This window comes from Nonomuraea sp. NPDC049646 (assembly GCF_044465525.1).
GTDB lineage: Bacteria > Actinomycetota > Actinomycetes > Streptosporangiales > Streptosporangiaceae > Nonomuraea.
Map to the genome: position 1 here is coordinate 112,043 of NZ_JBITLU010000006.1, position 54,787 is coordinate 166,829.

54 protein-coding genes (2 of these 54 cut by a window edge) are annotated in these 54,787 nt (G+C 73.4%); 17 read left to right on the forward strand and 37 right to left on the reverse strand.

The features are described 5' to 3' along the window. Window positions 1-660 carry the 5' portion of a DUF418 domain-containing protein gene (locus tag ACIBQ8_RS19065; protein ID WP_397192577.1) on the reverse strand. Its footprint begins 372 nt before the window's first position, so only the first 660 of its 1,032 coding nucleotides appear in the window; it begins with the start codon at window positions 658-660; the stop codon falls past the left edge of the window. Window positions 661-778: 118 nt separating this feature from the next. Between ACIBQ8_RS19065 and ACIBQ8_RS19070 the strand changes: the two genes are divergently transcribed. Beyond that, window positions 779-1,951 (forward strand): sensor histidine kinase, encoded by a 1,173-nt coding sequence (locus ACIBQ8_RS19070; protein WP_397192578.1) that lies wholly within the window; start codon window positions 779-781, stop codon window positions 1,949-1,951. After that, window positions 1,948-2,595, forward strand: coding sequence for a response regulator (locus ACIBQ8_RS19075; protein WP_397170029.1), 648 nt, complete (start codon window positions 1,948-1,950; stop codon window positions 2,593-2,595). Before ACIBQ8_RS19070 ends, ACIBQ8_RS19075 begins: the two co-directional genes overlap by 4 nt. 22 nt (window positions 2,596-2,617) lie before the next feature. Here the strand turns inward: ACIBQ8_RS19075 and ACIBQ8_RS19080 are convergent, their stop codons facing one another. From ACIBQ8_RS19080 to ACIBQ8_RS19095, 4 genes are read right to left on the reverse strand one after another with little or no spacing between them, the layout of a single operon-like run. Beyond that, complete coding sequence (locus ACIBQ8_RS19080) at window positions 2,618-3,028, reverse strand: Rrf2 family transcriptional regulator (protein ID WP_352324791.1); 411 nt, start codon at window positions 3,026-3,028, stop codon at window positions 2,618-2,620. A gap of 13 nt (window positions 3,029-3,041) precedes the next feature. Next, a complete protein-coding gene (locus tag ACIBQ8_RS19085; protein ID WP_397170031.1) occupies window positions 3,042-3,905 on the reverse strand; it encodes an ABC transporter permease in 864 nt (287 codons plus the stop codon). Then, window positions 3,902-4,708: an ABC transporter ATP-binding protein gene (locus ACIBQ8_RS19090; RefSeq protein WP_397192579.1), complete on the reverse strand. Its 807-nt coding sequence runs from the start codon at window positions 4,706-4,708 to the stop codon at window positions 3,902-3,904. Before ACIBQ8_RS19090 ends, ACIBQ8_RS19085 begins: the two co-directional genes overlap by 4 nt. A gap of 12 nt (window positions 4,709-4,720) precedes the next feature. Beyond that, window positions 4,721-5,785: an ABC transporter substrate-binding protein gene (locus ACIBQ8_RS19095; RefSeq protein ID WP_397192580.1), complete on the reverse strand. Its 1,065-nt coding sequence runs from the start codon at window positions 5,783-5,785 to the stop codon at window positions 4,721-4,723. Window positions 5,786-6,004: 219 nt separating this feature from the next. On the opposite strand from ACIBQ8_RS19095, the gene ACIBQ8_RS19100 reads away from it, so the two are divergent. The 3 genes from ACIBQ8_RS19100 (at window position 6,005) to ACIBQ8_RS19110 (ending at window position 8,273) form a co-directional block, all read left to right on the forward strand. Then, window positions 6,005-6,901: a TauD/TfdA dioxygenase family protein gene (locus ACIBQ8_RS19100; protein WP_397192581.1), complete on the forward strand. Its 897-nt coding sequence runs from the start codon at window positions 6,005-6,007 to the stop codon at window positions 6,899-6,901. Window positions 6,902-7,041: 140 nt separating this feature from the next. Continuing rightward, window positions 7,042-7,176 carry a hypothetical protein gene (locus ACIBQ8_RS19105; protein ID WP_397170037.1) on the forward strand — a complete coding sequence of 45 codons (135 nt, stop codon included), beginning with the start codon at window positions 7,042-7,044 and terminating at the stop codon, window positions 7,174-7,176. Further along, on the forward strand, window positions 7,176-8,273 hold the full coding sequence (locus tag ACIBQ8_RS19110; protein ID WP_397192582.1) for a YeiH family protein: 1,098 nt from the start codon (window positions 7,176-7,178) through the stop codon (window positions 8,271-8,273). The genes ACIBQ8_RS19105 and ACIBQ8_RS19110 overlap by 1 nt, the downstream gene beginning before the upstream one ends. 31 nt (window positions 8,274-8,304) lie before the next feature. Here ACIBQ8_RS19110 and ACIBQ8_RS19115 read toward each other — a convergent pair whose 3' ends face one another. The 16 genes from ACIBQ8_RS19115 to ACIBQ8_RS19190 form a co-directional block, all read right to left on the reverse strand. Continuing rightward, window positions 8,305-8,844 (reverse strand): OsmC family protein, encoded by a 540-nt coding sequence (locus ACIBQ8_RS19115; RefSeq protein ID WP_397170041.1) that lies wholly within the window; start codon window positions 8,842-8,844, stop codon window positions 8,305-8,307. Window positions 8,845-8,868: 24 nt separating this feature from the next. After that, window positions 8,869-9,489: a VOC family protein gene (locus ACIBQ8_RS19120; RefSeq protein ID WP_397192583.1), complete on the reverse strand. Its 621-nt coding sequence runs from the start codon at window positions 9,487-9,489 to the stop codon at window positions 8,869-8,871. Next, window positions 9,486-10,052: an alkylhydroperoxidase domain protein gene (locus tag ACIBQ8_RS19125; protein ID WP_397192584.1), complete on the reverse strand. Its 567-nt coding sequence runs from the start codon at window positions 10,050-10,052 to the stop codon at window positions 9,486-9,488. The genes ACIBQ8_RS19120 and ACIBQ8_RS19125 overlap by 4 nt, the downstream gene beginning before the upstream one ends. Continuing rightward, window positions 10,049-10,633 carry a CMD domain protein gene (locus tag ACIBQ8_RS19130; protein ID WP_397170045.1) on the reverse strand — a complete coding sequence of 195 codons (585 nt, stop codon included), beginning with the start codon at window positions 10,631-10,633 and terminating at the stop codon, window positions 10,049-10,051. Before ACIBQ8_RS19130 ends, ACIBQ8_RS19125 begins: the two co-directional genes overlap by 4 nt. Further along, complete coding sequence (locus ACIBQ8_RS19135; protein WP_397192585.1) at window positions 10,630-11,622, reverse strand: putative FMN-dependent luciferase-like monooxygenase; 993 nt, start codon at window positions 11,620-11,622, stop codon at window positions 10,630-10,632. The genes ACIBQ8_RS19130 and ACIBQ8_RS19135 overlap by 4 nt, the downstream gene beginning before the upstream one ends. Beyond that, window positions 11,619-13,166, reverse strand: a complete 1,548-nt coding sequence (locus tag ACIBQ8_RS19140) for a dipeptide ABC transporter ATP-binding protein (RefSeq protein ID WP_397192586.1) — start codon at window positions 13,164-13,166, stop codon at window positions 11,619-11,621. Before ACIBQ8_RS19140 ends, ACIBQ8_RS19135 begins: the two co-directional genes overlap by 4 nt. Continuing rightward, window positions 13,163-13,951 carry an ABC transporter permease gene (locus tag ACIBQ8_RS19145; RefSeq protein WP_397192587.1) on the reverse strand — a complete coding sequence of 263 codons (789 nt, stop codon included), beginning with the start codon at window positions 13,949-13,951 and terminating at the stop codon, window positions 13,163-13,165. Before ACIBQ8_RS19145 ends, ACIBQ8_RS19140 begins: the two co-directional genes overlap by 4 nt. Continuing rightward, entirely contained in the window at window positions 13,948-14,877 is a 930-nt protein-coding gene (locus ACIBQ8_RS19150) for an ABC transporter permease (protein ID WP_397170052.1), read from the reverse strand. The genes ACIBQ8_RS19145 and ACIBQ8_RS19150 overlap by 4 nt, the downstream gene beginning before the upstream one ends. Next, complete coding sequence (locus tag ACIBQ8_RS19155) at window positions 14,874-16,496, reverse strand: TIGR04028 family ABC transporter substrate-binding protein (RefSeq protein ID WP_397192588.1); 1,623 nt, start codon at window positions 16,494-16,496, stop codon at window positions 14,874-14,876. The genes ACIBQ8_RS19150 and ACIBQ8_RS19155 overlap by 4 nt, the downstream gene beginning before the upstream one ends. Before the next feature lie 195 nt (window positions 16,497-16,691). Continuing rightward, window positions 16,692-17,840: an LLM class flavin-dependent oxidoreductase gene (locus ACIBQ8_RS19160; protein WP_397192589.1), complete on the reverse strand. Its 1,149-nt coding sequence runs from the start codon at window positions 17,838-17,840 to the stop codon at window positions 16,692-16,694. After that, window positions 17,837-18,871 (reverse strand): LLM class flavin-dependent oxidoreductase, encoded by a 1,035-nt coding sequence (locus ACIBQ8_RS19165; protein WP_397170057.1) that lies wholly within the window; start codon window positions 18,869-18,871, stop codon window positions 17,837-17,839. Before ACIBQ8_RS19165 ends, ACIBQ8_RS19160 begins: the two co-directional genes overlap by 4 nt. Then, complete coding sequence (locus ACIBQ8_RS19170; RefSeq protein WP_397192590.1) at window positions 18,868-20,037, reverse strand: LLM class flavin-dependent oxidoreductase; 1,170 nt, start codon at window positions 20,035-20,037, stop codon at window positions 18,868-18,870. The genes ACIBQ8_RS19165 and ACIBQ8_RS19170 overlap by 4 nt, the downstream gene beginning before the upstream one ends. Beyond that, complete coding sequence (locus tag ACIBQ8_RS19175; RefSeq protein WP_397170060.1) at window positions 20,034-21,356, reverse strand: NtaA/DmoA family FMN-dependent monooxygenase; 1,323 nt, start codon at window positions 21,354-21,356, stop codon at window positions 20,034-20,036. The genes ACIBQ8_RS19170 and ACIBQ8_RS19175 overlap by 4 nt, the downstream gene beginning before the upstream one ends. After that, the gene (locus tag ACIBQ8_RS19180) at window positions 21,353-22,264 is read right to left on the reverse strand and encodes a glutathione S-transferase C-terminal domain-containing protein (protein WP_397192591.1); all 912 of its coding nucleotides are present in this window, start codon (window positions 22,262-22,264) and stop codon (window positions 21,353-21,355) included. The genes ACIBQ8_RS19175 and ACIBQ8_RS19180 overlap by 4 nt, the downstream gene beginning before the upstream one ends. Continuing rightward, window positions 22,261-22,779 (reverse strand): flavin reductase family protein, encoded by a 519-nt coding sequence (locus ACIBQ8_RS19185; RefSeq protein WP_397170063.1) that lies wholly within the window; start codon window positions 22,777-22,779, stop codon window positions 22,261-22,263. The genes ACIBQ8_RS19180 and ACIBQ8_RS19185 overlap by 4 nt, the downstream gene beginning before the upstream one ends. A 344-nt stretch (window positions 22,780-23,123) precedes the next feature. Further along, window positions 23,124-24,464, reverse strand: coding sequence for a lanthionine synthetase LanC family protein (locus ACIBQ8_RS19190; protein ID WP_397170064.1), 1,341 nt, complete (start codon window positions 24,462-24,464; stop codon window positions 23,124-23,126). 110 nt (window positions 24,465-24,574) lie between these two features. Here ACIBQ8_RS19190 and ACIBQ8_RS19195 point away from each other — a divergent pair, with 110 nt between their 5' ends. After that, the gene (locus tag ACIBQ8_RS19195; protein WP_397192592.1) at window positions 24,575-25,129 is read left to right on the forward strand and encodes a hypothetical protein; all 555 of its coding nucleotides are present in this window, start codon (window positions 24,575-24,577) and stop codon (window positions 25,127-25,129) included. Window positions 25,130-25,162: 33 nt separating this feature from the next. Here the strand turns inward: ACIBQ8_RS19195 and ACIBQ8_RS19200 are convergent, their stop codons facing one another. Continuing rightward, window positions 25,163-25,765, reverse strand: coding sequence for a TetR/AcrR family transcriptional regulator (locus ACIBQ8_RS19200; RefSeq protein WP_397192593.1), 603 nt, complete (start codon window positions 25,763-25,765; stop codon window positions 25,163-25,165). A 67-nt stretch (window positions 25,766-25,832) separates the two neighbouring features. Here ACIBQ8_RS19200 and ACIBQ8_RS19205 point away from each other — a divergent pair, with 67 nt between their 5' ends. Both ACIBQ8_RS19205 and ACIBQ8_RS19210 read left to right on the forward strand, forming a co-directional pair. Next, window positions 25,833-26,864 carry a saccharopine dehydrogenase NADP-binding domain-containing protein gene (locus ACIBQ8_RS19205; protein ID WP_397192594.1) on the forward strand — a complete coding sequence of 344 codons (1,032 nt, stop codon included), beginning with the start codon at window positions 25,833-25,835 and terminating at the stop codon, window positions 26,862-26,864. Then, the gene (locus tag ACIBQ8_RS19210; protein ID WP_397170071.1) at window positions 26,861-27,709 is read left to right on the forward strand and encodes an NAD(P)H-binding protein; all 849 of its coding nucleotides are present in this window, start codon (window positions 26,861-26,863) and stop codon (window positions 27,707-27,709) included. Before ACIBQ8_RS19205 ends, ACIBQ8_RS19210 begins: the two co-directional genes overlap by 4 nt. Before the next feature lie 22 nt (window positions 27,710-27,731). Here ACIBQ8_RS19210 and ACIBQ8_RS19215 read toward each other — a convergent pair whose 3' ends face one another. Continuing rightward, window positions 27,732-28,220, reverse strand: coding sequence for a helix-turn-helix domain-containing protein (locus tag ACIBQ8_RS19215; RefSeq protein ID WP_352322626.1), 489 nt, complete (start codon window positions 28,218-28,220; stop codon window positions 27,732-27,734). Window positions 28,221-28,290: 70 nt separating this feature from the next. On the opposite strand from ACIBQ8_RS19215, the gene ACIBQ8_RS19220 reads away from it, so the two are divergent. Beyond that, the gene (locus ACIBQ8_RS19220; RefSeq protein ID WP_397192595.1) at window positions 28,291-29,721 is read left to right on the forward strand and encodes an MFS transporter; all 1,431 of its coding nucleotides are present in this window, start codon (window positions 28,291-28,293) and stop codon (window positions 29,719-29,721) included. Here ACIBQ8_RS19220 and sigJ read toward each other — a convergent pair. The 4 genes from sigJ to ACIBQ8_RS19240 all read right to left on the reverse strand — a co-directional run bounded on the left by sigJ (window position 29,718) and on the right by ACIBQ8_RS19240 (window position 35,928). Then, window positions 29,718-30,599, reverse strand: a complete 882-nt coding sequence (gene sigJ, locus ACIBQ8_RS19225) for an RNA polymerase sigma factor SigJ (RefSeq protein ID WP_397192596.1) — start codon at window positions 30,597-30,599, stop codon at window positions 29,718-29,720. The two genes, ACIBQ8_RS19220 and sigJ, sit on opposite strands and share 4 nt — an antisense overlap. 57 nt (window positions 30,600-30,656) lie before the next feature. Continuing rightward, window positions 30,657-31,949, reverse strand: coding sequence for an ArsB/NhaD family transporter (locus ACIBQ8_RS19230; RefSeq protein ID WP_397170076.1), 1,293 nt, complete (start codon window positions 31,947-31,949; stop codon window positions 30,657-30,659). 172 nt (window positions 31,950-32,121) lie between these two features. Then, the gene (locus ACIBQ8_RS19235; RefSeq protein WP_397192597.1) at window positions 32,122-32,955 is read right to left on the reverse strand and encodes a hypothetical protein; all 834 of its coding nucleotides are present in this window, start codon (window positions 32,953-32,955) and stop codon (window positions 32,122-32,124) included. A 234-nt stretch (window positions 32,956-33,189) separates the two neighbouring features. After that, entirely contained in the window at window positions 33,190-35,928 is a 2,739-nt protein-coding gene (locus ACIBQ8_RS19240) for an AAA family ATPase (protein WP_397192598.1), read from the reverse strand. Between the two features lie 102 nt (window positions 35,929-36,030). On the opposite strand from ACIBQ8_RS19240, the gene ACIBQ8_RS19245 reads away from it, so the two are divergent. Both ACIBQ8_RS19245 and ACIBQ8_RS19250 read left to right on the forward strand, forming a co-directional pair. After that, window positions 36,031-36,645, forward strand: coding sequence for a LysE family translocator (locus ACIBQ8_RS19245; protein WP_397170080.1), 615 nt, complete (start codon window positions 36,031-36,033; stop codon window positions 36,643-36,645). A gap of 3 nt (window positions 36,646-36,648) precedes the next feature. Then, window positions 36,649-37,188, forward strand: a complete 540-nt coding sequence (locus ACIBQ8_RS19250) for a TetR/AcrR family transcriptional regulator (RefSeq protein ID WP_397170081.1) — start codon at window positions 36,649-36,651, stop codon at window positions 37,186-37,188. A 122-nt stretch (window positions 37,189-37,310) separates the two neighbouring features. On the opposite strand, the gene ACIBQ8_RS19255 is transcribed toward ACIBQ8_RS19250, so the two are convergent. The 6 genes from ACIBQ8_RS19255 to ACIBQ8_RS19280 are packed head-to-tail and all read right to left on the reverse strand — an operon-like array spanning window position 37,311 to window position 45,915. After that, window positions 37,311-38,507 carry a hypothetical protein gene (locus tag ACIBQ8_RS19255; RefSeq protein ID WP_397170083.1) on the reverse strand — a complete coding sequence of 399 codons (1,197 nt, stop codon included), beginning with the start codon at window positions 38,505-38,507 and terminating at the stop codon, window positions 37,311-37,313. 9 nt (window positions 38,508-38,516) lie between these two features. Next, a complete protein-coding gene (locus ACIBQ8_RS19260; RefSeq protein WP_352322636.1) occupies window positions 38,517-38,897 on the reverse strand; it encodes a Rid family detoxifying hydrolase in 381 nt (126 codons plus the stop codon). Between the two features lie 9 nt (window positions 38,898-38,906). Then, window positions 38,907-39,983, reverse strand: coding sequence for an alanine racemase (locus ACIBQ8_RS19265; RefSeq protein ID WP_397170085.1), 1,077 nt, complete (start codon window positions 39,981-39,983; stop codon window positions 38,907-38,909). A 42-nt stretch (window positions 39,984-40,025) separates the two neighbouring features. Beyond that, entirely contained in the window at window positions 40,026-41,555 is a 1,530-nt protein-coding gene (locus tag ACIBQ8_RS19270; RefSeq protein WP_397192599.1) for an amidohydrolase family protein, read from the reverse strand. A gap of 8 nt (window positions 41,556-41,563) precedes the next feature. Continuing rightward, the gene (locus tag ACIBQ8_RS19275) at window positions 41,564-45,235 is read right to left on the reverse strand and encodes a DUF4153 domain-containing protein (protein WP_397192600.1); all 3,672 of its coding nucleotides are present in this window, start codon (window positions 45,233-45,235) and stop codon (window positions 41,564-41,566) included. Then, entirely contained in the window at window positions 45,232-45,915 is a 684-nt protein-coding gene (locus tag ACIBQ8_RS19280; protein WP_387668586.1) for a response regulator transcription factor, read from the reverse strand. Before ACIBQ8_RS19280 ends, ACIBQ8_RS19275 begins: the two co-directional genes overlap by 4 nt. A 72-nt stretch (window positions 45,916-45,987) precedes the next feature. Here ACIBQ8_RS19280 and ACIBQ8_RS19285 point away from each other — a divergent pair, with 72 nt between their 5' ends. The 4 genes from ACIBQ8_RS19285 (at window position 45,988) to ACIBQ8_RS19300 (ending at window position 49,667) form a co-directional block, all read left to right on the forward strand. Then, the gene (locus tag ACIBQ8_RS19285) at window positions 45,988-46,842 is read left to right on the forward strand and encodes an arylamine N-acetyltransferase (protein ID WP_397170090.1); all 855 of its coding nucleotides are present in this window, start codon (window positions 45,988-45,990) and stop codon (window positions 46,840-46,842) included. Between the two features lie 39 nt (window positions 46,843-46,881). Beyond that, a complete protein-coding gene (locus ACIBQ8_RS19290; protein WP_352322641.1) occupies window positions 46,882-47,949 on the forward strand; it encodes a protein kinase in 1,068 nt (355 codons plus the stop codon). Then, window positions 47,946-49,370 carry a glycosyltransferase family 39 protein gene (locus tag ACIBQ8_RS19295; protein WP_397192601.1) on the forward strand — a complete coding sequence of 475 codons (1,425 nt, stop codon included), beginning with the start codon at window positions 47,946-47,948 and terminating at the stop codon, window positions 49,368-49,370. Before ACIBQ8_RS19290 ends, ACIBQ8_RS19295 begins: the two co-directional genes overlap by 4 nt. A gap of 105 nt (window positions 49,371-49,475) precedes the next feature. Next, the gene (locus tag ACIBQ8_RS19300; protein WP_352322643.1) at window positions 49,476-49,667 is read left to right on the forward strand and encodes a hypothetical protein; all 192 of its coding nucleotides are present in this window, start codon (window positions 49,476-49,478) and stop codon (window positions 49,665-49,667) included. A gap of 25 nt (window positions 49,668-49,692) precedes the next feature. Here the strand turns inward: ACIBQ8_RS19300 and ACIBQ8_RS19305 are convergent, their stop codons facing one another. Then, window positions 49,693-50,004 carry a DUF3817 domain-containing protein gene (locus ACIBQ8_RS19305; RefSeq protein ID WP_352322644.1) on the reverse strand — a complete coding sequence of 104 codons (312 nt, stop codon included), beginning with the start codon at window positions 50,002-50,004 and terminating at the stop codon, window positions 49,693-49,695. Between the two features lie 2 nt (window positions 50,005-50,006). Beyond that, the gene (locus tag ACIBQ8_RS19310; RefSeq protein ID WP_397170094.1) at window positions 50,007-50,789 is read right to left on the reverse strand and encodes an SURF1 family protein; all 783 of its coding nucleotides are present in this window, start codon (window positions 50,787-50,789) and stop codon (window positions 50,007-50,009) included. Between the two features lie 106 nt (window positions 50,790-50,895). Between ACIBQ8_RS19310 and ACIBQ8_RS19315 the strand changes: the two genes are divergently transcribed. Both ACIBQ8_RS19315 and ACIBQ8_RS19320 read left to right on the forward strand, forming a co-directional pair. Beyond that, the gene (locus ACIBQ8_RS19315) at window positions 50,896-51,069 is read left to right on the forward strand and encodes a hypothetical protein (RefSeq protein ID WP_357990759.1); all 174 of its coding nucleotides are present in this window, start codon (window positions 50,896-50,898) and stop codon (window positions 51,067-51,069) included. 213 nt (window positions 51,070-51,282) lie between these two features. Continuing rightward, window positions 51,283-52,755: a flavin-containing monooxygenase gene (locus ACIBQ8_RS19320; RefSeq protein ID WP_397170096.1), complete on the forward strand. Its 1,473-nt coding sequence runs from the start codon at window positions 51,283-51,285 to the stop codon at window positions 52,753-52,755. Between the two features lie 10 nt (window positions 52,756-52,765). On the opposite strand, the gene ACIBQ8_RS19325 is transcribed toward ACIBQ8_RS19320, so the two are convergent. Beyond that, the gene (locus tag ACIBQ8_RS19325) at window positions 52,766-53,302 is read right to left on the reverse strand and encodes a glycoside hydrolase family 25 protein (protein WP_397192602.1); all 537 of its coding nucleotides are present in this window, start codon (window positions 53,300-53,302) and stop codon (window positions 52,766-52,768) included. A gap of 166 nt (window positions 53,303-53,468) precedes the next feature. After that, window positions 53,469-54,787: the 3' portion of a gamma-glutamyltransferase family protein gene (locus ACIBQ8_RS19330; RefSeq protein WP_397170100.1), read on the reverse strand. 406 nt of this gene lie beyond the right edge of the window; the window shows 1,319 of its 1,725 coding nt (coding positions 407-1,725); the start codon falls outside the window, past its right edge — the gene reads right to left on this strand; it ends in the stop codon at window positions 53,469-53,471.

Sequence of the window (54,787 nt, forward strand, 5' to 3'; positions counted from 1 at the left end):
CTGCCAGGTCAGGGCCGGGACGGTGGCCGCGGCGAAGCCCACGGCCAGCAGCGCCGGGACGCGGGTGGAGCTCTCGATCCGGTCGATCACGCCGTACCTGGTGAGGGCCGAGCCCAGCAGGAACAGGCCGGGCACCAGCATCGTGCCGCCCCCGAAGGCGAGCAGCGCCGCGACGACGAGCACGGCGGCGAGCCCGGCCACGGCCCAGCGCGGCAGCCACGTCGAGGGCAGCAGCACCACCAGGCCGACGACCGCGTAGACGGTCAGGATGTCGCCGCGCCACAGCAGGAACATGTGCGCCAGGCCCATGCAGCCCAGCACGAGGAGCCTGCGCAGCAGCAGCGCCCGCGGACGGGGCACGCGGGCCGCGGCGGAGTCGAGCAGCAGCGAGAAGCCGACGCCGAACAGCAGCGAGAAGATCGGGAAGAAGCGCTGCTCGACGAGCAGGCCCAGCCAGCGGGCGGTGTCGTCGAGCGTCGCCTGCTGCGCGGTGACGGGGTCGGTGCCGACGTGCGAGATCGGCTGGACGTTGGCCAGCAGGATCCCGCACAGGGCGAAACCGCGCACGACGTCGAGCGCGATGATGCGCGACCGCCCGGCGGCGGGGGGCGGGCTGTCCTGGGGCAGGGCGCGGGCGGGCCGCGGGTCGTCATGGGGCATGAAGCCTCATCCTGCGGCGGGCGGCGGGGCGCGGGGAGGGTCCGAAGCAGGGTTCGGGCCGCGGCGACCGTACTTTCGGCCGGTGTGCCGGGCGGCCCCGCCTCCCTAGCCTGGGTGCGTGAACGTGCGGAACCGGCCGGAGCTCGCCTGGCCTGGCGGGCGGCGGGCCGCGGCCGTGACGGCGCAGGCCGCGCTGGCGGCGGCGGCCGTCGCCGTGCTCGCCTTCTGGGCCGCTCTGATCGCCGGGAGCTGGGGCGGCGGCTACTGGGTGTTCGACTGCGCGGCGGGAGCGGCGGTGTGCGCGCTGGCCCTGGCCCGCCGCCTGACCCCGGTGTGGACGGCCGCGGGCGGGCTGGCGGTGGCGGCGGTGGCCGTCGTGGTCGCCGCGTGGGCCGGGCTGCCCAACGAGCCGGGACCGGCCATGGCGCTGGGCCTGTCCGTGCTGGTCGGCTCGGCCGTCAGGACGCTTCCCGTACGGCCGGCCTGCGCCGTCGCGGCAGGTGGGCTCGCGGTCGTCGCGGCGAGCGTGCCCGGGGCGCACAACGGGGCCACGGTGGCGCTCAACGCGGCCGGGTGGCTGGCCGCCCTGGGCGTCGGCGGCGGTCTGCGGCTGCTGGCGGCGCGCCGCCTGTCGGCCGCCGACCGCGTCCGGCACGACGAGCGCCGCAGGCTCGCCAGGGAGCTGCACGACGTGGCCGCCCACCACCTGACCGGCATCGTCCTGCAGGCCCAGGCCGCCCGGCTGCTGGCCCGCAGGGGGTCGGGCCCGCTGGAGGAGTCGCTGGAGGAGTCGCTGGAGGACATCGAGGACGCCGGCGCCGGCGCCCTGGCCGCGCTGCGCCGCGTCGTGGGCCTGCTGCGCGAGGCCGCCGACGACGTGCCCGGCCCGCCCGGCCGGCTCACCGACCTGGTCGGCGGCTTCGACGGCCCGCCCGTGACCCTGCGCGCCCCCGGCGGGACCGAGGGCTGGCCGCCGGAGGTGGCCGGCACCGTCTACCGGATCGTCCAGGAGTCGCTGACGAACGTCGCCCGCCACGCGGCCCGCGCCCGCGCGGTCACCGTGGAGGTCGCCGTCGAGGTCACCGGGCAGGAGTGCGCGGTCGTGGTCGAGGTCGCCGACGACGCGCCGGCCGCGCCGCCGTCCCGCAGCCGCGGCGGCTACGGCCTGCTCGGCATGCGCGAACGCGTCGAGGCCCTCGACGGCACCCTGCGCGCGGGCCCCCGGCCGGAGGGCGGCTGGACGGTCCACGCCACCCTGCCGCTCGCCGGGCCCCTCAAGGGGCGGCGATGACGATCGGCGTGCTGCTGGCCGACGACCAGGCGATGGTCCGGCGGGGCCTGCGGCTGATCCTGGAGGACCAGCCCGACATCCGCGTGGTGGCCGAGGCCCGGGACGGCGTGGAGGCCGTGGAGCTGGCCCGGCGGGTACGCCCCGACGTCTGCCTCGTGGACATCCTCATGCCCGGCATGGACGGCATCGCGGTGACCCGCGCCCTGGCCGGCGCCGGCGTGCCCGACCCGCTGCCGGTGGTCGTGGTCACCACCTTCGACCTGGACGAGTACGTCTACGACGCGCTGCGCTCCGGCGCGGCCGGGTTCGTGCTGAAGGACGCCGGCCCGGCCCTGCTCGCCGAGGCCGTACGGGCGGCCGGCGCCGGGGACGCCCTGATCTCGCCGTCGATCACGCCGCGCCTGCTGGGCCGCCTGGCCGGGCGGGCGCCGCGCGCGAAGGGAGCGGTGCGCCCGCTGTCGGAGCGGGAGACCGACGTGGTGCGCGCCGTGGCCGCCGGAAGCACCAACCAGGAGATCGCCGCCGCCCTGCACATCTCACTGAGCACCGTGAAGGGCCACATCTCCGCCATCCTGGACAAGCTGGGCGTACGCAACCGGGTCGAGATCATCGCGTGGGCCTGGGAGAACGGGGTGGCCGGCTAGCCGCGGGCCGGTGGGACGTCCCTCAGCGCGGCTCGTCGCCCAGCCGCACGCTCGCGCGGGCGATGTCGGCCAGCGTGATGTCGGCCAGCATCATCTCCTCGTGGTCGCGCAGCGCGCTCCACACCTCGGCGAGCGGGCTGGCCACACCGGGATAGCCGCCGTGGTCGCCGCCCTCGGAGACGCCTTCGACGATCAGCACGATGTCGGCGAGGGTGATCTCGCCGGCGGGCCTGGCCAGCCAGTAGCCGCCGTCGGGGCCGCGCTGGCTGTGCAGCAGGCCCGCCCGGCGCAGCTGCAGCAGGATGTTGTCGAGGAACTTGCGGGGGATGCCCTGGGCCGTGGCGATCTTCTCGGCGGGCATGGGGCCCGGCGGCGCCGCGGCCAGCTCGGCCGCGGCGCGCAGGGCGTACTGGGTTCTGGCGGAGATCCGCATGACCGTCTGCTGCTCAGGCGCTCACCTGGTGCAGGCCCCAGCGGCGGCGCAGCGCGCCGTCCGCCAGGCCGAAGACGCGGTCCACCACGATGCCGATGACCAGGATGACGATCATGGTGGCCAGCAGGCCGGGCGAGTCGGCCAGCTCGCGGGCGTAGTGGAGCTGCTCGCCCAGCGAGGCCTGGTTGGCGATGATGACCAGCAGCTCACCGGCCATCAGCGAGCGCCAGGCGAACGCCCAGCCCTGCTTGAGCCCGGCCAGGAACGACGGCAGCGAGGCCGGCAGGATGACGTGCCGGTAGAGCGCGATCCGGCGGAAGCCGAGCATGTGCCCGGCGCGCAGCAGGATCGGCGGCGTGTAGTCCACCCCGGTGATCAGGCCGTTGGCGATGGACGGCGCCGCGCCCAGCACCACCACGAACAGGATCGCGCTCTCCGACAGCCCGAACAGCAGGATGGCCAGCGGGAACCAGGCGATGGACGGCATCGTCTGGAGCCCGGTGATCAGCGAGCCCGTGGCGCGGCGCAGCGGCCCGATCCGCGAGACCAGCGCCCCGACGACCAGCCCGGCGGCGATCGCCAGGGCGAACCCGGTGACCGCGCGGCGCATGGTGACCGTCAGCGCGGTGTAGAACTCGGGGTCGCCCAGCCGGTGCCCGAGCTCGGCGAGCGTGGTGACCGGCCCGGCGAAGACGTACTCGGGCCACCAGCCCGCCCACACCACGGCCTGCCAGACGGCCAGCACGATGAGCACGGCCGTGGCGATCGGCCACAGCCCCGCCCACAGCCGGGAGGCCGGGCCGGCGCGGTGGCCGGTGCCCAGCTCCAGCGCGTCGAGCCCGGCGAGCTGCTGGGCGTGGGTGTCCGTCGTCGTCATGCGGGCTCCTCCTGACGGGCGTGGCGCAGGACCTCCTGGCGGAGGCGGCCGGTGATCTCCCCCGCCAGCTCGGCCACCTCGCCCGAGTCGGTACGCCGGGGCCGCGGCAGCGCGACGGGGAAGTCCTCGACCACCCGCCCCGGCCGGCTGGACAGCAGCACGACCCGGTCGCCGAGCCGGACGGCCTCGCGCACGTTGTGGGTGACGAACAGGACCGACAGGGCGCGTTCCCGCCAGATGCGTTCGAGCTCGTCGTGCAGCAGGTCGCGGGTCATGGCGTCCAGGGCGCCGAAGGGCTCGTCCATCAGCAGCACGTCGGCGTCCTGGGCGAGCGCCCTGGCCAGGGCGACGCGCTGGCGCATGCCGCCGGACAGCTCGTGCGGCCGTTTCCCGCCGAACCCGGCCAGGTGGACGATGTCGAGGAACTCGGCGGCCCGGTCCCGGCGCTCCCGCCTGCTCACGCCCTTGGCGCGCATTGCCATCTCGACGTTGGCCGAGACGGTCAGCCAGGGGAACAGCGCGGGTTCCTGGAACATGAGCGCGACGCGGTCGCCGTCCACGTCGATCCGGCCGGCCGTGGGCCGGTCGAGCCCGGCGACCAGCGACAGCAGCGTGCTCTTGCCGCAGCCGGACGCGCCGAGCAGGCAGACGAACTCGCCGGGGGCCACCGACAGCGAGACCTGGTCGAGGGCTTGCAGGGCCGTCCGGCCCTGACCGTAGAGCTTGGAGACGGCCTCCAGCCGGACCGCGGGGCTCTGCCCCTCGACCCGGCCGGTGACCTGCTCCGTGAGCGGAGCGGACATCGCGTGCGCCTCCTACTTGTCGGAGATGGCCTGCTGGCCCTTGGCGGCGAGGACCTCGTTGAGGACCTTGAGGTCGTAGATGCCGTTCAGGTCGACCGGGTCGAGGAGGCCGACCTTGGTCGCGTGCTCGGCGCTGCCCACCAGCGACGAGGCGATCGGGTCGTTGGTGAAGGTGATGTTCTTGAACGCGCTGTCCAGCACCTCGGGCTTGAGCGCCTTGCCGGTCAGCTTCTGCAGCGCGGCGTTGGCGGTCTGCGCGGCGCCGGCCGGGTCCTTGGCGATGACGTCGTTGGCCTCGACGTGCGCCTCGATCAGCTTCCTGAGCAGGTCGGGGTGCTCCTTGGCCCACTCCTGGCGGACGATGAGGTGAGTGATCACGAACTGCTTGTTCGGCCACAGGTCGCGCTCGTCGACCAGCACCTTGCCGCCGCTCTCCTTGATCAGGCGGCTGGCGAACGGCTCGGGCACCCAGGCGCCGTCGATGTCGCCGGTGGCGAAGGTCTGGATGGTCTGGGAGTTCTCCTGGGGCACGATGGAGACCTCGCCACCGCCCTTGGTGTCGGTCTTGATGCCCTTCTCGGTCAGCCAGTAGCGCAGCGCGACGTCCTGGGTGTTGCCGAGCTGCGGGGTGGCGATCTTCTTGCCCTTGAGGTCCTCCACCGAGTTGATCCCGGGCTTGACCACGAGGAACACGCCGCCGGACGCCGCCCCGGCGACGATCTTGATGGCCTGGCCCTTCGACTTCGACCAGGCGTTGATGGCCGGGTTGGGGCCGACGTAGGTGGCGTCGATGGCGCCGGAGAACACGGCCTCGATCGCGGCCGGGCCGGCGTTGAACGTGCTGGTCTTCGGCGCGGCCCCGAGGTGCTTGGCGTAGATGCCCTTCTCGACGCCGACCAGGGCGGTGGCGTGGGTGATGTTGGGGAAGAAGCCCAGGCGCACCTGCGCGCCGCCGGCTCCCCCGCTCTTCGCGCCGCTGTCCGCAGGGCTGCCGCTGCCCCCACAGGCGGCCGCCATGGTCGTCAGCGCCAGGGCGGCCAGGGTGGCCACCGTTACGCGAACCCTGCGAGCGTTCATCTCTTCTCCCTATTTCCCACTTATTTAGTGGCTTTAGAGTGTTTATAGGAGCAAGGGAGGGCGCTCGTCAATCCCACTCTGGGTCACAGACTCTTCACGAAAGGCAGCGGACCCGCGCACCGGACGGCCTTCACCCCAGCACGGCGATCTTATTCCGTCAAGCCCTACCAATTTAGTGGGTTTTTATTTACGGTGGAGGCGTACGGAAGGAAGGACACCATGCCATCCCTGACCATCACCCCCGTCGCCGGCCGTATAGGAGCCGAGATCACCGGGGTGCGGCTCGCGCCCGATCTGCACCCCGACGTCGTGGCCGAGCTCCGCCAGGCCCTCCTCACCCACAAAGTGATCTTCCTGCGCGGTCAGGAGCACCTCGACGAGCAGAGCCAGGTGGGCTTCGCCCGGCTGCTCGGCGAGCCGACCGCCGCCCACCCGACCGTGCCCGCGCTGCACGGCAACGCCCACATCCTGGACCTCGACTACAGCAACGGCCACAAGGTCGACCGCTGGCACACCGACGTGACCTTCGTGGACCGGCCGCCGCTGGCCTCGGTGCTGCGCGCGGTCGTCGTGCCCGAGGCGGGCGGCGACACGTTGTGGGCCAACACCGTCAGCGCCTACGAGAACCTGCCCGCCGAGCTGCGCGACCTGCTCGACCGGCTGCGCGCCGTGCACACCAACCAGTACGACTACGTCCGCACGGCCGCGATCGACGAGCGGGCCCGCGAGCACGCCGAGGTGTTCGCCTCCACCCTGTTCGAGACCGAGCACCCGGTCGTGCGCGTGCACCCGGAGACCGGCGAGCGCTCGATCCTGCTCGGCGACTTCGCCAAGCGGCTGAGCGGCCTGTCCGGGCACGCCTCCGGGGCGGTCATCCGGCTGGTCCAGGAGCACGTCACCGAGGTGGAGAACACCGTCCGCTGGCGCTGGTCGCCCGGCGACGTGGCGATCTGGGACAACCGGGCCACCCAGCACCGCGTGGTGCACGACTTCGGCGACCGTCCCCGCCGCCTGCACCGGGTCACGATCGCCGGGGACGTGCCGGTCGGCGTGGACGGCCGGACCAGCACCGCCCTCAGCGGTGACGCCGCCGCTTACTCGCCGATCGCCGCCTGACCCTCCCCGGGGCCGCCCCGGCCACGAACGTCGCCGTGGCCGGGGCCTGGCGGATCGGCCGCGCGGCGAACTTCGAGCCAGTGCGGGCGGGGTTGGCTGGGCCCCGCCCGCACGTCCCCCCCACCTGAAAGGCATCGCCCATGAGCACCGACGAATCCCCCACCGGACGCGAGAGCCGCGTCGCGATCAACGAGGACTGGGCCGCCACGGCCGTCGGCCTGGTCCTGCTCGTCCTCGTCCTCGCCGGCGTCATCCCCGTCGGGCTGGTGCCCTGATGAGCGCCCCGGCCGTCGCCGCCGACCGCGCGACCTGGCACGGGACGGCGCTCGGCGTCCTGGTCGTCCTCGTGCTGGCCGCCGCGACCCGGTTCCTGGAGAAGGGCGTGCCCGGCTGGTTCCCCGGCTCCGGGCTCGCCAAGGCCGTCGAGTTCCCGATCTACGCGATCGCCCTCGGGCTGCTCGGCAACGCGCTGCTGACCGCGGCCGGGCTGCGGGAGCGGCTGGCCGGCGGGTTCCGCACCGAGTTCTTCATCAAGACCGGGCTGGTGCTGCTCGGCGCGTCCATCAACCTCAAGGTGATCGTGACCGCCGCCGGGCCGGCCGTGCTCCAGGCGATCGTGCTGATCAGCACGGTGTTCCTGTTCACCTGGTGGCTCGGCGGGCGGCTCGGGCTCGACGACCGGCTGCGCGCGCTGCTGTCGTCGGCCGTGTCGATCTGCGGGGTCAGCGCGGCCATCGCGGCGGCGGGGGCCGTCCAGGCCAGGAAGGAGCAGCTCGCATACAGCGCGAGCCTGGTGATCGCGTTCGCGCTGCCGTCGATCTTCGTCCTGCCCGCCCTGGCCTCGGCGTTCGGGCTGCCGCCCGAGGTGGCGGGGGCCTGGATCGGCGGCAACATCGACACCACCGCCGCCGTCACCGCCGCCGGCACGATCGCGGGCGAGGACGCCCTGGCCATCGCCACGATCGTCAAGGTCACCCAGAACGCGCTCATCGGCGTCGTCGTGGTCGCGCTGACCGCCTGGTTCGCCTTCCGCGTCGAGCGGCGGGCGGACGCCGAGCGGCCGGGGGCGGCCGAGCTGTGGCGGCGCTTCCCGAAGTTCGTGCTCGGGTTCGTCGCCGCGTCCGTGATCGCCACCTGGTGGCTCACGACGGTCCCGGCGGCCGAGGGCAAGGCGGTCGTCGGGGTCGCCAACGACCTGCGGACCTGGTTCCTGATCCTGGCGTTCGTCAGCATCGGGCTGGAGTTCCGGGTGGCGGCGCTGCGGGCGGCCGGCTGGCGGCCGGTCGCCGTGTTCGCCGCCGCGACGGTGGTGAACGTGGTCGTCGCGCTCGCCCTGGCCCTGGCCCTGTTCTCCGGCTTCACGGCCGGCTGAGGGCCCCGCCCTCGGGGGGCGGGGCCGTCCGCTAGGCGACGGGCAGCTGCGCGGGGTCCGCCACCCGGACGATCGAGCCGCTGATCTGCTGCGGGTTGCGGATCAGGTTGAGGATCGGGCAGACCCGCTCGACCTCGGCGTGCAGCCCGGCCAGCTGCTCGTCGGAGGCGGGCGAGCCGATCTGCACCTCGTAGCGGAAGTTGTGCGGGTACACCGGGACGCCCTGGTCGCCGGGGAGCTGGGCCCTCGGGTCGTACTCGGCGCGGACGTCCACCTCCAGGGAGTCGATCGGCACCTCCAGCTCGGCCGCCTTGATCAGGAAGATGTGCGTCACGCAGCTACCCAGGACGCCGGCCTGCAGCTCGGGCGAGCCGGGGCCGAGGTCGTAGCCGGCGAAGTCGGGGCCGCTGTCGCTGATGATCTGGTGGTCCCTGATCCTGATGCGCCGGATCCCGCTGCGGCCCTCGGCCGTGACGTGGGCGTGCAGCGGCACCGGGCCGCCCGCCGGGGCCTCCCGGCGGGCCAGCAGGGCGGCGCGCTTGTGCGACAGGTACTCGCGAAGGGTGCTCATGGGTCTTTCTCTCTCGAACGGGGTTCAGCTCAGGGTCACGTGGCCGAGCGGGGTGTCGACGACGGCCCGCAGGCCGGGCTCCGGCCCCTCGGTGACGTCGAGCGTCACGTCGAGGGCGGCCAGGTCGCGGCGGAGCGCGCCGGGATCGGGGTGGACGGCGGCGAAGGAGACCAGGCCAAGCAGCGGCAGGTCCGTGGCGGCCGGGTGGGTGGTCCTCCCCCAGTCGATGAGGAAGGGCACCGGACGGATCGCGGCCGGGTCCTCGCGCCGGGTGAGCCGCCACTCCAGCAGCTCGCCGGACGGGGTGCGCCGGGACAGCGGCTGCACGTCGCCGGGGTCGTAGCCGCGCTCGCGGGCCAGCTCCACGGTCTTGTCGAGGTCCTGCGGATGCACGGCCCAGGCGGCCAGGCGCGGCTCGGTCAGCGTCGCCAGCCCGAACGCCCGCGGCCGCGCCTCCGACTCCGGGTCCGGCCCGATGATCTCCAGGTACGCGGTCGGCCCGAAGCGCACCAGGTAGTTCGCGGTGCCGCCGGGATGGCTGCCGCCCCGGACGGGCCGCACGCCGGTGCGCGCGGCGAAGTCCTCGACCCCCGCGAGCAGGTCGGGAACGGCATAGACGAGGTGGTCGAGGTGACGGTCGGTCATCGGTGGTCCTCCGGTTCGCCGAGTGAGAGCATGAGCCGGTTCGCCCAGTTGAAGAAGGCGGCGGCGTGGATGGCGTCGCTGATCGCCAGGTCGTCCAGCCCGGCCGCGCGCAGCGCCGCGACGTGCTCGGGCCCGAACTCCACGGGCGTGGCGGCCAGCGCGACCGAGGCGTCGACGACCGCCCGCCAGGTGCCGTCCTGCGGCGCGTCCACCCCCTCGTCGAGCAGGCGCTGCACGTCCTTCGGGCGCTTGGAGTGGTGGGCGGCGAAGCGGGCGTGCACCGACGCGCAGAACACGCAGCCGTTGCGCCGCGAGGTCGCGGTCGCGGCCAGCTCGCGCTCGGCGCGCGGCAGCCCGCCGTCGACGTTGTAGAAGATGTCGTTGTCGGTCTTGGTGCGCGCGTGCAGGATCTCGGGGTCGCGGGCCAGCAGCAGGAAGTACGGCGACGACGCCCGCGCCCGGTCCACCAGCGCCTCGTAGTGGGCCTCGGTCAGCTCCTCCGGCGCGAGCGGCGGCAGCCAGGGCCGCCAGCCGAGCTGTTCCTGGGTGAAGCCGGTGCTCACGCCGCCGCCTCCGCGTCGAGCAGGCGCAGGCCGCCGACCACTCGCACCTGGAAGGCGAGGAAGGCGACGAGCTGCGACAACGTCACCACGCCCGTCGGGCTCCAGCCGGCCGCGGCCAGCGCCTCCAGGGCCTGCCCGCTGGCCTCGCGGGGCCGGAACACCAGCAGGTGCGCGTGCTCGAACGCGGCGGTGAGCCGGACGCCCAGCGCGTCCGGTTCGCGTACCCGGTAGCGCAGGCCCTCGTCGCTCTCGGCGGCCAGCGGCGCGGGGTAGACGCCGTACGGGCCGGTGGTGGCGCCCGCCTCGACCTCGGTCTCGACGGCCTTCAGCAGGCCGGGGGCCAGCTCGGCGAGCCGGTCGGCGTAGAAGCCGGCGACGACGGCGTCGCGGTGCAGCCCGGTCACGAAGGCCGCGACGGCGTCGCGTTCGACGAGGGTGACCTCGCCCTCCTCGTCGGGGGCGAAGAGCGCGTCGAAGCCGCGCTGGGCGTGCTCGCGGGCGGCGGGCCGCAGGTCGCGCAGCTTGTCGAGGCGGGAGCCCGGTCTTATCCCGGCCAGGTGGTCGATGACGTCGTTGATCATGTGGAGCTCATTTCGGTGGAGGGGAGCCAGCCGAGCGCGGGTGCGACCTCGGTCGCCAGCAACTCGGTCGAACGCAGGATCAGCGGATGCGGCGGGTCCACCGAGTGCACCTGGAAGACCAGGTCGGTGACCCGTTCGAGGGTCGGATCGGCGCGCAGGCTGTCGATGACGTCCTGCGGGGTGCCCACGTGCACGTCGAAGGCGGCGATGCGGCTGTCGAGGTCGCCGCCGGGCAGCTCCCACGGCAGCCGGCCGCGCCCGAGCCCCCGCTCGGCCCAACGCAGCGCCTCGGCGCGGCTGTCGGCCACGAACGCGGTCCGCGAGGCCACGATGCGCGGGACGACGCCCGCGGGCAGGTTCTCGTGGTAGGCGTCCACGATCGGGCGTTGCAGGTCGGCCAGCGTCGCCTGCGGGTCGTCGGCCGGCCGGGGCTGCGTGCGGGAGAGCATGAGCCCGTTGCCGGCCCGGCCGGCGCGCGCTCCGCCGGCGGCCGAGAACGTCGCCTCCCAGATCGCGCCGGGCAGCCGGGGCGCGGGCGGATAGAGCCGGTTGCCGCCGCCCAGGTCCTCGCCCGACCAGGCCCGCAGCAGGATCGACAGGTGCTCGGCGTACAGGGCGGCGCGGTCGCCGCTGTCGTGCCCGAACGGCCCGAACGACGACGGCGTCCCGCCGCTGCCCACCCCGATCTCCAGCCGTCCGCCGGTGAGCAGGTCGAGCACGGCGGCGTCCTCGGCCACCCGCACCGGGTGCTCCAGCGGCAGCGTGATGATGCCGGTGCCGAGCCGGATCCGGCTGGTACGGGCCGCCACGTGGGCGAGGAACACCAGCGGCGCGGGCAGCCCGCCCTCCTCGCCGTCGAAGTGGTGCTGGGCCACCCAGGCGGTGTCGAAGCCGAGCGACTCGGCGTGCGCGATCTGCTCGGCGGCCAGCCGGTAGCGCTCGGCCGGGGGCGCCTCGTCCAGGACCCGGGTGAAGAAGCCGAGCCTCATCGCACCGGCTCCGGGATGGCGGCGAGCAGCTCGCGGGTGTAGTCGTCGGCCGGGTCGGTGAAGACCCGCCGGGTGGATCCTGATTCCACGATGCGTCCTTTGTTCATGACGGAGACGGTGTGCGAGATCTGCCGCACCACCGCCAGGTCGTGCGAGATGAAGAGGTAGGTCAGGCCGAGGTCGCGCTGGAGCTGTCCGAGCAGGTCGAGGATCTGCGCCTGGACCGTGACGTCGAGCGCCGAGACGGCCTCGTCCAGCACGAGCACCTGCGGGCCGGCGGCCAGCGCGCGGGCGATGGCCACCCGCTGCCGCTGCCCGCCCGACAGCTCGCGCGGCCTGCGCGACGACACGTCCGCGGGCAGCGCCACCCGGTCGAGGAGCTCGGCGACGCGGGCCTTGCGGGCGGCCCGGTCGCCGAGCCGGAAGTTGCGCAACGGCTCCTCCACGATGTCGGCGACCGGCTGCCGCGGGTCCAGCGACCCGTACGGGTTCTGGTGCACGAGCTGGACGTGCCGGCGGAAGCCGCGGCCGCCGGGGGCCCCGGGGACGGTGACCGTGCCCGACGTGGGCTCGGCGAAGCGCACCACCATGCGCGCGGTGGTGGTCTTGCCGGACCCCGACTCCCCGACGAGCGCGTGCGTGGTGCCGCGCGGCACCTCGAAGGAGACGCCGTCCACGGCCCGGAAGGCCCGCCGCCCCGACCGGAACTCCTTGACCAGGTCGCGCACCACGATCGCGGGCTCGGCGGCCACCGGCTCGCGGAAGGGGCGGGCCGACAGCGCGGGGGCGTCGCGCAGCAGCCCGCGGGTGTAGTCCGCGCCGGGCGCCGCCAGGACGCCCCTGGTCGGGCCCTGCTCCTCGACGCGGCCGTCCTTCATGACGACCAGCCGGTCGGAGCGGCTCGCGGCCACGCCGAGGTCGTGGGTGACCAGCAGCACGGCGGTGCCGAACTCGGCGCGCAGGTCGTCGATGAGGTCCAGGATGCGCCGCTGCACGGTGACGTCCAGGGCGCTGGTGGGCTCGTCGGCGATGATCAGCCGGGGTTCGAGCGCGACGGCGATGGCGATCAGCACGCGCTGGCGCATGCCGCCGGACAGCTCGTGCGGGTACTGGCGGGCCCGCGTCTCGGGGTCGGGCAGGCCGACGCGGGTGAGCAGCTCGACGACCCGGCGCCGGACGGCGGCCCGGTCGCCGCGCTTGTGGATGCGCAGCACCTCGGCGATCTGCGCCCCGACCGTCTTGACCGGATCGAGCGAGTTGGACGGATCCTGCGGCACCAGCCCGATCTGGGCCCCGCGGACGGACTCCATCCGCCGCGGCGACCAGGTCGCCAGGTCGTTCTCCCCCAGCAGGACGCTGCCGCGGTCCAGCGAGGCGTTGCGCGGCAGCAGGCCGATGATCGAGTGCGCGGTCGTGGTCTTGCCGGACCCCGACTCGCCGACGACCGCCACCACCTCCCCCGGCTCGACGGTGAAGGAGACGCCGTGGACCGCCGGGCGGCCGTCGTAGGAGACCGCGAGGTCGCGGACGTCGAGCAGGCTCACGAGGACTCCTTGGCGATGGACCGGCTGATCCGGCCGGCGGCCAGCACGACCGCGACCACCACGGCCCCGGGCAGCGTGGTCAGCCACCAGGACGTGGCCAGGTAGTTGCGGCCCTCGGCGATGAGCAGCCCCCACTCGGGGGTCGGCGGCTCGGCGCCGTAGCCGAGGAAGCCGAGCGTCGAGATGGCCAGGATGGCCACGCCGAACTGCAGGGCGGCCAGCGCGACGACGGGGCCGAGCGAGTTGGGCAGCACGTGCCGCCACAGCACGGCGGTGAACCGGCCGCCGCTGCCGAACGCGGCCTCGACGTAGTCGGTGCGGCGCACCCGGACGACCTCCGACCGCGACAGCCGGGCGAACGCGGCGACCGAGCCGACGCCGACCGCGACGGCCACGTTCACCGTCCCCGGGCCGAGCAGGATGATCACTACCAGGGCCAGGAGCAGGCCGGGGATCGACAGCAGCACGTCCACGACCCGCATGACGGCGGCGTCGGGCACCCCGCCGAGCGAGCCGGCCAGCAGCCCGAGCAGCGTGCCGAGCAGCAGGCCGACCGCGACGGCGACGAACGCCCCCGACAGCGAGTGCACGGCCCCGTGCACCACCCGCGCGAACACGTCCCGCCCGACGGCGTCGGTGCCGAACAGGTGCTGCCCGCTCGGCGCCTGGAGCTTCTCGACCGGCACGCCGGCGATCGGGTCGTACCCGGTGAACAGCCCCGGGACGACCGCCCACAACAGCGCCACGGCGACCACCGTCCAGGACAGGATCAGGCCCGCCCTCACGACGCCGCCCTCAGCCGCGGGTCGAGCACCGGGAACAACACGTCCACCACCAAGTTGACCAGGACGAACACCGCCGCGGCGAGCACCACCACGGCCAGCATCACCGGCGTGTCCTGGGCGGTCACGGCCTGCTCGGTGAGCCGGCCGACGCCGTTGCGGCCGAAGACGGTCTCCGTCACGACCGAGCCCGCGATCAGCTCGCCGAACGTCAGGCCCGCCACGGTCAGCGTCGGCAGGACGGCGTTGCGCGCCACGTGCCGCCACAGGATCCACCAGCGGGTGGCGCCCTTGGCCGCGATCACCGGCACGAACGGCTGGGCGTACACCTGGTCGATGCCGCGCGCCAGCACCTGCGCGACGGGCGCCGAGATCGGCACGGCCAGCGTCAGCACCGGCAGGACGAGCTGCTGCAGCTCGCCGCCCCCGATGACCGGCACCAGCCGCAGCCGGAAGGAGAAGACCTGGATCAGCAGGATCCCCAGCCAGAACGCCGGGACCGAGATGAACAGCGACGGCACCGACAGCAGCGCCCCGCGCAGCCACGACGTCCTGCTGTAGCTCGCCACGAACGCGATCACCACGGCGAGCAGCACCGCCAGGACGAACGCCGCAGAGGCCAGCCGGGCCGTCTCGGGCAGCGCCTCGCCCAGGCGCTCGACCACCGGGGCGCCGGTGTCGATCGAGTAGCCGAAGCCGCCGGTCAGGAAGCCGGTCAGGGTGCGCAGGTACTCGCCGATCGGCGAGCCGCCGCTGTAGTACGCCCGGATGTCGGCGATCTGCTGCGGCGACAGGCCGAGCTCGGGGTTCTGGAACTTGATCAGGATCGAGTCGCCGGGCAGCAGTTGCAGCAGCACGTAGCTCGCGGTGAAGGCGGCCCACAGCACGAGCACCGCCTGCCCGGCCCGGGTCAGGAGATACCTGGTCATTGCTGGGCCTTCCACGCCGAGTAGAACCACGGCCGGGCGACCGCCTCGAAGGCCACGCCCTTGACGTACGGCGCGCCGCCGTACACCTGGGGCTCCTCGAACAGGGGGATGGCGTAGCCCTGGTCGATCACGTACCGCTGGATCTCGCCGACCTTGGCGTTGCGCTTGGCGTTGTCGGGCTCGGCGGACTCCTCCTCCAGCAGGGTGTCGAGCTTCTTGTCCTTGGACAGGATGACGTCGCGGTTCTGGCTGTGGAAGTGGCTCTTGATGACGTCCTGGTCGGCGCGGCCGACCATGCTGTGCGCGACGGCGGTCTTCTCGGCGTCCTTGATGTCCACGGCCTGGGTGCCGGCGTCGGCGGGGCGGATCTCCAGCTGCACGCCGAGCTTGGCCCACTGCTGGCCGACGAGTTCGAGCGTCTGCTTGGACAGCGGCTGCGGGCCGGCGACGAAGACGCCCAGCCGCAGCTTGACGCCGTCCTTCTCGCGCACGCCGTCGGCGCCCCTCGTCCAGCCGGCCTTGTCGAGCAGCGCGTTGGCCCTGGCCGGGTCGTAGGCCAGGTCCTCGGACAGGTCGAGGTAGCCCTGGGCGAGGTGGCTGAGCACGGAGGTGGCCCGCGGGTAGCTCGCGGTGAACAGGGTGTCGACGACCTCCTTGGCGTCGGTGCCCGCCTGGAGCGCCTTGCGCACGCCGAGGTCCTTCAGGATGCTGTTGGACGGCCGCAGGTACAGGCCGTTGTTCACGCCCCTGGTCGGCTCGGCGTAGATCTGGAAGCCGGCGTCCTTGACGGTCTTCTCGTCGTACGCCTGGACATAGCGCACGAAGTCGGCCTGGCCGGAGGTCAGCGCGCCGACCCGGACGTTGTCCTCGGGCGTCACGATGATCTTGATCTCGTCCAGGTACGCCCGTCCCTGGTGCTTCGACGACGGCGGCGCCCAGTCGTAGTCCTTGCGGGCGGCCAGGTCCACCTCCTTGTCGACGATCTGCTTCTTCAGCGTGAAGGGGCCCGAGCCGACGATGTTCTTGAGCTGGCACTGCTGCTCGTACGGCAGCGAGATCGTCTTCTTCGACACCAGCCCGGCCCCGATGACCGAGGTGCCCTGGAGGAAGCCGGGAGAGGGCTTCTTGAAGTGGAAGCGCACGGTCAGCGGGTCGACGACCTCGCTGCGCTCGTAGTTGTTGACGAACTCGGCGACCGGCAGCTTGAGCTCGGTGTTCCCGAGGCCGTACACGTCGAAGTTGGCGGCGACGGCGGCGGCGTCGAGCGGGCTGCCGTCGCTGAAGGTCACGCCCTGGCGCAGGTGGAAGGTGTATTCGGTGGCGTCGTCGTTCACCTCCCACTTGGTGGCGATCCAGGGCTCGATCTCCAGGGTCTGCGGGTTCTGCCAGGTCAGCTTGTCGGTGATCTGGTTGAGGATGCCGCCGTTGGGATAGAAGCCGGCGGCCGGCAGGTAGAGGCAGGTGGGCGGCTGGTGCTCCAGGTAGGTCAGCGTGCCGCCGTAGACCGGCTGACCGCTGGACGGCGCCGCGCCGGCAGCACCCCCTTGGCCGCCACAGGCGCCGAGGAGCCCAACGACGGCGAGCATGACGGCTGCGGTGCGCAGGCTGGATGAGGACATGGGGGTACTGCCTTTCAGACAAAACATACCTAAAAAGTAGGAAAAGGCTACAGCAAACGCGCGACCGCCGCCACCAGGGGCTTCTGTCCGACCGTCAGAGGCGTTCCGAGGTCACGGGCCTGGCCCGCGTCACGGGCGTTTCCGGGCCGCGGGCGTGTCCAGGCCACGAGCTTCCCCGGTTACGGGCTTTCGCGGTTACGGGCTTTCCCAGGCTTCGGCGAGGAGTTCGTAGGAGCGCACGCGGTCGGCGGGGTCGTGGGTGATGGTGGTGACCAGCAGCTCGTCGGCCCCGGTGACCCGGCGCAGCACCCGCAGCCCCTCGGCCACCGCGCGCGGCGTGCCGACGAACCGGGTGTCGATCCGGTCCTTGACCAGCGCGCGGTCGGCCTCCGTCCAGACGTGCCGGGCCGCCTCCCGCGGCGTCGGGTACGGCATCGCGCCCGCCCCCGTCCTGATGCTGCGCACCCACAACCCGTACGGCGAGGCCAGCTCGCGCGCCCTGGCCTCGTCCTGCGCCACCACCGCGTCGGCCGACACGATCACGTACGGCTCGGCCAGCTCGTCCGACGGCTTGAACGCCTCGCGGTACGCCTCCACGGCCTCCAGCACACTCGACGGGCTGACGTGGTAGTTGGCCGCGAACGGCAACCCGCGCTCCCCCGCGACCCGGGCGCTCTGCCCGCCGCTGCTGCCCAGGATCCACACCTGCACGTCGGCCCCCTCGCCGGGCGTCACGTGCGCCTCGTGGGTCCCGCCGAGCAGGGCCAGCAGCTCGTCGACCTGGTCGGCGAAGTCGGGCGTCACCGCTCCGGGCTGCTGGAGCAGGCTCGCCTGGAAGGCCAGGCGGGGGATCCCGGCCAGCCGCGACCAGTCGAAGGGCGGCGGGATGAGCAGCCCGTCCACCACCCTGGCCTCCTTGCCCGCGGGACCCGCGGAAGCCTGCCCGGCCCCGCGCCCGGCCCCGCGTTCGGCCCCGCGCCCGGCCCCGCGTTCGGCCCCGCGTTCGGCCGCGCGCCGCCCCGAGCGTCCGATGCCCAGATCGAGCCGGCCCGGGTGCAGCGCGTCGATGATCCCGAACTCCTCGACCACGGACACCGGCGTCCGGTGGCCGAGCTGCACGGCTCCCGAGCCGACCCTGATCGTCGCGGTGGCCGCCGCCACCAGGCCGATCAGCACGGCGGGCGCCGCCCCGGCCACGCCCGGGGCGAAGTGGTGCTCGGCCAGCCAGTAACGGGCGTAGCCGAACTCCTCCGCGCGCCGGGCGAGCTCGATCGTGTCGCGTAACGCCTGGCCCGCGGTGCCGCCCGAGCTGATGGGGGCCAGGTCGAGGACGGACAGGCTCATGACGCGCTCCCCGGGAACGGGCGGCTGGGGATCTCCGCGCGCAGCGCCGGCGCGATCTCGGCCTGGAACAGCTCCAGCGTCTCCCGGTGCTGCCCCGGCGTCAGGCCGTCGGCGTCGGCGGGCAGGTGCATGACCTCGTGCCCGAACCGCTTGTGGTAGCGCAGCACCTTGTCGATGATCTGCTGCGGGCTGCCGACCAGGATCGAGCCGCGCTCGACGGCGTCCTCCAGGGTGGGGAAGACCGGCTGCACGCCGGCCCGCCGGAACGTCTCCAGGCGGGCCTGGTAGATCGGCCGGTACTCGGCCAGGGCCCGCTGCGAGGTGCGGGCCGCGTAGTAGCCCGCGCTGCCCGCCCCGACCAGGGCGTCGGCGGGGTCGTGGCCGTGGTGGGCCCAGCGTTCGCGGTAGTGGTCGATCAGCTCCGCGTAGGGCTCGATGGGGTTGGTGACGTTGGCCGAGAACAGCGGGTCGCCGTGGCGGGCGGCCAGCTCGACCGACTCCTTGCTGGTGGCGCTGCCGTGCCAGACCCTGATCGGCCGTTGCAGCGGGCGCGGCCAGGTCTCGGCGTCGGTCAGCGCGGGGCGGAAGCGGCCCTGCCAGGTGACCCGGTCCTCCCGCCACAGGCGGCGGAACAGCTCGTACGACTCGCGGTTGCGCTCCCACTGGTCCGCGGCGGTGACGTGGAAGAGCCTGGCCTGAGCCGCGCCGTTGCCCTTGCCGACGATCAGTTCGAGCCGGCCGCCGGACAGGTGGTCGAGCGTGGCGTAGTCCTCGTAGGCGCGGACCGGGTCGAGCAGGCTCAGCGTGGTGACCGCGGTGAACAGCCTGATCCTGGACGTCCTGGCGGCGATGTGGCTGAGCACGACCGGGGGCGAGGAGGAGATGAAGGGCCGCTCGTGCCGCTCGCCCACGCCGTAGCCGTCGAAGCCCAGTTCCTCGAAGAGCACGGCGGTCTCGACGACCTCGCGGAATCGTTGCGTGGGTGACCGGCCGTCGCTGTGGACGATCAATGTGATGCCCAGAAATTTCATGACACCTCCGCGTACCTGCTCGCCGGGCGCGGCAGGCCGAGCAGCCCGCGTAACGTCCGGGCCTCGTACCCGCTCCTGAAGGCCCCGCGCCCGCGCAGCTCGGCCGTCAGCTCCCGGCTGATCCGCTCCAGGTCGTACGGCACCGCCCCCGGCCGCAGCCGGAAGCCCTCGATCCCGGCCCGCCGCCACTCCAGCAGCAGGTCGGCCAGCTCCCCCGCGTCGCCGGCGAAGACCGCCGCGTCGGAGGTCAGTTCGGCCCCGTCCAGCTCGTCGAGCCGCGCCTTGCGCCGGGCCGCGTCCGGGCCCAGGAAGACGAGCAGGTCGGCGAAGATCCGCAGGTCGCCGGAGAATCCCCGGACCTCCCCGACGATCTCCCGTGCGTGCTCGGCCGAGCGCGGCGTGACGAAGACGACGTCCGCGCCGCCCGCCGCGAACTCGTACGGCAGCCGCGCGTGGGCCAGCGCGGCCACCACCGGCTGCCCCTGCGGCGACCTGGGCGTGATGGACGGCCCCCGCACCGAGAAGAACCCGCCCGCGAAGTCGATGTGGTGGAGCTTGCCGCGGTCGACGAAGCGGCCGGTGGCCACGTCCCTGATCTCGGCGTCGTCCTCCCAGCTGTCCCAGAGCCGCCGGGCCACCTCCACGGCGTCGGCGGCCTCGGCGAACAGGGCGCGTACGTGCGGGTCGGCCGACAGGTCCACCCCGCCGGGCCGGTTGAGCACCAGGTCGAGCGGGGCGAACCGGCGGCGGCCGAAGTGGGCCGCCTCGCTCGCCCGCGCCGAGACCTGCGGCCGCCAGCCCGCCCGGCCGCCGCTGACGTGGTCGAGGGTGGCGATGCCGATGGCCACGTGGAACGGCTCGGTGTGCGTGGTGGTCGCCGTCGGCACCAGCCCGATCCTGGTGGTGAGCGGCGCCAGGCGGGCCGCGAGCAGCACCGCGTCGAACCGGCCGCGTACCTGGTCGGTGCGGTCGTCGGGGCCGTCGGGCCGGGTGGACTGCAGGCCCAGGGCGTCCTCGAAGGTGACGAAGTCGAGCAGCCCGCGCTCGGCCTCGGCGACCAGCCCCGCCCAGTGGCCGGCCGAGAAGAGCCGCGCGGCGGGGGCCGCGCGCCAGGCGGCGGGGTGCCAGCCGGCGCCGTCCAGGGCCACGGCCAGGTGCAGCGTCATGACAGCTCCAGGTGCTCGCGCAGGGTGGTCCCGGTGTATCCGGCGCGGAAGACGCCGCGTTCGCGCAGCGCCGGCACCACCCGGTCGACGAACTCGTCCAGCCCGCCGGGGGTCAGGTGCGGGACGAGGATGAAGCCGTCGGCGGCGCCGGCCTGCACGTGCTCGTCCATCTGCCGGGCCACGCCCTCGGGGGTGCCGACGAACGTCTGCCGCCCGGTGACCTCGATCACCAGCTCGCGGATGCTCAGCCCCTTCTCCGCGGCCAGCGCCCGCCATTTGGCCGCCACCTCGGCGCGGTCCTTGATCGGCACCCGTCCCTGCGAGACGCCCTGCGACAGGTCCGGCTCGACGTCGGGGAACGGTCCATCGGGGTCGAAGGCCGACATGTCCCGCCCCCACACCTGCTCCAGGAACGCGATCGCGGTCTGCGGCCCGACCTGCTGCCGCCGGATCCGGGCCGCGTTCTCGGCGGCCTCCTCGTCGGTGTCGCCCAGCGCGAACGTCACGCCGGGCATGATCTTGAGCTGGTGCGGCTCGCGGCCGTACCGGGCCAGGCGGCCCTTGACGTCGGCGTAGAAGCGCCTGCCGTCCTCCAGCCGGCCGTGCGGGGTGAAGACCACGTCGGCGTGGGCGGCGGCGAACTCGCGGCCGTCGTCCGAGTCGCCGGCCTGGATGATCACCGGGTGTCCCTGCGGGGAGCGCGGCAGCGTGAACCGGCCCTCGACGGTGAAGTGCCTGCCCCGGTGGCTGACCGTGCCGATCGCGCCCTCCCGCAGGAAGCGGCCCGCGCCCTGGTCGGCGAGCACGGCGTCCGGCTGCCAGGAGTCCCACAGCTCGCGCGACAGCCGGACGAACTCCTCGGCCCGCCGGTACCGGTCGGCGGGGTCGAGGAAGCCGCCGCGGCGGAAGTTCTCGCCGGTGAAGGCGTCGGAGGTGGTCACCACGTTCCAGGCGGCCCGGCCCTCGCTCAGGTGGTCGAGCGTGGACAGCCGCCTGGCCAGCTCGTACGGCTCGTTGAAGGTGGCGTTGACCGTGCCCGCGAGCCCGAGCCGCGAGGTCACCGCGGCCAGGGCGCTGAGCACGGTCAGCGCCTCGGGCCTGCCGACCACGTCCAGGTCGTGGATGCGGCCTTTGAGCTCGCGCAGCCGCAGCCCCTCGGCCAGGAAGAAGAAGTCGAACGCGCCGCGCTCGGCCGTCCTGGCGAGGTGGACGAACGAGGCGAAGTCGATCTGGCTCCCCGACCGGGGATCGGCCCACACGGTGGTGTTGTTCACGCCGGGGAAGTGCGCGGCGAGGTGCACCTGCCTCTTGCGCGTCACCGGCCCCGCCCGTGCGGCGCGTCCCAGGCGGCGGGCAGGCCCTCGATGGTCTCGCCGAACGCCGGGCGCTGGTAGAGGTCGCGGGCGTAGCCCCAGAGGTGCTCGAAGTCGGGCAGCTCGCGCTCGCTGATCAGGTGCTCGCGGTTGTGCAGCGCGTCGAACCTGGCCAGCGTCACCCACAGCCGCACGTCCGCCTCGGTGATCGTGTCGCCGGTCAGGAAACGCCGCTCGGCCAGGCGTTCGTCCAGGCGTTCCAGGGCCGCGACGACGCGGTGGCGCTCGTCCTCGCGGGCGGCCTCGGTGCCGGCCGGGGCCACACGGGTGACGCCGGTGTTGACGTCGTGGTGGATCCACGCGTTCAGCTTGTCGATCTCGGCGCGCAGGTGCTCGGGGTAGAGGTCGATCGAGGTGTCGGCCCACTTCTCGAACTGGGTGGCCAGGTCGATCGTGATGTCGGGGAAGTTGTTGCTGACGATCCTGCGCCGCGCCCTGTCCCAGAGCACGGGCACCGAGATGTGGCCCGGGTAGCCCTTCTCGGTGGCGTCGTAGGCCTGCTCCAGGAAGGCGAAGCCGTTGACCGGGTCCGGGCCCCTGCGCTCCCTGAAGGCCCAGCCCCGGCCGTCGCGCTCGTCGTCCACGTACGACAGCGAGACGACGTCCTCCAGGCGCTTGAGCTTGCGGACGATCGCGACGCGCTGGGCGTAGGGGCAGGTCCAGGCGGCGTAGAGGTGGTAGCGGCCGGGCTCGGCGCGGTAGCCGCTGGTCCCGTCGGCGGTGACGCGGTCCTGGAAGGGGTAGACCGGGCGGTCCCAGCCGGCCGACAGGTGCAGGCGGCCGGGGCCGTAGCGGCCGTAGGCGATCCGGTCGAGCGGGCCGGCGTAGACCGGCGTGCCGGTGGTGGCGGTCACAGGTTCTCCTGGTGGGGTAGGAAGCGGCCGAACCGGCCCTGGTGGTAGAGCAGCGGGCGGCCGGCGTTGTGCGTGGCCGCCTCGGCCACCAGGCCGACGACCAGCACGTGGTCGCCGACCTCGACGGTCTCGTACGGCAGGCAGATCAGGTGGGCGGAGACGTCCTGGAGCAGCGGCGCGCCCAGCGGCCCCGCCCGCCACCGCGTGGGCGCGGCGAAGCGGTCTGCCCCCTTGCGCGCGAACCGCGCCGCCAGCTCGGCCTGGTCGCTGGCCAGGATGTTGACGGCGAAGTGGTCGGCCCCGCGCAACCACGGCCAGGTGGTGGAGGACTGGTCCACGTAGAAGGAGACGAGTGGCGGGTCGAGGCTGACCGAGGAGAACGAGGTGGCGGTGAGCCCCACGGGGATGCCCTCGCTCTGCGCGGTGATCACCACCACTCCGCTGGCGTGCACGGCGAGCGCCTGGCGGAACACGTCGGCGCCGACGGCCTGCTGGTCGGGCAGGGTGTCGGTCATGCGCCGGCCTCCGCTCGGTACGGGCGGACGGGTCTGATTGCGATCACGGAAAGGCTCCTCACGGGAGAGAGGGCGTGCTCGCGCCGCTCCCGGCGGCCGGGCCGGGAGCGCCGGGAAGGGGGCACGCGAGGGGTTCGTCAGCGGGGGCGTGGACGGCGTCGGCCACGCTGGAGCGCTCAGGGGAAGGCGGCTGCTGGTCCGTGATCAACGACACTGGGCGCTGGCGACGTGGCCGAAGTCCACGTGCGGGCGCCTGGTCAGGAGAGTGCCCTGGCTCATGCCAACGACGCTAGGCCGCCGCGAGCCTCAAGTCAATATTCCCTACTGGTTTTAAAGGGAATACCTTATTGGGATGAATCGCGAAGTTTGGCGGGCGGCACCGGGATCGCCGGGAAGGGGTTGTCCGGCAGCAGGATGACCCGGCGTGCCTGCCGGGGCTGCATGGCGGCGTCGAGGTGGAGCAGGGCGGCCCCGATGCCGGCCGCGCCGACCATGTACCCGGTGTCCGCGCTCACCTCGCCCGGCCGCAGCCGCCGGTACGCCTGGTACCAGCGGAACCCCTGGCCGTCGTGGTTGTCGCCGCGCCCGATGAGGTGCCCGGCCAGCACCTGGGCCTGCGCGAGGCGGGCTTCGTCGCCGGTCGCCGCCCACAGGCCGACGAACAGTTCGAGCAGCCCGGCCGCGCCGCAACACTGGCAGGCCACGTTCCAGAAGCCGTCGGTCTGCCGGAGCGGGGCGCCGCTCTCGACGACGCCGTGCGCGAGCCGTTCGACCCAGTCGAGGTGGCCGGGGTCGCCGGTGACCCGGTACAGCTCGTAGAACATCCGGGCCACGCCCGCCGAGCCCGAGCAGAAGCCCAGGTAGTGCAGCTCGCGCCCCTGCGGCACGTGGTGCGGGACGACGGCGCACCTGCCCGCCACCGCGCTCACCTCGCGCACGAAGCCCGCGCCGCGGGCGGCCGCCTCCAGGAACCGCCGCTCGCCCGTGACGCCGTAGAGCCTGGCCAGCAGGAAGGCGGTGCCCGCCGTGCCGGACAGGAAGCCCGGGGTGACGGCGTCGAGCGGCAGGTCGGCGCAGTCGCCGAAACGGTGGCCGGGCACGGCGAGCCCGGCGATGCGCTCGCCCGCCGCCACCGCCGTCTCCTCGTAGCCGCGCACGCCGAGCGCGGCGGCGGCCTGGAGCAGCCCCAGCACGATGCCGCCGTCGCCGCGCTGGGCGGGCTCGCGCGTCCAGCCGGGGCCGCCGTCGAGCGGGCGCGCGGCACGGACGATCGCGTCGGCCACCGCGACGGCCTCCTCCTCGAAGACGCCGTCCCCGAAGGCCCAGCCGGCCTCGATCAGCGCGACGAGTGTGCCGGTCAGGCCGTGGTAGAGGGTCAGGTCGGCGCGCTCGCGCCAGGTGGCGGCCAGGTAGCGGGCGCCCCTGCGGGCGTCGTCCAGGTACGCCTCGTGGCCGGTCGCGGCGGCGAGTTCCAGGAAGAACAGCACGATGCCGGCCGCGCCCGCGTACAGGGAGGCGGAGTCGCCGGCGGCGGCCGACCTGCCACGGGGGTCGGGGTTGGCGCGCCAGTGGCGGCCTCTGCCGTCGTCGACGGCGGCGGTGCGGATCCAGCGGCCCGCCATGATCGCGGCGGTCAGCGGAGTCTCGGCGCGCTCACTCGGCGAGCGGGTCCGGTCCAAGCCCATACTCCATTCTCCCACACTTCCGGTAGGAAAATCGGCCTTTCCTCAAGGGTTCGCCTCCATCATCGCGGGTAACGGAACGGTGACGTCGAGTATCGAACGGGGAGGGCGTCGTGAAGCGTCCCATCATCTGTGCCGCGATCCTGGCCCTGGGCGTCACGGGCTGCACGAACACCGGATACGACACGGGGCAGCACCTGCCGCAGAACGAGGGCGCGAACGCCGACGCCAAGGGCGTCATGCACGTGCGCAACGCCTACCTGCGGGCCGCTCCCGGCCAGGCGGTCACCCCGGCCTCGCCCGCCGCCGAGCAGACCCTCTACGCCGTGCTGATCAACGACGGCCACAAGCCCGACCAGCTCCAGCAGATCACCGTCGAAGGCGGCGGCTCGGTGCAGCTGTCCGCCGGCGCCGCCGACATCCGGCCCGGCCAGCCCGTGGGCGCGGGCGACCAGCCGCTCGGCACGGTCACCGGCGTGCGCGGCGCCACCGTGCCCATGACCTTCACCTTCCGCGACGCCGGGGCCGTGCGCGTGTACGTGCCCGTCAAGCAGAACGCGAGCCAGTCCCCCGCCGGCTCGCCCGGCCCCGCGGCCACTCCGGCGGCCCCGGGTCACGCGCCGCCCCACGCCCCCCGTCACCGGACCGGCCACTCAACCGGCCACTGAACCGGCCGCTGAACCGGCCACTGAACCGGCCACTCAACTGGCCGCTGAGGGGCGCAGCGCGGACAGCAGCCGGTCCAGCTCGGCGGCGATCAGCGGCAGGTCGGCGTCCGGGTCGGCGGAGCGGGCCAGCAGCATGCCGCCCTCGCAGACCGCGCCGAACACGAGCTGCGCGCGGGCGGGCGCGTTCCCGCCCGCGATCCGCCCGCCCTCGGCGGCCCGGCTCAGGCCGCCGGCCAGGACGCGCAGCAGGTGGTCGTACTCGATCTCGCGGGCGGTCTCCCAGCCCAGCACCGAGGGCGCGTCGAGCAGCACGATCTGCCGGAAGCCCGGGTCGAGGCAGTGCTCCAGGAAGGTGCGCAGGCCCCGGCGCAGCGCCGCCAGCGGGTCGTCCTCCTGGGCGCCGGCGTGCTCCAGGGCCGCCGCGACCTCGGCCAGCTCGCCGGTGAACGCCGCCCGGAACAGCGCCGGCTTGCCGCCGAAGTGGTGGTACGCGGCCCCCTTGGTGACCCCCGCGCGGGAGGCGACGGCGTCGATCGAGGTGTCGGCGTAGCCGTTCTCGCCGAACAGCCGGCGCGCGGCGCCCACCAGCCGCGCCGTCGTCTCGTCCGTGCGTTCTGCCTGGGTACGGCGGCTCATTGACTTCCATACTCCTAGTACGTATGTTCGAATCACGTACCAGAAGTATGGAACATGGAGGCCCGTCGTGTCCGCAGAACCCATCGCCGTATACGGAGCAAGTGGTCATACCGGACGCCTGGTGGCGGCGGAGTTACGCGCGCGCGGCCTGGAGGTGATCCTGGCCGGTCGTGACGCCGCCCGGCTCAAGGCCGTCTCCGACGAGCTCGGCGGAGCCCGCGTGCACGAGGCCCCGCTCGACGACGCCGACGCCCTGCGCGCCCTCACCGCCGAGGCCGTCGTGCTGGTCCACTGCGCCGGGCCCTTCACCGACACCGGTCAGCCGGTGGCCCGCGCCGCGGCGGCGTCCGGCTGCCACTACGTCGATCACGCCCTTGAGCAGCACCACACCAAGTGGATGTTCGACACCATGTCCGAGCCCGCCGCGGCCGCGGGCGTCACGATGATCACGGCCATGAGCTTCTACGGCGGCATGGGCGACCTGCTGGCCTCGGCCGTGTCCGCCGGGCTGACCGGCATCGACCGGGTGACCAGCGCGTACGCCGTGTCCGGCTGGCGGCTGACCACCGGCGCGCGCAGGACCGCCGAGCTGCTGTTCGCCGACACCCGCCGCATCACCTTCAGCGACGGCGCCCAGCACGTCGGGTACGTCGAGCCGCGCAACGCCGTCTTCCCCTTCCCGCCGCCGCTCGGCCCGCGGACGATGATCGCGCCGATCCCGTCGTCGGAGGTCGTCACCGTGCCCAGGCACGTGCCGGCCCGCTGGGTGGAGGCGCAGCTCACCGCGCACACCTTCGAGGAGGAGGGCGCCTTCACCGGCGAGGCCGTCGACCTTGAGACCAGGGCGGCCTCGGAGTTCACCGTGGCCGTCCAGGTGGTCACCGAGGACGGCGGCGCGGCCGGCCGCATCACCGGCCGCGACCTGTGGCGGCTCAGCGCGCTGGCCTCGGTCGAGGCAGCCGTGCGGCTGGCCGGCGGGCACGGGCCGGGGCCTGGCGTCTTCGCCCCGGCCGAGGCGTTCCCCGCCGAGCCGTTCCTGCGCGACCTCGAAGCGCTCGGGCTGCTCAGGCTCACCCTGCCGGGAAGGAGCGGGCGATGATCCTGGTCACGGGCGCGGCCGGCGGCTCCCAGGGCGGCACCGGCAGGCAGGTCGCCGAGCAGCTCCTCCGGCGCGACCAGGCCGTGCGCGCCTTCGTGCACGCCGACGACGAGCGCGCCGGCGAGCTGCGCAAGCTCGGCGCGGACGTCGTCGTCGGCGACCTGCGCGAGATCAGGGACGTGCGGCCCGCCATGCGCGGGGTGCGGCGGGCGTACTTCACCTATCCGGTGACGGCCGGGCTGCTCGACGCGACCGGCGCGTTCGCGGCGGCGGCCAGGGAGGAGGGCGTCGAGCGGGTGGTCGAGGTCTCCCAGCTCGACGCCCAGCCCGAGGCCGGGACGCCGCGCATGCGCCGCCACTGGCTGTCGGAGCAGGTCTTCGACTGGGCCGGGGTGGGCGCGGTGCACCTGCGCGCGGCGGTCTTCTTCGAGAACCTGGCCGTCGTGGCGGACGCGTACGGCGAGCTGGCCCTCCCGCTGGGCCCGCCGGACACGCTGATCCCGCTCGTCGCCGCCGCCGACGTGGCGCGGGTGGGCGCGGGCCTCCTGCTCGACCCGGCCCCGGCCGACCCGGTGTGCCTGGTGACGGGCCAGATGGCGACGGCCGCCGAGGCCGCCGGCGCGCTCGGCGTGCGCTACGCGGACCTGCCGCCCGAGGAGTGGGAGCGGCGGGCGCACGACGTGTACCGCGACCCGTACGCCGTCGAGCACCTGAGCCACCTGTGGGCGATCTTCCGCTTCATCGGCTCCGGCGACCACCCGCTCTACCGGGTCACCGAGAGCATCGAGCGCGTCGGCGGGCGTCGCCCGGTGACCATCGGGGAGTTCGCCGCGGCCCGGCGCTGATCCCGTCCTGGCCGGACTGGAGTCAGCGCAGGCCCGCGAGGACGCCGCGCGCGACGGCCTCCCGCCCGGCCTCCTCCTCGGCCGCCGCCGCCTGCTCGGCCGCCACCCGTACGTCGTAGGCGGCGCGGGCCGTGGCGATCTCGCCCTGGTGCTCCTCGGTCCAGGTGACCAGGGCGCGGATGGTGGCGTGCAACGTGCCGCCGAGGGGCGTCAGCGCGTAGTCCACGCGCGGCGGCACGGTCGGATGGACGGTACGGCTCACCAGGCCGTCGCGCTCCAGGTGCCGCAGGGTCCTGGTCAGCATGCGCTGGCTCACGCCGTCGATCATGCGGCGCAGCTCGGTGAAGCGCAGGCTGCGCCGGTCGAGCAGCGCGATCACCTGGAGCGACCACTTGTCGGCGATCCGGTCGAGGATCTGCCTGACCTCGCAGTCCTCCCGCTGGTCCCATTGCAGCACGTCGTAGTCGGTATCCCCGCAGTGACCGAGGGACATCGAAGTTCCGTCTTCCATGGCTCCTAATGGTGACCAAAAATGCTGCTGGTTACAAGAAGGAACCGACCATTGTGGAAGGAATGCACGCATGTCTCCCTCATCTCCCCCGAACGACCGCATGGGGGCACGCGCGTGGAGCGCGCTGTTCGTCCTGGCGGGGGCCATCTTCCTGGAAGGCATCGACGTGGCCATGCTCAACGTGGCGCTGCCGTCGATCCGCGCCGACCTCGGCCTGTCCACCGGCACGCTGAGCGGCGTGGTCAGCGCGTACGTGCTGGGCTACGGCGGGTTCATGCTGCTGGGCGGCCGGGCCGCCGACCTGCTCGGCCACCGCCGCATGTTCCTGACCTGGCTGACGGTGTTCCTGCTCTTCTCCGGCCTGGGCGGCTTCGCGACCGAGGGATGGATGCTGCTGGTCGCCCGGTTCGTCACGGGGGTCGCCGCCGCGTTCATGGCGCCCGCCGGGCTGGCGCTGGTCACCGGCAACTTCCCCGAGGGCCCGCAGCGCACCAAGGCGCTCGGCGTGTACGCCGGGACCGCGGCGGGCGGTTTCTCGCTCGGCCTGGTCGCCGGCGGCCTGCTGGCCTCGATCGGCTGGCGCTGGGTGTTCTTCGCCCCCGTGGCGCTGTCGGCGGTGATCCTGCTGGCCGCCATCCCGCTGGTCAAGGACTCCGGCGAACGGGCGCGGGGCTCGTTCGACCTGGCCGGGGCGCTGACCATCACCGGCTCGATGCTGCTGCTCGTGTACGGCGTGGTCCGCCTGGAGGCGCCCGCGGACGGCTCCGGCGCCACCCTCGCGACGTTCGCCGCCGGGCTGCTGCTGCTCGCCCTGTTCGTGCTGATCGAGCGGCGCTCGGCCAACCCGCTGGTCCGGCTGGACATCCTGCGGTCGGGGCCGCTCGTCCGGGCCAACCTGGGCGCGCTGCTCTTCCTGGCCTCGTTCGCCGGGTTCCAGTTCCTGGCCACGCTCTACCTCCAGGAGGTGCGCGGCTGGAGCACCCTGCAGACCGGCCTGGCCATGCTGGTGATCGGCATCGACACCGTCCTGGCTCCCACGCTCACGCCGCGCCTGGTGAACAGGTTCGGCAACGCCCGCGTGCTGTTCGCCGGGATCGTGCTGGCGGCGCTGGCGTACGCGCTGTTCCTGCCGGTCGGCCCGGACTGGACGTACGCCACCATGCTGCCCACCATGCTCCTGCTCGGCCTGGCCTTCTCGCTGACCTACGGCCCGCTGACCATGGCCGCGACCGAGGGCGTGACCGAGGACCGGCAGGGCCTGGCCGGCGGCCTGCTCTACACGGCGATGCAGTTCGGCACCGCGCTCGGCCTGTCGGCGGTCACCGCCGTGAACGTGGCCGCGCTCGGCGGGGGCGCCGCGCCGACCCTGGACTCGCTCCGGATCGCCCTGGCCGTCCCGGTGGCCGCCGCGGTGGCGGCCGTGCTGGTGACCGCGTTCGGCCTGCGTGCCCGTGCCGCCGCCGCGCCCGTCGAGAGCCCGGTGCCCGAGGCCGTCGGCTAGGACGGGCCCGGCCGCGGTTCCCTGCGCACCCGGGAGAGCTTGTCGGGGTTCGCGACCGTGTAGATGTCGCGCACCTGCGACCCGTCGGAGGTCAGATCGACGACCATGACGGCGAACGGCGCGTTCTCCACGAACACCACCGCCGACGGATCCCCGTTGGTCTCCCGGTACTGGATGTCCAGCCCCTCCAGCGGCTGCGCGGTGCGCGCGACGAGCAGCCGGGCCACCTTGTCGCGGCCCCGGACCGGACGCGGCCCGCCCACCACCGACTTGCCGCCGCCGTCGGCCCAAAGGGTCACCTCCGGCGCCAGCAGCTCCATCAGCGCGTCGAGGTCGCCGCCGAACGCGGCCGCCACGAACCGCTCGGTCACCTCCTGCTGGACGTGCGCGTCCACCCGGTTGCGCGGGCGCCGGGCCTGGACGTGCTCGCGGGCCCGATGCGCGAGCTGGCGGACGGCGGCGGGGCTGCGGCCGAGCATGCCGGCGATCTCGGTGTGCTGGAAGGCGAACACCTCGTGCAGGATGAACACGGCCCGCTCCAGCGGGGTCAGCGTCTCCAGCACCACCAGCAGGGCCAGCGACACCGACTCGCCCCGCACGACGTCCTCGGCCCCGTCGGCGTCATGCACCAGTGGTTCGGGGAGCCAGGGCCCGACGTAGGTCTCGCGGCGGCGGCGCAGCGCCGACTGGTGCGCGAGCGCCTGGTTCACGGCGATGCGCACCAGGTAGGCGCGGGGGTTCCCGATCTCGTCCGGGTCCCGCGACGACCAGGCGAGCCAGGTGTCCTGGAGCACGTCCTCGGTGTCGGAGACGCTGCCGAGCATGTTGTAGACGATGGAGAACAGCAGCTCCCTGTGGCCGCCGAAAACGTCCGTCATTCCAGGCATCATGTCCTTTGAGAGCCTTCGGCGCCCCCTGGTGTGACATGGGCTGCGTCACACCAGGTAACGCAGCCACAGGTACGGCGTCGCCAGCGCGACCGTCGTCGCGGTGACGATCAGACCGTACTTCGTGAACTGCCAGAAACTGATCGGGGTGCCGTTGCGGGCGGCGATGCCGAGGATGACCACGTTCGCCGCCGCGCCCACGGCGGTGGCGTTGCCGCCCAGGTCGGCGCCGAGCGCCAGGGCCCACCACAACACCTGCGCCGGCCCCTCGCCGCCGTTGGCCTGGACGAGGTCGGCGACGATCGGGCTCATGGTGGCGACGTACGGGATGTTGTCCACGATGGCGGAAAGGCCCGCCGAGGCCCACAGCAGCACCATCGTGGTCAGCTCGAGCCGGCCGTGCGTGGCCTGTGCGGCGGCCTGGGAGACCTGGGCGATGACCCCGGTCTCCACCAGCGCCCCGACCATGACGAACAGCCCCGCGAAGAACACCAGCGTGGGCCACTCGACCTCGGCGATCGCCTCCTCGGTGGTCACCTTGGTGAGCGCCACCAGCACGCCCGCGCCGAGCAGCGCCACCACCGACGGCTCGTAGTGCAGCACGGGATGCAGCACGAACGCCGCCATCACCACCGCGAGCACGGTCAGCGACTGCCACAGCAGCCTGCGGTCGGCGATGGCCTCGCGCTCGTCGAGCGTCATGATCTCGGCCGCCAGCTCGGGGTCGTAGCGGAACGACCGGCGGAACATCACCCGGCACAGCCCGATGAAGACCACGATCAGCACCACGATCAGCGGGGCGAGGTGCGCGAGGAAGTCGTTGAAGGTCAGCCCGCCGCGGCTGGCGATGATGATGTTGGGCGGGTCGCCGACCAGGGTGGCGGTGCCGCCGATGTTGGAGGCCATCGCCTCGGCGATGAGGAACGGCGCGACCGGCAGCGCCAGCCGTTCGCAGACCAGGAACGTCACCGGCGCGATCAGCAGCACGGTGGTCACGTTGTCCAGCAGCGCCGACGCGCCCGCGGTGATCAGGATCAGCAGCACCATGAGCCGGAACGGACGCCCCCTGGCCCGTTTGGCGGCCCAGATGGCCAGGAACTCGAAGACGCCCGTCTGTTTCAGCACGCCGACGATCACCATCATGCCGAGCAGCAGGAAGATGACGTTCCAGTCGATGCCGGTGTGCTCGTCGAAGAAGGCCGCGCCGCCGTCGGTGGCGTGCAGCACCAGCATGATCCCCGCGCCGCCGAGCGCGGCGGCGACCCGGTGCACCTTCTCGGTGGCGATCAGCGTGTACGAGACGAGGAAGACGGCGACCGCCAGCCACGCGGTGACGGTCACGGCGGACCACCCGGGAAAGCCTGCAAGGAGAACTCCACGATCGACGACAGAATCGCCGACCAGACTTCCCGGCACACCTCAGGACAACTTACCAAGAGGCGCGGCCGGACGGGACCGGCGGACTGGCCGCCCGTACGGGGCCAGGCGCCGGTCGCGCCCGGTCGGTGGCTGGTCAGCCGACGTTGAACTGCCCCTTGAAGCCCGCGTGCAGCACGCTGCCGGACGAGCCCGAGACGCACGTGCCCGAACCGCCGAGCAGGTAGGTGTCGAACCGGCCCGTGAACGCCTTGCCCCTGAAGGGCCCGGACTGGATCGTCCCCGACACCTTGGCCGTGTCGTGCACGATCTCGACGATGCGCGCGCTGGCCTTGCTGGTCTGCCTGGTGCCGTTGACGGTCCAGTCGATGGTGACCGTGCCGGTGCCCGCGGGCGCGGCGGGCCCGGCGGCGGCGGCGCGGTCGCGGATGACGCCGTCGGACTGCCCCCAGCGCTCGCGGTCGTAGACCACGCGGTCGGCCAGGTTCCGGCCGTCGCGGTCGTGGATGACGCGGTCGGCCAGGTTGCGCTCGTCCTGGTCGTGGACGATGCGGTCGGCCAGGCTGCGGCCCTCGCGGTTGTAGACGATGCGGTTGGACAGGCTGCGGCCGTCGGCGTCGCGGTCGGTGAACACGCGGTCGAAGGCGTCGTCGTCGCCGGACAGGCGCCCCCTCGTGGTGGTGGTGGTGGCGCGTCCGCCGCAGGTCGGGGTCACGCCGTTGAAGCTGGCTCTGAGCCGGGCCGCCGTGACGCCCGTGCCGCCGTGGTCGACGCAGTTCCACGGCTCCCGGCGGCTGGTGGAACGTTCCAGGCGCAGCAGCCGCTGCGCGCCGGGCAGGTACTGCGCCTGACCGGACACGGTGCAGGAGATCACGGCCGCGGCGTGCGCGGCCCCCGGGACGACGGCCGGAGCCAGGACGGTCAGCCCGGCGGCGGCCAGGGCGGGCAGTGACGTGGCGAGAGTAGGCATGAGACTGCTCCTTTTCGAGGCAGGACGGGTCGGCGCATCGGGCCGACCTGTCACGACAGGACGGGTCGACGCGAGCCGCCGGCCGGGCCCGCCATCGCTCTCCGGTGAGAGGTCCCGATCTCGGACGCTACGAGGCGAACCGCAAACATCGCCCCAAATGGCCGCCCGTGGCGTCCCAGATGTACGGACTCACCCCTGCCTGTCCGCCCTCGGCCCCTCCAGCGGCGCAGGCGATCACAACAGGTCGTGCGCGCGGGCGGCGGCGGCCGCCTGGGTACGGGTGGAGACCTCCAGCTTGGCCAGGATGTTGGAGACGTGCACGCTCACCGTCTTCTGCGCGATGAACAGCCGCCCGGCGATCTCCTTGTTGGTCAGCCCCTCGGCGACCAGCCGCAACACCTCGACCTCGCGCGCGGTGAGCCCGCCCTCGGCCTGCCCGCCGCCGAAGCGGGCCCGCCTGCCGAACTCCAGCAGCGCGGCCTCCAGCGGCGCGGCCCGCAACCGGCCGGCCGCCTCCTTGGCGAGGGACCACTCCTCCTGCGCCGCGTCCCGCTCACCGGCCGCGAGCAGCGCCTCGGCCAGCCGCCAGCGCGCCCTGGCCACCTCGTAGACGAAGCCGAAGTCTAACGCCGCGACCACCTCGCGCCACAGCTCGACGTCGAGCCGCCCGTGGAGGCGATGCCACTCGGCCTCCACCCGCAACGCCCACGCCTTCCCCTCGGGGCCGAGGTGGCCGCCGTCGCCGGTCGGGCCCCGGGTCGCGGCGACCCTGGCACGTGCCAGCAGGTCGTCGGCGCCCTCGGTCGTGCCCAGCTCGGCCATCGCCCACAGGCCGACGGCGGCCAGCCGCAGCGTGCCGGACTCCCCCTCTTCGAGGGTGGCCATGGCCGCGTGGACGTGGTCGAGCGCGGCGGCCGGATCGCCGTTCCACAGGGAGTGCTCGGCCGCCATGCCCCGCGACATGTACGTGGCCAGCGGGTTGTGCCAGAACGGACGCAGCCACTCCAGCCGCGCCTCGACCTCCGGCAGCCCCCGCCCCACCTCGATGAACAGCGCGAACGACGACAGGATGGCCTCCGACAGCATGCCCACCCGCGCGCCGAACCCGGCGGCCACCGCCTCCGCGGCGTCCCACTCGCCGGCGACGTAGTGGATGAGCAGGCGCAGGAAGCGCAGGTCGGTGCCGTAGGTGCTCCATTTGAGGCCGGTGTCGACGGCCAGCTTGACGCCGTCGTCGGCCATCTCGGCAGCCTGGGCGAGCAGGCCGTGCTCGTAGTGGAAGCGGGCGTGGTGGAAGCGGGCCCGCAGGTCCATCGCCAGGTCGCCGGTCTCCCGGGCGGCGGCGCCGGCGACCAGCGATCTGGCCCGCGCCACGTCGCCCTGGAGCTCGACGTAGGCGGCCAGCGTGAGCAGCGCGCCCACCTCGGCGTCGACGGCGCCGCAGGCGCGGGCCGTGTCCAGGGCGCGCGCGGTAAGCGACTCGATCTCGCGGTGGCGCGGGCTCCACGACAGCGCGCGGGCCAGGGTGGCGAGCGCACGGGCGAGGCTCGGCTCGTCGTCGGCGCTCTCGACGGCACGCTCGGCCGCGGCGATCGCCCCCGGCTGGTCGCCGGTTTCGAACAGGTAGTAGGCCAGCCGCTCCTCCACCTCGGAGGTCGAGGGCAGCGCGCGCAGCCGGTGGATCGCGCGGTGGTTGTCGCCGCTGTCGGCCGCCGCGACGGCGCTGCGGAAGGCCAGCGCGGCCCGGCTCTCCCCGGCCAGCCCGGCGGCGTCCTCGACGCGGTCCCAGAGGCCGAGCGCCTGGTCGTAGTGGTTGTGGGCCTCGGCGGGCGCGCCCAGCCGCTCGGCTTCGCGGCCTGCCTGCGCCGAGGCCGCGAGCGCCCCGGCCAGGTCGTGGCTGGCGAGGTGATGGTGGGCCAGCTCGGCGGCCGAGGTGAGCAGCCGGGCGAAGTCGGCGTGCAGCCGCGTGCGCTCGCCGGGCAGCAGATCGGTGTAGACGGCCTCCTGCAACAGGGCGTGGCGGAAGGCGTAGCCGTGGCCCTGCACCTTGAGCAGGCCGCGCGAGACGATCTCCCTGACCGCCTCCTCGAACTCGGCCAGCGGCAGCCCCGCCACCTCGCGCAGCAGGTCGTCCTCCACCCGGCGGCCGGCCACCGCGGCGGCGCGCAGCACCCGCTGCCCGGCCTCGGACAGCACCTCGACCCGCGACAGCAGCAGGCTGGCCAGCCCGTCGGGCAGGCTGTCGCCCTCGGACATGGCCGCGAACAGCTCTTCGGCGTAGAACGGGTTGCCCTCGGCGCGCGAGACGATGAGGCCGAGCTCCTGCGCGTCCACCTGCCCCAGAGTGGTGACATAGTCCGACATTTCGCCGGATTCCAGCGGGCCGAGCTCCACGTTCGTCACCGACGGCAGCCGCTTCAGCTCGGCCAGCACCGCGCGCAGCGGATGGCGGCGGTGCAGGTCGTCGGTGCGGTAGGTGCCGGCCACGCAGACGCGCTCGCTCTGGAGCATGCGGCTGAGGAAGACCAGCAGGTCGCGGGTGGAACGGTCGGCCCAGTGAAGGTCTTCGATCACGAACAGCACCGGCTGGACGTCGGCCAGCAGCCCGAGCAGCGACCCGAACAGCCGCTGCTGGGTGAGCCCGGCCGACGGCACCCCGCTCTCCCGGCCCGGCAGGAGCTGGCCCAGCATGGGATGGGCGGCGACGGCCTCGCGCACGCCGGGCTCGGCCCCGCGCAGCGCGTCGGCCAGCGGCAGGTAGGGCAGCGCGTCGCCCAGCTCGGCGCACTGGCCGACCATGACGTGGAAGCCGCGCTCGCGCGCCTCGGCCACCAGCTCACCGGCCAGGCGGGTCTTGCCGATCCCCGCGTCGCCGCCGACGAGCGCGACCCCGGCCGTGCCCTCGGCCGCGGACTCGAGCACGCGCACCAGCTTGGACAGCTCGGCCGAGCGCCCGACGAGAGAACCGTTCACGCCAGCAAGTGTGCCACGCGCCTGTGACATGCCATTGGTCCGCCCGGCCGCCGCGGAATTGGCCCTCATCGTCCTGCCGGGCCCGCTCTACGCTGCTCTTTCGTGATCTCCTTGACGACTTTCGTGCTCTTCGCGACGACCTCGCTCGTCCTGGTGCTCGTCCCCGGCCCCAACCACCTCTACATCGCCGCCAGGGGGCTGGCCCAGGGCAGGGCCGCCGGGCTGGCCAGCGCGCTCGGCGTGGAGACCGGGACGCTGGTGCACATCGCCGCCGCCGCGGCCGGGCTCTCGTACGTGATCTCGCGATCGGCGACGCTGTTCGCGGTCGTCAAGTGGGCCGGCGTGGCCTACCTCGTCTACCTGGGCGTGCGCGCCTTCACCGCCAAGGAGGCGCGGGCCGGGACGCCGCCCGTGCAGCCGCTGGCCAAGGTGTTCCTCGAAGGGGTGCTGGTCAACGTGCTCAACCCCAAGGTGGCGCTGTTCTTCGTGGCGTTCCTCCCGCACTTCGTGGACCCCGGCGCCGGCTCGCCGGCGCTGCAGATCGTCGTGTTCGGCCTGACGCTGCTGCTCCTGGGGTTCGTCTCCGACGTCGTGTACGCCCTCACCGCCGGCACCCTCGGCGCCCGCCTGACCAGGGGCGCCAAGGCTCTGCGGTACGGCAGCGGCGTCGTCTACCTGGGGCTCGGCGTGGCCATGGCGTTCGCCGGGAGAAAATGACCTATGGCGCCGAGGAAGCAGCAGGAGATCTTCGACGCGACGCTGTGGATGGTCGCGGAGAAGGGCTACGACGGGCTGACCGTCGAGGGGGTCGCCGAGCGCTCGGGGGTCAACAAGACGACGATCTACCGGTGGTGGCCGTCCAAGGCGGCGCTGCTGGGGGCCGCGCTGGTCGAGTCCGGCGTGCTGGCGTTCGAGGCGCCGGACACCGGGTCGTTCCGCGGTGACCTGGTGGCGCTGGTCGAGCAGGTCGAGCGGCTGCTCACCGAGCCGCCCGGCAGCGAGATCGCGGTCGCGGCGCTGGCCGCCGCCGTGCGCCATCCCGAGCTCGACGCCCGCCGGTTCTTCGCCGACCGGTTCGCGCGGGAACGCGTGGTGTTCGAGCGGGCGGTGCGGCGGGGTGAGCTGAGCGCGTCGGCCGACCCGTTGCTGATCATGGATCTGCTGGCCGGGGCCGTGTGGATGCGCACGGTCTTCCGCGGCCTTCCGCTGCCGGGCGGCTTCGCCGAGAAGGCGGTCTCGGCTCTCCTCGACGCCTTCTGAGCGACTGCGCCCCGCGTTGAGCGGGCCTGGGGTGGGCTGAGCGGGTGCGGGGGGGTGCGGCCGGTTCGGGCGGGTGCGGCCGGTTCGGGCGGGTGCGGCCGGTTCGGGCGGGGCTGGGTGGGTCAGCCGGCGGCGGCGAGGGCGGCCGGGATGCGGTCGAGCACCGGGTGCGGCACCAGGCCGTAGGCGTAGAAGTCGACCGCCAGCGCGCCCGCCGCCTTCGCGCCCCTGGCCTTGGCCACCAGGCGGTCGGTCGAGTCGCTGTCGGGGTAGCCGGGCCGCAGCACCGCCCGCACCTCGCGGTCCTTGCCCACCGACCGCAGGTACGCGCCCACGTCGTCGGCCACCCGCGCCGCGTCCCGCGCGTACGCCAGCACGCCGAAGGCGGGCACCAGGTCGCCGAGCGCCACCAGGTCGACGCCGAGCTGCCAGGCGTCGTGGGCGGCCAGGCCCGGCGTCGGCAGGCCGTCCCGGTAGCCCTTCACCGCCCCGGTGGAGTCGATGAAGACCAGCTTGGAGCCCTCTTCGGCGACCGCCGACGACACCTCGGAGACCAGCGTGGTGACGGTCTCCGAGCGCGCCCGCGCGTACGCCACCACCTCGGGACCGGCGTAGGCGGTGAGCGCCGCCCTGGTCACCTCGCCCTGCGCGGCCGGGTCGCCGTCGAAGACGCCGCCCACGATCCGCGCGCACTCCTCGCGCGCCACCTCGGCGTTCACGCCCAGGTCGGTGGCCCGGCGCATGCAGTAGTCGCAGAAGCAGAGCCCGAACAGGAACGTGTCCATGGGGCCGAGCTGCACGAAGGAGCGCTGCGGCTCGACAGGCGTGAAGTGCAGCGCCTCGGCGACCACGCTCTCGACGCCCAGCCGGGCCACCGCCCTGGCCAGCGCGACGGAGTACTCGCGCACGTCGGGATGGGCCGGGCAGAGGTCGACGAGCGAGCCGCGGTCGCCGAAGCAGTCGCGCACGGTCACGTCGGGGTGCTCGTTGCCGAGCGTGGCGTTGCGCAGGAAGACCGTCCAGCCGTGGAGCTTCAGGCCGCGCCCGGCGCACGCCTCGCGCAGCCCGTCGAGGGCGTGGACGTGGCCGGGCACGGGAGCGAGCCGGAGCCCGTCGAACAGCTCGGCCGGCGGGGTGAAGTGGGCGCCGTCGTGCCTGACGGTCAGCCGGGACAGTCCGTGCGGGGTGACGTCGCGCGCGGCGTGGTGGACGGCGCCGACCGTGACCCCGCCCACGCCGTACGCGCTGATCCTGTCGAGCACCCGCTCGACGCCCTCACCGTGCAGGTCCTCGGCGAAGACGTATACCGAACTGTCCACGTGCAGACCTTACGCGCTCTTGTGCGCGACGAAGTCGATCTCCACCAGGATGTTCATGAGCTGCGAGCCCACCGTCGTCCGCACCGGGTACGGCTGGGTGAAATAGGACTTGTAGACCTCGTTGTACGCGGCGAAGTCCTCCTTCACGTTCTGGAGGTGGACCGTCGACTTGACGACGTCGTCGAAGCCGAGGCCGTGGGCGGCGAGGATGGCCCCGAGGTTCTTCATGACCTGGTGGGTCTGGGTGGCCACGTCGTCGCCGACGATCTCGCCGGTGTGCGGGTCGAGCGGGCCCATGCCGGAGGTGAAGACGAAGTCGCCCACCACGAGCCCCTGGGAGTACGCCCCGACCGGCGCGGCGCCCTCGGTGGTCTTGAGCTCTTTCTTCATGGAATCTCCCTAGAAATCGGTGTGGATCGTGCCGACGACACGGTAGTCCCGGTCCACCAACGGCAGCACCCGCCACTTGTCGAACGCGGTGCACGGGTGCGAGATCCCGAAGGCCAGCAGGTCGCCCGGCTTGAGCCCGTCGGCCCGGACGACGGTGTGCTGGTCCTGCATCTTCGTGATCGTGACGCCGCTCCGGCGCGGCACCGGCAGGCCCTCGTCGTAGGGCGCGTCGCGCTTGCCCATGCCCACGATCGCGAGGCCCGGCTCGGGCGTGGACAGCACGTGCGCCCACACCTCAAGGGCCGGCCGCAGCTCGCCCTCCATCCGGTTGAACGGCGTGCGCTCCCGGTAGTAGCCGTCGTCGTGGGTGACGTACGCGCCGCTGCGCAGCAGGATCCTGGCGTGCGTGGTGACCAGCTCGCGCCCGATCACGTCGAACCACTGGCTGCCGCCGATCGTCAGGATCGGGGTGCGCACGCGGACGTGCTCGACGGCCTCCTGCAGCCCGCCCAGGTACCGCCGCACCTCGTCGGCGCTCTTCAGCGCCCCTTCGTAGCCGGCGACGCCGGCCAGCTCGACGCCGGGCGTCTCCTGCGCGTACGCGGCCACCTTCAGCAGCTCGTCGAGGGTGCGGCAGCCGGCTCGTCCGCCTTCGTGCCCGAGCTCCGCCAGCACCCGGAACGGCCGGGTCGAGGCGTGCCGGGCGAGGATGTCCACCCCGGCCTCGGAGTCGACGAAGCTGAGGAACTCGAAGGCGGGATCGCGGTCGAGCTCTCCGGCGGCCCAGGTCAGCCCGGCGGTGTCGACGACCTGGTTGGCCACCATGATCCGATCGCCGCCGTAGCCGCGGGCGATCCTGGCCTGCCGGGTCGTGGCGACCGTCAGCCCCCAGGCGCCCGCCTGGAGCTGCATCGCGGAGATCTCTGGCGACATGTGCGTCTTGACGTGCGGAGCCAGCTCCATGCCGTGGTCGCGGGCGAAGGCCGCCATCGTGGCCACGTTGTGCTCCAGCGCGTCGCGGTGCACGATCATCAGCGGAAAGCCGAGCTCGCCGTCGAGGACGGACTGCCCAAGGATCACCTGCACGACACCCCCTTTTATCCGCGTCTGACCTTATCCCAGGCGGGATCAGCGTGATCGAAGCGCCCGTCCGGGAACGGCCCCGGTCAGCTCGCCGCCGGTCAGCACCCGTACGCCGGAGACGAGCACGTCGTCCACGCCGTGCGCGGGGGTGCGCGGATCGGCGTACGTCGACCGGTCCGACACCGTGAGCGGGTCGAACACCACCAGGTCGGCGACGTGCCCGGTGCGTACCAGCCCGCGCCGGTCGAGGCCGAACCGCCGGGCCGGATGGGAGGCCAGGTGCACGACCGCCTGCTCCCACGTCCAGTCGCCCAGCTCGCGGACGTGCCGGCCGAGGAACCGGGCGAAGGCCCCGAACCCGCGCGGATGCGGATGACCACCCACGTAGATGCCGTCGGAGCCGCCGGTGTGGGAAGGGTGGCGCAGGATCCGGCGTACGGACTCCTCACCCGCCGGGCCCTCGTCGGGACGCGCGGAGACGCACCCGGCCTCCAGCCGCGTCGCCACCAGCAGGTGGCGGCAGAACGCGGCGGGCGTCATGCCGGCCCGCTCCGCGGCGTCCGGCAGGGCGAGCCCTTCGGCCCATTCCAGGCCGGGCGCGTGGGAGACGGTCAGCCGGGGGTAGACCTCGCCGAGCCCCGCCCACCACTCGTCCAGCTCGGGCGAGGCGATCATCTCCAGCGCCGCGTCGGTGTCGGCGCCCGGCACGGACGGCGGCAGCACCACCATGGCCAGGATCGTGCTGCCGCGCAGGTAGGGGTAGGTGTCGAAGGTGAGGTCCACGCCGTCGTCGTGCGCCCTGCCGACCAGCGGCAGCAGCACGTCGGCCGGCCCGTGCAGGTGGGAGACGTGCACGGCCGCGCCCGAACGGGCGGCGATGTCCACGACCTCCGCCATGCCCACCCCGGCGTTCGCGCCGTAGGCCCGCATGTGGGTGACGTACGGCAGGCCGCCGAGGGGCGCGCACAGGGCGGCCAGCTCGGCCGCGTCGGCGTAGCGGCCCGGCAGGTACTCCAGCCCCGTGGACAGCCCGACCGCGCCCTCCGACAGCCCGCGCTCGACCCGCTCGACCATCGCGGCCAGCTCCGCCCGCGAGGCCGGCTCCGGCGAGGGCCCGAGGACGTCGTAGCGGATCGTGCCGTGCGGCAGCAGGTAGGCCGTGTTCAGCGCCACCGCACGGTCGTAGCCGTCGAGCAGGTCGGCCACGCTCAGCGGGCCCTCGTGCAGGGCGCCGTTGACGGCGGCGAAGTAGCGGGAGGCGTAGGCGACGGTCGCCGCCGACCCCGGCGCGAAGGACAGACCATCCTGTCCCAGGACGAACGTGGTCACCCCCTGCCGCAACGCCGCGAGCTGCACGGCCGGGTCGAACACGGCGGCGTCGCCGTGGGCGTGGCAGTCGACGAAGCCCGGCGCGACGAACCGGCCGGTCGCGTCGATCACCGTCCCGGCCTGCGCGCCGCCCAGCCTGCCGACCGCCGCGACCTCGTCGCCCGCGATGCCCACATCCGCCCGGTACGGCGGCGCGCCCGTGCCGTCGAGCACCCGCCCGCCGCTGATGACTACGTCGAACCTCACACCAAGATTCAATCAGAGCCGCGCGAGGACGCCGATGGGCACGTGACCGGGCGGACGACGGGCCGCTCGGCCAGCAGGTCCCTGGCCCGCGCGCGGGCGAGGTTCCAGCCGTTCCACGGGTCGGGGCGGTCGAGCCCGTTGGCGCGGACCACGTCGGCCAGCACGCAACTGCGCTGCGGCTCGGGCAGCCGGTCGATCGCGGGCACGGCCTCCGCGCCGAGGTCGCCCAGGTAGTCGGAGTCCATGTTGGTCACGCCGCGCACCTCGACCTGGGTCTGCGCGACCTGCAGATCGGGGTTCACCATCGCGAACGCCCCCAGGCCGAGCCCGGTGACCAGGACGATCGTGCGCCGCAGCCAGCCGGAGCCGCGGCCCGCCAGGCGTACCGCCCCGGCCAGCAGCACCAGCGCGAACAGCGCGCCCAGCCACCACACCGTCGCCTGCACCGAGATCCGCAGCCGCGACAGGCCGTAGGCGTCGGTGTAGAGGCTCATCCGGTGCAGGGCCGAGGCCAGCACCACCAGGGTCAGCCCGCACAGCACGCCGAGCATGACGGCCAGCAGCCAGCGCTCGCCGCGCTCGGTCCGCAGCAGCCCCCCGGCCACCGCGACGATGCCCAGCACGAACACGCTGACCACCACGAGCTGGAAGAACCCCTGCCTGGCGTACTCGGCGTAGGTCAGGCCCGCCGTCCGCAGCACCCAGCCGTCGCCGCCGAACAGCACCCTGATCTGGACCGCCACGAACGCCGAGAACAGCAGGTTCACCGCGACCAGCGGCACCAGCCACACGCTCCTGCTGACGCCGAACTTGTGCCCGGGACCGACCGGGTCGATCACCGGCCGCAGCGCCACCAGCACCGTGGCGGCCAGCACCACGGCGACGAACCCGAAGACGAAGATCCGCGAAGGCACCGAGTCGGCCCAGGCCGGGGTGCTGGTCAGGCGCTCGACGTACGCGGCGAACACCGCGTCGGCCGAGGCGAACAGCAGCCCGAACACCAGCACCAGCACGACCGTGATGCCGAGCCCCGCGAGCACCGGCAGGATCCGCCGCCTGGCGGTCAGCTTCCGCAACGGACCGGCGAGGAACCACGGCACCGGGCCGAGCGCGAGCACCACGGACATGCCGCCCCTGACCACGCCCAGCCATCCCGCCCCCGCCCCGGACACCGCCAGCGCGCCCAGCCCGGCCCCCGCCATGAGCAGGATCGCGACCAGCCAGTCCGCGTCGCGCACGGCCGTCATGGAGATCAGCCAGTACGCCGTCATCCCGAACGCCAGCGTCCAGGGGGTCATCCTGCGCAGCACGGCCGGCAGCGCCGCCGCGCCGAGCACCATGGCGACGAGCACGATCCCCAGCCCGACCTGCGCCTCGGGCAGCGCCACGGCGGCGAACACGCCCGCGCCCACGGCGGCCGGCAGCAGCCAGCGCGGGGCAGGGGGCAGCTCGGGCCTGGGGAAGAGCGGCGGCGGCACATACGCCTGCCCGCCCCCACCCCCTCCCAAGCCCCGCCCCGCCCCTTGATGGGCAGCCTCGTGATGCGCAACGCCTTGGTAGGCGGCGCCTTGATGCGCGGCCCCTTGGTGCCCGGCGCCTTGGTAGGCGGCGCTCTGGTACCCGGCGCCTTGGTAGGCGGCCCCCTGGTGCGTGGCGGCCTGGTAGGCGGCTTGGTAGGCCGCCGTTCTGCGCACTGAGCTCGCGCCCAGCGCCATGCCGAGCGCGCCGCCCAGGGCGGTCACCATGACCAGGGTGACGAGCGCGAGCCCGTCGCCGACGGTCATCGAAACCAGCACGGCCGCGAACAGACCACCCAGGAAGCCAACGATCACCCCGAGCACCCCGCCACCGACCATCCTGGCCAGCCCCCCGCTTCCCACCGCCGCTGGAGCCGCACCCGCCGTCGCGGGCTGCGCCGGACCGGCCGCCTGATACGCCCCACCCGCCGCCGACACCCCAGCCCCCGCCGTTGTCCCGGCCCGCGCCGACGCCCCTGACCACGCAGGCACCCCGCCCCCTGCGGCGACCCCGACCTCTGCGGGAGTGCCGGATTCTGCTGGGACGCCAGCCCCTGCCGGGATGCCCGCCCCTATGGTGCTGCCAGCCTCTGCCGGGATCCCAGCCCCTGGGGACACGCCCGCCTCTGCGGCGGCACCAGACACCGGCGTGGCAGCAGCCCCTGCGGGGATGTCAGCCCCTATGGTGCCGCCAGCCTCTGTATCGGTACCGCCCCCTGTGGGCGCCTCATCCCCTGCGGAGGCCCCAGTCCCGTTGGGGGCGCCCGACCCTCCGAGAGCGCCTGCCCCTTCGGGAGCACCTGCCCCTCCGAGAGCGCCGCCCCTTCCGGGAGCACCGGACGCTGCGGGTACGCCGACCCCGCTGAGGGTGCCGGATGCCGCGAGCGGGCCGGGGTCTGTCGTTGACTGGGTGAGCGGCGTGTCATCGGCCGTGGCCGGCTGGGCCGGCGTTCCCGAGGCTGTCACGCTCTCCCCCGACATCGCGCCCTGAGCCGCCATCACGCCCTGCCCGGCCGCGATGCCCTGCCCCACCGTCGTTCCCGAACCCGCCGGGATGCCCTGATCCACCGCCGTCCCAGGGGCCGCCGGGATGCCCTGACCCGCCGTCATGTGCGGGCCCGCCGTCGTCCCCTGGCCAGCCGTCGTCCCCGTGTCGAACGGTGTGTCCGTCATCGTCGTCCTTCCTGGTAGGTCGACGACCATGCGGCACCCCGCGCAATCGTCGATGCGGATCGACCCCCCGTGCAGCTCCACGACCTCCTTGACGATCGCCAGCCCCAGCCCCGCGCCCCCGGAGTCGGCCGCGCGCCCGGCGTCCAGCCGGGAGAACCGTTCGAACACCCGCCCCCGGGCCGCCGCCGGGATGCCCGGCCCCTGGTCGGCCACCACCAGCCGAGCCCCGTCCCGCTGCGCGCCGCACGCCACCGTCACCACGCCCCCGGGAGGGCTGTGCCGTACGGCGTTGTCCAGCAGGTTCGCCAGCACCTGCGCCAGCAGGTCGGGATCGGCCCGCACCCCCAGCCCGCCGGGCACCGACGCCTCGATCGTGACGTCCTCGCGGGCCAGCCCCGCCTCCCGCACGGCCTGCTCGACCAGCGGCGCCAGCGCGACGGCCTCGGGCTCGATCAGCCGGACGCCGGAGTCGAGCCTGGACAGGTCGAGGAGCTGGGCGACCAGGCGGCCGAGCCGTTCGGTCTGGGCGAGCGCGGTCCTCATGGTGACCGGGTCGGGCGCGGAGACGCCGTCCACGACGTTCTCCAGCACCGCGCGCAGGCCGGTGATGGGGGTGCGCAGCTCGTGGCTGACGTTCGCGACGAGCTCGCGCCGCTGCCGGTCCACCTCGCCGAGGTCGGCGGCCATCGCGTTGAACGCCCTGGCCAGCTCGCCCACCTCGTCCCGCGAGGTGGCGCTGACCCGCAGGCCGTAGCTGCCCTTGGCGATGGTCTGGGCGGCCCTGGCCATCTGGCGCAGCGGCTTGGTCATGCCCATGGCCAGCACCTGGACCATGATCAGAGCGAGGATGACCGCGACCACGATCCGGACGTCCCGGGTGAACCCGGCGTTCAGCCCGACCTCGTTCACCACGAACGCGGTGCCCACCGCCAGCACGATGACGATGCCGAGCTTGACCTTGATGCGGCCGAGGAAGTCGAGCGGCCTCATTGCCGGACCAGGGCGTAGCCCACGCCGTGGACGGTGCGCACCACGTCGGAGCCGAGCTTGCGGCGCAGCGCGCGGACGTGACTGTCCACGGTCCTGGTCGCGGCGGCCTCGGAGAAGCCCCACACGTCCGACAGCAGCCGGTCGCGCTCGAACACCTGCCCTGGACGCTCGGCCAGCCGCCGCAGCAGGTCGAACTCGGTCCTGGTGAGCTGGGCCTCGATCCCGCCCACGAACACCCGGCGCGCGGCCGTGTCGATCTCCACCTCGCCCACCCTGATCACCGTGTCCTCGACGGCGAGCTGGGCGGCCCGCTCGACCCGGCGCAGCAGCGCGTGGATCCTGGCCACCAGCTCGCGCATGCTGAACGGCTTGGCCAGGTAGTCGTCGGCCCCCACCCCCAGCCCGACCAGCACGTCGGTCTCCTCGCCGAGCGCGGTCAGCATGAGGACGGGCACCGGGCGCGCCGCCTGCATCCTGCGGCACACCTCCAGCCCGTCCAGACCCGGCAACAGCCGGTCGAGGATCACCAGATCGGGCTCCGCCTTCCCGTACTGGACGAGGGCGTCCTGCCCGTCGCCGGCCACCCGGACGTCGAAACCCTCGGCGGCCAGCCTGTTCCGCACGGCCAGGGCGATCGTCACATCGTCCTCGACCACGAGGACGCGCCGCTGCTCTGCCACGTACGAAAGCCTAGAAGTGCGCTGTGCAGACGACACTCCATAATTTGTGCACATCTGGTGCAGACTTGCCCCGTGAACACCGCTGGCTACCTCAGCCGTCTGGGCCTGTCCCACCTGATAGACGCCCCCGCGAGCGCCGAGGGCCTGCGCGCGCTCCACGTCGCGCACGTCGAGAAGGTCGCCTACGAGGCGCTGGAGATCTGGCTCGGCCGCCCCACCTCCCTCGATCCCGTCGAGTCCGCCGAGCGCATCATCAGGGGCCGCGGCGGCTACTGCTACCACCTGAACGGCGCCTTCTCCGAGCTGATCAGGAGCCTCGGTTACGACGTCACCAGGCACGTCGGCGGCGTGCAGAACCCCGGCAGCGAGCCCGGCGTCACCGGCAACCACCTCGTGCTGACCGTGCGCGGCCTGCCGAGCCAGGACAACCCGGGCGGCGAGTGGCTGGCCGACCTCGGCCTCGGGGACGGCCTGCACGAGCCGCTGCCGCTGGTCGCGGGCGCGTACCGGCAGGGGCCGTTCACGTACGTCCTGCGGCCGTCGCAGGTCGCGCCCGGCGGGTGGCGGTTCGACCATGACCCGAGCGGTTCGTTCGAAGGGATGGATTTCGAGCGGACCCCAACGGAGATGTCCGCTTTCGCTGATATGCACAACCATTTGTCGACGTCACCGTCGTCCGGGTTCGTGCGCACCGCCGTCGTGCAGAGGCGCGACGCCTCGGGCGTGGACACGCTGCGCGGGCTCGTCCTGACCCGGGTCGGCGCCGGCAGCCACTCGATCACCCTGGACACGGCCCGCGACTACTTCGCGGCGCTCGGCGACGTGTTCGCGCTGACCTTCGACGACCTCACCGACCAGGACGAGGAGCGCCTCTGGAGCAGGCTGCACGACGCCCACGAGGCGTGGCTGACCGGCCGGACCGCGTGATGGCCGGGCGGGCCGGTCGAGCGCTATCGTGCACTCGACATGGCTGAGACCAGGAAGCTGGCCGGGCGCTACCGGCTGCTCAACCCCCTGGGCGCGGGGTCCGTACGGCTGGCCTTCGACGAGACGGAACACCGCGACGTCGCGGTCAGAGAGCTGCGCATCCCGCCCGAGCTCCGCGAGTCCGCGCTGCACGAGGCGCGCAGGGCCGCGGGGCTGCGGCACGCCTCGATCGCCCGGGTGCTCGGCGTGCTGGTCGAGGACCGGGTGCCCTGGCTGGTCATGGAGTTCGTCTCGGGGGTGTCGCTGGAGCAGGCCGTACGCGCGCGGCAGCCGCTGCCCGTCGTCCAGGTGGCCAGGATGGGCGTCTGCGTGCTGTCGGCGTTGTCCGTGGCGCACGCGGCGGGGATCGTCCATGGGCAGGTCAGCCCCGGGAACGTGCTGCTGACCAGCACCGGGAGGGCGGTGCTCACCGGGTTCGGGGTGCCGAGCCTCAGCATGCGGCCCTCGGCCGACCTGTGGTCGCTGGCGGCCACGCTGCACTTCGCCGTCGAGGGCCGCCCGCCCGGCCAGGTGCCCGCCGAGGGCGCCGATCCGCTGCGGTCGCTGATCCGCGCCATGCTGCATCCCGCCGGGTCGCCGCCGGTGGAGGTGGTCCGCGAGACGCTGGAGCGGCTGGCCCTCGACCAGCCGCTCGACCAGGTCGTCCGCGCCCTTGGACCGCTCCCGCCCGCCGAGGTGGCCGAGATCGGGCTCGCCCTGCTCGACCAGCTCCAGGCCATGGGCGGCCGGCACGGGGCGGTGCAGCCGAGCGGCGTGCTCATCTCCGACCAGGGGCGGGCCACGCTGGTCGCCCCGCTGCGGTCGGGCACCGTCCCGGCGTACACGGCTCCGGAGGGGGTGGCGAGCCCGGCCGCCGACCTGTGGTCCCTCGGCGCCACCCTGTTCATGGCGGTGGAGGGGGTGCCGCCCGCGCCGGGGGCGTCGCTGGCGCGGGCCGGGGCGCTGGCTCCCGTCCTGGTGCGCCTGCTGTCGGGCAACCCGGCCGACCGGCCCGCCCCCGAAGTCCTCCGGCACGAGCTGCGGGCGGTCATGGGCCCGCGGCGATGACCCGCGTGCCCGTCCTGCCGCGCGCCGCCGGCGCCGGCTCCGTCACGCGGGACGCCGGCCGGTGGTGGCCGCTCGTGCCCGCCGGCGTCGCCGCGGCGGCCGGGTCCTGGGGGCTGCCGGGGCCGTCGTTGTGGCGGGACGAGTCGGTCAGCGCGCTGGTCGCGCGCATGCCGTTCGGCGAGCTGCGCCGTTTCCTCGCCGACCTCGACGCCGTCCACGCCCTCTACTACCTGCTGCTGCGGCCCTTCGCCGCGCTTCCCTGGCCGCCGGAGATCGCCGTCCGCCTGCCCTCGGTGCTCGCCTTCACGGCCGCCGCGCTCGGGGTCGCGGCCCTGGGCCGCCGCCTGGCCGGCACCCCCGCCGGCCTGTACGCCGGTCTGCTGTACGCCCTCACCCCCGTCGCCGCCCGGTACGCCCAGGAGGCCCGCTCGTACGCCCTGGTGAGCGCGGTCGCCGTGCTGGCCACGTGGCTCCTGGTCAAGCTGCTGGACCGTCCGGGCGCGGGGGTCTGCGCGGCCTACGGCGCTAGCGTGGCCCTGCTCGGCTGGCTGCACCTGTACGCCCTGCTGCTCGTCCCCGCCCACCTGCTCACCGCGTGGCTGCCCGCACTCCGCCGCCGGCTCACCGCGAACCCGTCGTCCGCCGTCGTGCGGACGTCGGTCGCGGTCGGCGCGGCGGGGGCGGCGCTCGTGCCGCTGCTGGTCCTGGCCGCCGGTCAGCGGGACGCCCAGGTGTTCTGGCTCAGGGCCCCCGGCTGGGCCGAGCTGGCCGCCTTCCCCGGTGAGGTCGCGGGGGCGGGCGCGGCCGTGCTGTTCACGGCCGCGTTGTGGGGAGCCGTGCGCGCCCCGGCTGTGGCGGTGTGGGCGGTGCTGCCGGTGGCGCTCTCGTTCGCGATCTCCCAGGTCCAGCCCGTCTACCATCCGCGTTACGTGCTCTTCGCGGTCCCGCTGCTCGCGGTGCTCGCCGGGATCGGCCTGGCCGGGGTGCGTTGGCGGGCCGTGCCGGTGGCGGCCCTGGCGCTGTTCGCCGTGCTCGTGTTCCCCGCGCAGGCGGCGATGAGGCAGCCCGCCGCCCGTCCCGACGACCTGCGCACGCTGGCCGCCACGCTGGCCGCGGAGGAACGTCCGGGCGACCGGGTGCTGTTCGTGCCGCAGCGCTTCCGGCTGTTCGTGGCCGTGTACGGCGCCCCGTACGACCGCCTGACGGACCTCACCCGCGCGCCCGGCGCGCCCCGCCCGCGCACGGCCGCCGAACTGGACGCGGCCCTGAAGGGCGTGGACCGGGTCTGGCTCGTCTCCCCCAGAATCGGGACGAAGTACGCCGACGACGAGCGCTACCGCACCCTCCAAAGAGCGCTCGTCCCAGGACAGACCCGCACGTTCGGCTCGATCCACCTCACCCTCTGGTCCCGCAACAATTGAGATACATCGCGTCATGGAACCTCAGGCACGGGTCCACTCGTTGGACGGGCGACGCAGAATGTGGGAGAGGCGGGGCGCGGGCTCCGCGTTCGGAGGAAGCCAGGGATGTCGCCAGTTCAGAAGTACGTCATCGGCGCAGGCGCCGCGGTTCTGCTCTCGCTGATCTTCTTGCCGGGCTGGATCACCCTGCTGGTGGTGCTCGGCGCGGTCGCGGCGCCGGTGGTCGGCTACCTCATGCTCGACCCGTCGCAGCGCGAGCGGCTCAAGCGGGCCCGCAGGCGCGGGATCGGCGGCTGAGGCCCGCGAGCCGCGGCGGGGGTCGTCAGGCCCTCGCCGCGCTCAGCTCCGACCGCACCCGGCTGTGCACCCTGCGCTCGACGTAGAACGACAGGAACGGGACGGTGCCGCCGAGCATGACCCCGAGCATGTACGGCCAGCTCCAGCGCGCCTTCATGCCCAGGTTCATGACGGTGATGAGGTAGATCATGTACAGGCCGCCGTGGATGGGCGCGACGATCTTCGACAGCTCGGCGGCGCCGAAGCCGTAGCGCAGCACCATCGCGACGCACAGGATGAGCAGCATGACGCCGACCACGTAGGCGAGCACCCGGAAGGGCTTGAGAGCCGATTCCACCGTTAACCTTCCAGAACCATCTCGGGGGACTTGTCGCGGTCCCGATCCGCCCGTACGGCGTCGCGTACGAAGTGGAACCACATGAAGACGGCGAATCCAGCGAAGATCCACCAGTTTGCGGCATAAGCCAGGTTACGCCAGGTCAGCGTGCCGCCGACCTCCGGCGGCCGGATCTTCACCTGCGTGAGCGAGCCGGACGGCGGCTGCGCCACCATGAAGCCGGTCCGCAGCTTCTGGCCGGTCCACAGGTTGATCAGCTCTCCGGTGGACACGGTCTGCACCTGGCCGGGAGGCAGCCCCTCGGCCCGCCGCTGGACGCTGTCGGTGCCCTGCTGACCCCGCAGCCGCCCCTGCACCGTGACCCGGCCCTGCGGCACGGCGGCGACGCCCGGATCGTCCGCCTTGGCCACCCAGCCGCGCACGACCGGCATCAGCGTGCCGTCGTCGAGCCTGAGCGGGGTGAGCACCCAGTAGCCGTGGCCGCGCGAGACGTTGCCGCCGGGGGCGTCGACGTCGGGCCGCCGGTCGGCGACCAGGAGCTGCCGGGCGGCCTCGTACGTGCCCTCGGCGGCGACCCTGCGGCCGACGGCCTCGCCCTCCATCTGCCCGCCCACCTGGGCCAGCGTGGCGACCCCCACGGGCGCAGGATCGACGGCCGCGTGCGGCTTGCCGGAGTCCTGGAACACGCCGAGCTGCCAGCGGCCCAGCAGGATGAACGCGACGAGGACCCCGATCGTCAGCAGATGCAGCCCCACGACGCGGGGCGAGAGCAGGGTCCGGAGCATGCCTCAAAGCTATCCGCCGGGGGGAGTGGTCCCCTCATCAGCCCATGCCTACAGGTAGTGGCAAAGGGGTGCAAATGGACCATGCCATCGCGCTAGGCTGCTGGCCATGTCTGACCAGCATATCGATCCCGCGGGCAACACCCAGCAGTTCCGCGCCTTCGCTCAGCGCCAGGAGCAGGAGGCCGCGGCGGCCCCCAAGAAGTCGCCGCTGCTGCCGATCCTCGCGGTCGCCGTGGTGATCGTGATCATCGGCGTCGCCGCCTTCCTGCTGCTCCGCTAACACCCAACCGCACACGGACACCCCACCCGCCCCGACGCCGTGGCGGGTCTTCGCCGTCCCCGCACACCTGGCACATACCGGCCGGTCGGTGTGACGGGCTTCATGACAGGACGCCCCTGGACCGGCGGCTGACGACTGACTACTTTGGACATTACGTCCAATACACCGGACACCATAGCCGAGGAGAGGCTCAAGCAGCACGTCAAGCGGTTCATGAGGTCAGGGGGTTCAGTGGCCGAGCCAGGACTGGTGATCATCGGCACCGGCTTCGCCGGGATCGGCATGGCGATCAAGCTCAAGCAGGCCGGCTACCACGACTTCGTGATCCTGGAGAAGGCCGCCGACCTCGGCGGCACCTGGCGGGACAACACCTACCCCGGCTGCGCGTGCGACGTGCCGTCGCACATGTACTCCTACTCGTACGAGCTGAACCCCGGCTGGTCGCGGATGTTCGCCCCGCAGGCCGAGATCCGGGACTACGTCCGCAGGTGCGCGGACAAGTACGGAGTGACCCCCCACATCCGCTACGACAAGCACGTCACGTCCCTGGAGTACGACGACGACCGCCGGAACTGGACGGTCACCACGGAGGACGGCGCAACCATCCGGACGAACGCGATCGTTTCCGGCATCGGCGCCCTCCACATCCCGAAATTTCCGGAAATTGTGGGGAGGGAATCCTTCGCCGGCCCGTCCTTCCACTCCGCCGAATGGGACCACTCGGTCGACCTGACCGGCAAGCGCGTCGCCGTGGTCGGCACCGGCGCGTCCGCCGTCCAGTTCGTCCCCCGGCTCGCCCCCCGGGTGCGCGAGCTGACCGTCTTCCAGCGCACGCCGCCGTGGATCCATCCCAAGCCCGACTTCGCCTTCTCCCCCGCCGCCCGGCGCGTCCTGGCCCTGCCCGGCATGGCGCGGGCCCTGCGCGGGGCCATCTACTGGGCGCTGGAGAGCCGGGCGCTCGGCTTCGCGGTGCACCCGCGCCTGATGAAGGCGCACGAGGCGTTGGCGCTCAGGCACCTGGCGGCGCAGGTGCCCGATCCGGGCCTGCGCCGCAGGCTGACGCCCGGCTACACGATCGGCTGCAAGCGCGTGCTGATCTCCAGCGACTACTATCCGGCCCTGACCCGGCCGGACGTCACCCTCGTCACCGACGGCATCGCCGAGATCCGGCCCCGCTCGATCGTGACCACGACCGGCGCGGAGCACGCGGCCGACGTGATCGTCTACGGCACCGGCTTCAAGGTCGTGGAGGCCCTCCAGGACCAGCGCATCACCGGCCGGAACGGCCTGAAGATCCAGGACGCCTGGCAGCACGGCATAGAAACCTACCACGGCATCACCACCTCCGGCTTCCCGAACCTGTTCTTCCTGCTCGGCCCGAACACCGGCCTCGGGCACAACTCGGTGGTCTTCATGATCGAATCGCAGGTCCGCTACGTCATCGAGTGCCTGCGCCTGCTCTCCAGGAACCAGGCCAGGGCGCTGGACGTCAGGAAGGACGTCCAGGACGCCTTCAACCGCCGGCTGCACGCGCGCCTGGACCCGCTCGTGTGGAACGCGGGCGGCTGCCGCTCCTGGTATCTGGACGAGCACGGAGTGAACCGGACGATCTGGCCGGGCTTCACCTTCGAGTACTGGGCCCGTACGCGGCGGGTGCGGCCGCAGGCGTACGAGCTCATCTACTGAGGACGGCGGGTCACCCGCGGCCCAGCGCCTGGAGCTGGACGGGGGTGAGCGCGGAGACGTTCTGGTCCACCGGCGCGTCGGCGTACTGGTGGATGGTCCAGGTCTGCCAGTCGGCGGGGGCGTTCACCTGGCCGGGGCCCACGCCGCAGCGGGCCACCCACAGCGGGTACCCCTGGAGGCCGTGGCCGTACTCGTCGGCGAAGTTCCAGCCGCTGTAGAACAGCGGCGTGACGCCGGTCCTGGCCTGGACGTGCGCCAGCCACTTCCTGGCCCAGGCGTTGACCTCGGTCACCGACCGGCCGTCGGCGGTCTCCAGGTCGAGCGCGAGCAGGTCGCCCTTGGCGGCCGGCTGCCGGTCGACCACGGACAGGAAGTGGTCGGCCTCGGCGATCGGGTCGTTCGACGGGTGCCCGTAGTGGTAGGCGCCCCGCACCTTGCCCTTCGCGCCCAGGTCGGCCCAGTGGCGGGCGAAGGAGGCGTCCACGCGGGTGGCGGTTCCTCCTGAGGGCAGGCCGGGGCCGCCCACGGGTGTCTGTCGGGATGCCACGACGGCGGCTGATGAGCTGCGGCAGGCGGTTCCCGCCCGGCGGCATGGCGCGTCGCGATGCCCGTCACCACCCCGTGACCTGGGCAAACATTCCCTCATGCCGGAGTCAAGCCGGCACTCCCCCGCGGGGGGCGGCGGCCCGCGAGGGGGCCGCCGCCGTGCGCGCTCAGCGCGGGTTCACGACCAGGGCGCTGCCGCCGCCCCGCCGTACGGGCTCGGCGACGGCCTGGACCAGGCCGTGGCCGCGCAGTTCCAGCGCCGTGGCCGCGCCGATCTCGGGGTTCAGCGCGAAGCCGTGCCCCTTGGCCTCCAGCTCGGTGCGGTACTTGTCGAGGAACGCCTGCTCGGCCTGCGTCTGGGCGGTGTTGCGCTGCGTGGCCCGCGGCGCGGCGAGGGCGTCGGGCAGGCTCATGCCGAACTCGTACCGGTTGACCAGGATCTGCAGCACGGTGGTGATGATCGTCGAGCCGCCCGGCGAGCCCGCGGCCAGCACCGGCCTGCCGTGCTCGAACACCAGCGTGGGCGCCATCGACGAGCGCGGCCGCTTGCCGGGGCCGGGCAGGTTGGGGTCGCCGGGGGCGGGGCCGAAGGTGAAGTCGGTCAGCTCGTTGTTGAGCAGCACGCCGCGGCCCGGCACCACGATGCCGTTGCCGCCGGTCGACTCGATGGTGAGGTTGTAGGCGACCACGTTGCCCCAGCGGTCGGCGACGACCAGGTGCGTGGTCTCCGGCCCCTCGTCCGCGATCGGGGTCGCGCTGCCGGTCGGGGTGGCGCAGGAGCCGTACGTGCCGTCGGGGCTGCCGGGTGCGACCGGGCTGGTCAGGGCCCTGTCGCCGATCAGGCAGGCCCGCTCCTTGGCGAACCCGTCGGACAGCAGCTCGCGCAGCGGCACGCCGGGGATGTCGCCGACGTAGGCGTTGCGGTCGGCGAAGGCCAGCCTGGACGCCTCCAGGTACTCGTGCAGGCCCACCTTGGGCAGGGCTTCGAGGATGTTGAGCGCCTCGCCGACGGTCGAGCCGCCCGAGGACGGCGGGGCCATGCCGTAGACGTCCATGCCGTTGTAGGAGATCTTGGTGGGCTCGCGCAGGAGGGCGCGGTAGTCCCGCAGGTCCGACAGCTCCATCAGGCCGGGCCTGACGTTGCGGGTGCTGCCGGGGGTGACCGGCGGCTTCTTCACCGTGGCCACGATCTCCGCGCCGAGCCGGCCGCCGTACAGCCAGCCGGGGCCGCGCCGGGCCAGTTCCCGGTACGTGTTGGCCAGTTCCGGGTTCCGGAACACCGAGCCGACCGGCGGCGGGGCGCCGTTCGGCAGGTAGAGCCGGGCCGTCGAGGCGATGTCCTTGAAGCGGTCGGCGTTCGCGGCGGTCTGGTCGTGGAAGGTCTGGTCCACGACGAAGCCGCGGGAGGCCACCTCGATGGCGGGCTGGAGCGCCTGGCCGAGCGAGAGCGTGCCGAACCGGCGCAGGGCCAGGTCCCAGTGCGCCA

Excerpts from the sequence above, each read along its gene's own strand:
- ACIBQ8_RS19075 (WP_397170029.1), top strand. The coding sequence starts at position 1,948 with ATGACGATCGGCGTGCTGCTGGCCGACGACCAGGCGATGGTCCGGCGG.
- ACIBQ8_RS19080 (WP_352324791.1), bottom strand. The coding sequence starts at position 3,028 with ATGCGGATCTCCGCCAGAACCCAGTACGCCCTGCGCGCCGCGGCCGAG.
- ACIBQ8_RS19085 (WP_397170031.1), bottom strand. The coding sequence starts at position 3,905 with ATGACGACGACGGACACCCACGCCCAGCAGCTCGCCGGGCTCGACGCG.
- ACIBQ8_RS19090 (WP_397192579.1), bottom strand. The coding sequence starts at position 4,708 with ATGTCCGCTCCGCTCACGGAGCAGGTCACCGGCCGGGTCGAGGGGCAG.
- ACIBQ8_RS19095 (WP_397192580.1), bottom strand. The coding sequence starts at position 5,785 with ATGAACGCTCGCAGGGTTCGCGTAACGGTGGCCACCCTGGCCGCCCTG.
- ACIBQ8_RS19100 (WP_397192581.1), top strand. The coding sequence starts at position 6,005 with ATGCCATCCCTGACCATCACCCCCGTCGCCGGCCGTATAGGAGCCGAG.
- ACIBQ8_RS19105 (WP_397170037.1), top strand. The coding sequence starts at position 7,042 with ATGAGCACCGACGAATCCCCCACCGGACGCGAGAGCCGCGTCGCGATC.
- ACIBQ8_RS19110 (WP_397192582.1), top strand. The coding sequence starts at position 7,176 with ATGAGCGCCCCGGCCGTCGCCGCCGACCGCGCGACCTGGCACGGGACG.
- ACIBQ8_RS19115 (WP_397170041.1), bottom strand. The coding sequence starts at position 8,844 with ATGAGCACCCTTCGCGAGTACCTGTCGCACAAGCGCGCCGCCCTGCTG.
- ACIBQ8_RS19120 (WP_397192583.1), bottom strand. The coding sequence starts at position 9,489 with ATGACCGACCGTCACCTCGACCACCTCGTCTATGCCGTTCCCGACCTG.
- ACIBQ8_RS19130 (WP_397170045.1), bottom strand. The coding sequence starts at position 10,633 with ATGATCAACGACGTCATCGACCACCTGGCCGGGATAAGACCGGGCTCC.
- ACIBQ8_RS19135 (WP_397192585.1), bottom strand. The coding sequence starts at position 11,622 with ATGAGGCTCGGCTTCTTCACCCGGGTCCTGGACGAGGCGCCCCCGGCC.
- ACIBQ8_RS19150 (WP_397170052.1), bottom strand. The coding sequence starts at position 14,877 with ATGACCAGGTATCTCCTGACCCGGGCCGGGCAGGCGGTGCTCGTGCTG.
- ACIBQ8_RS19155 (WP_397192588.1), bottom strand. The coding sequence starts at position 16,496 with ATGTCCTCATCCAGCCTGCGCACCGCAGCCGTCATGCTCGCCGTCGTT.
- ACIBQ8_RS19160 (WP_397192589.1), bottom strand. The coding sequence starts at position 17,840 with ATGAGCCTGTCCGTCCTCGACCTGGCCCCCATCAGCTCGGGCGGCACC.
- ACIBQ8_RS19165 (WP_397170057.1), bottom strand. The coding sequence starts at position 18,871 with ATGAAATTTCTGGGCATCACATTGATCGTCCACAGCGACGGCCGGTCA.
- ACIBQ8_RS19170 (WP_397192590.1), bottom strand. The coding sequence starts at position 20,037 with ATGACGCTGCACCTGGCCGTGGCCCTGGACGGCGCCGGCTGGCACCCC.
- ACIBQ8_RS19185 (WP_397170063.1), bottom strand. The coding sequence starts at position 22,779 with ATGACCGACACCCTGCCCGACCAGCAGGCCGTCGGCGCCGACGTGTTC.
- ACIBQ8_RS19190 (WP_397170064.1), bottom strand. The coding sequence starts at position 24,464 with ATGGGCTTGGACCGGACCCGCTCGCCGAGTGAGCGCGCCGAGACTCCG.
- ACIBQ8_RS19200 (WP_397192593.1), bottom strand. The coding sequence starts at position 25,765 with ATGAGCCGCCGTACCCAGGCAGAACGCACGGACGAGACGACGGCGCGG.
- ACIBQ8_RS19210 (WP_397170071.1), top strand. The coding sequence starts at position 26,861 with ATGATCCTGGTCACGGGCGCGGCCGGCGGCTCCCAGGGCGGCACCGGC.
- ACIBQ8_RS19215 (WP_352322626.1), bottom strand. The coding sequence starts at position 28,220 with ATGGAAGACGGAACTTCGATGTCCCTCGGTCACTGCGGGGATACCGAC.
- ACIBQ8_RS19220 (WP_397192595.1), top strand. The coding sequence starts at position 28,291 with ATGTCTCCCTCATCTCCCCCGAACGACCGCATGGGGGCACGCGCGTGG.
- sigJ (WP_397192596.1), bottom strand. The coding sequence starts at position 30,599 with ATGACGGACGTTTTCGGCGGCCACAGGGAGCTGCTGTTCTCCATCGTC.
- ACIBQ8_RS19235 (WP_397192597.1), bottom strand. The coding sequence starts at position 32,955 with ATGCCTACTCTCGCCACGTCACTGCCCGCCCTGGCCGCCGCCGGGCTG.
- ACIBQ8_RS19250 (WP_397170081.1), top strand. The coding sequence starts at position 36,649 with ATGGCGCCGAGGAAGCAGCAGGAGATCTTCGACGCGACGCTGTGGATG.
- ACIBQ8_RS19260 (WP_352322636.1), bottom strand. The coding sequence starts at position 38,897 with ATGAAGAAAGAGCTCAAGACCACCGAGGGCGCCGCGCCGGTCGGGGCG.
- ACIBQ8_RS19275 (WP_397192600.1), bottom strand. The coding sequence starts at position 45,235 with ATGAGGCCGCTCGACTTCCTCGGCCGCATCAAGGTCAAGCTCGGCATC.
- ACIBQ8_RS19290 (WP_352322641.1), top strand. The coding sequence starts at position 46,882 with ATGGCTGAGACCAGGAAGCTGGCCGGGCGCTACCGGCTGCTCAACCCC.
- ACIBQ8_RS19295 (WP_397192601.1), top strand. The coding sequence starts at position 47,946 with ATGACCCGCGTGCCCGTCCTGCCGCGCGCCGCCGGCGCCGGCTCCGTC.
- ACIBQ8_RS19300 (WP_352322643.1), top strand. The coding sequence starts at position 49,476 with ATGTCGCCAGTTCAGAAGTACGTCATCGGCGCAGGCGCCGCGGTTCTG.
- ACIBQ8_RS19310 (WP_397170094.1), bottom strand. The coding sequence starts at position 50,789 with ATGCTCCGGACCCTGCTCTCGCCCCGCGTCGTGGGGCTGCATCTGCTG.
- ACIBQ8_RS19315 (WP_357990759.1), top strand. The coding sequence starts at position 50,896 with ATGTCTGACCAGCATATCGATCCCGCGGGCAACACCCAGCAGTTCCGC.
- ACIBQ8_RS19320 (WP_397170096.1), top strand. The coding sequence starts at position 51,283 with ATGAGGTCAGGGGGTTCAGTGGCCGAGCCAGGACTGGTGATCATCGGC.